General features: G+C 71.5%; 46 protein-coding genes and 1 riboswitch (2 of these 47 only partly in view). Of the genes, 11 read left to right on the top strand and 35 right to left on the bottom strand.

Going from position 1 to position 57,274, the window contains the following annotated elements; genetic code table 11:
- Positions 1 to 325 carry the start of a response regulator transcription factor gene (locus tag ACIRPT_RS31935; RefSeq protein WP_403833448.1) on the bottom strand. The gene continues 329 nt to the left of window position 1, outside the view, so only the first 325 of its 654 coding nucleotides appear in the window; the start codon lies at positions 323 to 325; its stop codon lies beyond the left edge, outside the window.
- Positions 326 to 639: 314 nt separating this feature from the next.
- On the opposite strand from ACIRPT_RS31935, the gene ACIRPT_RS31930 reads away from it, so the two are divergent.
- The gene (locus ACIRPT_RS31930; RefSeq protein ID WP_403511478.1) at positions 640 to 816 is read left to right on the top strand and encodes a hypothetical protein; all 177 of its coding nucleotides are present in this window, start codon (positions 640 to 642) and stop codon (positions 814 to 816) included.
- Between the two features lie 88 nt (positions 817 to 904).
- Here ACIRPT_RS31930 and ACIRPT_RS31925 read toward each other — a convergent pair whose 3' ends face one another.
- Together ACIRPT_RS31925 and ACIRPT_RS31920 are read right to left on the bottom strand one after the other, a co-directional pair.
- A complete protein-coding gene (locus tag ACIRPT_RS31925; protein ID WP_403833446.1) occupies positions 905 to 1,762 on the bottom strand; it encodes an inositol monophosphatase family protein in 858 nt (285 codons plus the stop codon).
- 70 nt (positions 1,763 to 1,832) lie between these two features.
- Positions 1,833 to 2,987, bottom strand: coding sequence for a ferrochelatase (locus ACIRPT_RS31920; RefSeq protein WP_403833444.1), 1,155 nt, complete (start codon positions 2,985 to 2,987; stop codon positions 1,833 to 1,835).
- Between the two features lie 183 nt (positions 2,988 to 3,170).
- On the opposite strand from ACIRPT_RS31920, the gene ACIRPT_RS31915 reads away from it, so the two are divergent.
- Positions 3,171 to 4,430, top strand: a complete 1,260-nt coding sequence (locus tag ACIRPT_RS31915) for an MFS transporter (protein ID WP_403833441.1) — start codon at positions 3,171 to 3,173, stop codon at positions 4,428 to 4,430.
- A 324-nt stretch (positions 4,431 to 4,754) separates the two neighbouring features.
- The gene (locus ACIRPT_RS31910) at positions 4,755 to 6,095 is read left to right on the top strand and encodes a D-arabinono-1,4-lactone oxidase (protein WP_403833439.1); all 1,341 of its coding nucleotides are present in this window, start codon (positions 4,755 to 4,757) and stop codon (positions 6,093 to 6,095) included.
- Positions 6,096 to 6,168: 73 nt separating this feature from the next.
- Here the strand turns inward: ACIRPT_RS31910 and ACIRPT_RS31905 are convergent, their stop codons facing one another.
- The gene (locus ACIRPT_RS31905; protein WP_403833436.1) at positions 6,169 to 7,374 is read right to left on the bottom strand and encodes a hypothetical protein; all 1,206 of its coding nucleotides are present in this window, start codon (positions 7,372 to 7,374) and stop codon (positions 6,169 to 6,171) included.
- 497 nt (positions 7,375 to 7,871) lie between these two features.
- Here ACIRPT_RS31905 and sepH point away from each other — a divergent pair, with 497 nt between their 5' ends.
- Positions 7,872 to 8,951 (top strand): septation protein SepH, encoded by a 1,080-nt coding sequence (gene sepH, locus ACIRPT_RS31900; RefSeq protein WP_403833434.1) that lies wholly within the window; start codon positions 7,872 to 7,874, stop codon positions 8,949 to 8,951.
- 82 nt (positions 8,952 to 9,033) lie between these two features.
- Here the strand turns inward: sepH and ACIRPT_RS31895 are convergent, their stop codons facing one another.
- Entirely contained in the window at positions 9,034 to 9,873 is an 840-nt protein-coding gene (locus ACIRPT_RS31895; protein WP_403833431.1) for a sulfurtransferase, read from the bottom strand.
- Between the two features lie 250 nt (positions 9,874 to 10,123).
- Here ACIRPT_RS31895 and ACIRPT_RS31890 point away from each other — a divergent pair, with 250 nt between their 5' ends.
- Entirely contained in the window at positions 10,124 to 10,897 is a 774-nt protein-coding gene (locus ACIRPT_RS31890; protein WP_403833428.1) for a VOC family protein, read from the top strand.
- A gap of 21 nt (positions 10,898 to 10,918) precedes the next feature.
- On the opposite strand, the gene ACIRPT_RS31885 is transcribed toward ACIRPT_RS31890, so the two are convergent.
- Genes ACIRPT_RS31885 through ACIRPT_RS31870 form a run of 4 tightly spaced genes read right to left on the bottom strand, consistent with a single transcriptional unit; the run spans position 10,919 to position 16,438 of the window.
- Positions 10,919 to 11,587, bottom strand: a complete 669-nt coding sequence (locus ACIRPT_RS31885; RefSeq protein WP_403833425.1) for a thymidine kinase — start codon at positions 11,585 to 11,587, stop codon at positions 10,919 to 10,921.
- Between the two features lie 59 nt (positions 11,588 to 11,646).
- Positions 11,647 to 12,837 carry an alkaline phosphatase family protein gene (locus ACIRPT_RS31880; protein WP_403833422.1) on the bottom strand — a complete coding sequence of 397 codons (1,191 nt, stop codon included), beginning with the start codon at positions 12,835 to 12,837 and terminating at the stop codon, positions 11,647 to 11,649.
- Positions 12,837 to 13,430 carry a DUF5998 family protein gene (locus ACIRPT_RS31875; protein WP_403833420.1) on the bottom strand — a complete coding sequence of 198 codons (594 nt, stop codon included), beginning with the start codon at positions 13,428 to 13,430 and terminating at the stop codon, positions 12,837 to 12,839. Before ACIRPT_RS31875 ends, ACIRPT_RS31880 begins: the two co-directional genes overlap by 1 nt.
- 38 nt (positions 13,431 to 13,468) lie before the next feature.
- Positions 13,469 to 16,438, bottom strand: a complete 2,970-nt coding sequence (locus ACIRPT_RS31870; protein ID WP_403833418.1) for a GNAT family N-acetyltransferase — start codon at positions 16,436 to 16,438, stop codon at positions 13,469 to 13,471.
- A gap of 147 nt (positions 16,439 to 16,585) precedes the next feature.
- Between ACIRPT_RS31870 and ACIRPT_RS31865 the strand changes: the two genes are divergently transcribed.
- The gene (locus ACIRPT_RS31865; RefSeq protein WP_400071853.1) at positions 16,586 to 16,867 is read left to right on the top strand and encodes an HPr family phosphocarrier protein; all 282 of its coding nucleotides are present in this window, start codon (positions 16,586 to 16,588) and stop codon (positions 16,865 to 16,867) included.
- A gap of 299 nt (positions 16,868 to 17,166) precedes the next feature.
- Here the strand turns inward: ACIRPT_RS31865 and ACIRPT_RS31860 are convergent, their stop codons facing one another.
- From ACIRPT_RS31860 to ACIRPT_RS31845, 4 genes are all read right to left on the bottom strand, one after another.
- Complete coding sequence (locus ACIRPT_RS31860) at positions 17,167 to 17,853, bottom strand: GntR family transcriptional regulator (protein WP_403833416.1); 687 nt, start codon at positions 17,851 to 17,853, stop codon at positions 17,167 to 17,169.
- 206 nt (positions 17,854 to 18,059) lie between these two features.
- Positions 18,060 to 18,872, bottom strand: a complete 813-nt coding sequence (locus ACIRPT_RS31855) for a M23 family metallopeptidase (RefSeq protein WP_403833414.1) — start codon at positions 18,870 to 18,872, stop codon at positions 18,060 to 18,062.
- A 12-nt stretch (positions 18,873 to 18,884) separates the two neighbouring features.
- Positions 18,885 to 19,041: riboswitch (cyclic di-AMP (ydaO/yuaA leader) on the bottom strand.
- A gap of 241 nt (positions 19,042 to 19,282) precedes the next feature.
- Positions 19,283 to 20,650, bottom strand: a complete 1,368-nt coding sequence (locus ACIRPT_RS31850; RefSeq protein ID WP_403833508.1) for a M16 family metallopeptidase — start codon at positions 20,648 to 20,650, stop codon at positions 19,283 to 19,285.
- Positions 20,651 to 20,688: 38 nt separating this feature from the next.
- Positions 20,689 to 22,041, bottom strand: coding sequence for a M16 family metallopeptidase (locus ACIRPT_RS31845; protein WP_403833505.1), 1,353 nt, complete (start codon positions 22,039 to 22,041; stop codon positions 20,689 to 20,691).
- 364 nt (positions 22,042 to 22,405) lie between these two features.
- Here ACIRPT_RS31845 and ACIRPT_RS31840 point away from each other — a divergent pair, with 364 nt between their 5' ends.
- Complete coding sequence (locus tag ACIRPT_RS31840) at positions 22,406 to 24,853, top strand: DNA topoisomerase (ATP-hydrolyzing) subunit A (protein ID WP_403833411.1); 2,448 nt, start codon at positions 22,406 to 22,408, stop codon at positions 24,851 to 24,853.
- Between the two features lie 183 nt (positions 24,854 to 25,036).
- Here ACIRPT_RS31840 and ACIRPT_RS31835 read toward each other — a convergent pair whose 3' ends face one another.
- Positions 25,037 to 26,140 carry a CobW family GTP-binding protein gene (locus tag ACIRPT_RS31835; RefSeq protein ID WP_403833409.1) on the bottom strand — a complete coding sequence of 368 codons (1,104 nt, stop codon included), beginning with the start codon at positions 26,138 to 26,140 and terminating at the stop codon, positions 25,037 to 25,039.
- Positions 26,141 to 26,454: 314 nt separating this feature from the next.
- Here ACIRPT_RS31835 and ACIRPT_RS31830 point away from each other — a divergent pair, with 314 nt between their 5' ends.
- The 3 genes from ACIRPT_RS31830 (at position 26,455) to ACIRPT_RS31820 (ending at position 30,544) form a co-directional block, all read left to right on the top strand.
- The gene (locus tag ACIRPT_RS31830) at positions 26,455 to 27,465 is read left to right on the top strand and encodes a sucrase ferredoxin (protein ID WP_403833406.1); all 1,011 of its coding nucleotides are present in this window, start codon (positions 26,455 to 26,457) and stop codon (positions 27,463 to 27,465) included.
- Positions 27,466 to 28,193: 728 nt separating this feature from the next.
- Positions 28,194 to 29,873: an ATP-binding protein gene (locus tag ACIRPT_RS31825; RefSeq protein ID WP_403833502.1), complete on the top strand. Its 1,680-nt coding sequence runs from the start codon at positions 28,194 to 28,196 to the stop codon at positions 29,871 to 29,873.
- Entirely contained in the window at positions 29,870 to 30,544 is a 675-nt protein-coding gene (locus tag ACIRPT_RS31820; protein ID WP_403833403.1) for a response regulator, read from the top strand. Before ACIRPT_RS31825 ends, ACIRPT_RS31820 begins: the two co-directional genes overlap by 4 nt.
- 62 nt (positions 30,545 to 30,606) lie before the next feature.
- Here ACIRPT_RS31820 and ACIRPT_RS31815 read toward each other — a convergent pair whose 3' ends face one another.
- The 6 genes from ACIRPT_RS31815 to ACIRPT_RS31790 all read right to left on the bottom strand — a co-directional run bounded on the left by ACIRPT_RS31815 (position 30,607) and on the right by ACIRPT_RS31790 (position 37,487).
- A complete protein-coding gene (locus ACIRPT_RS31815; protein WP_403833401.1) occupies positions 30,607 to 32,211 on the bottom strand; it encodes a cation acetate symporter in 1,605 nt (534 codons plus the stop codon).
- Positions 32,208 to 32,729 carry a DUF485 domain-containing protein gene (locus tag ACIRPT_RS31810; protein ID WP_403833399.1) on the bottom strand — a complete coding sequence of 174 codons (522 nt, stop codon included), beginning with the start codon at positions 32,727 to 32,729 and terminating at the stop codon, positions 32,208 to 32,210. Before ACIRPT_RS31810 ends, ACIRPT_RS31815 begins: the two co-directional genes overlap by 4 nt.
- Positions 32,730 to 32,832: 103 nt before the next feature.
- Complete coding sequence (locus ACIRPT_RS31805; protein WP_403833397.1) at positions 32,833 to 33,507, bottom strand: response regulator; 675 nt, start codon at positions 33,505 to 33,507, stop codon at positions 32,833 to 32,835.
- Positions 33,504 to 34,670: a sensor histidine kinase gene (locus ACIRPT_RS31800; RefSeq protein ID WP_403833394.1), complete on the bottom strand. Its 1,167-nt coding sequence runs from the start codon at positions 34,668 to 34,670 to the stop codon at positions 33,504 to 33,506. The genes ACIRPT_RS31805 and ACIRPT_RS31800 overlap by 4 nt, the downstream gene beginning before the upstream one ends.
- Positions 34,671 to 34,717: 47 nt before the next feature.
- The gene (locus ACIRPT_RS31795; RefSeq protein WP_403833392.1) at positions 34,718 to 35,206 is read right to left on the bottom strand and encodes a DUF1453 domain-containing protein; all 489 of its coding nucleotides are present in this window, start codon (positions 35,204 to 35,206) and stop codon (positions 34,718 to 34,720) included.
- A gap of 160 nt (positions 35,207 to 35,366) precedes the next feature.
- On the bottom strand, positions 35,367 to 37,487 hold the full coding sequence (locus ACIRPT_RS31790; RefSeq protein ID WP_403833390.1) for a type IIA DNA topoisomerase subunit B: 2,121 nt from the start codon (positions 37,485 to 37,487) through the stop codon (positions 35,367 to 35,369).
- Positions 37,488 to 37,932: 445 nt separating this feature from the next.
- On the opposite strand from ACIRPT_RS31790, the gene ACIRPT_RS31785 reads away from it, so the two are divergent.
- Complete coding sequence (locus tag ACIRPT_RS31785) at positions 37,933 to 38,163, top strand: hypothetical protein (RefSeq protein WP_043266503.1); 231 nt, start codon at positions 37,933 to 37,935, stop codon at positions 38,161 to 38,163.
- Between the two features lie 141 nt (positions 38,164 to 38,304).
- On the opposite strand, the gene ACIRPT_RS31780 is transcribed toward ACIRPT_RS31785, so the two are convergent.
- The 15 genes from ACIRPT_RS31780 to ACIRPT_RS31710 all read right to left on the bottom strand — a co-directional run.
- Complete coding sequence (locus ACIRPT_RS31780; protein ID WP_403511555.1) at positions 38,305 to 39,111, bottom strand: S1 family peptidase; 807 nt, start codon at positions 39,109 to 39,111, stop codon at positions 38,305 to 38,307.
- A 137-nt stretch (positions 39,112 to 39,248) separates the two neighbouring features.
- Complete coding sequence (locus ACIRPT_RS31775) at positions 39,249 to 40,796, bottom strand: RNA polymerase sigma factor (RefSeq protein ID WP_403511558.1); 1,548 nt, start codon at positions 40,794 to 40,796, stop codon at positions 39,249 to 39,251.
- A gap of 404 nt (positions 40,797 to 41,200) precedes the next feature.
- Complete coding sequence (locus ACIRPT_RS31770; RefSeq protein ID WP_403833388.1) at positions 41,201 to 42,196, bottom strand: FadR/GntR family transcriptional regulator; 996 nt, start codon at positions 42,194 to 42,196, stop codon at positions 41,201 to 41,203.
- A 120-nt stretch (positions 42,197 to 42,316) separates the two neighbouring features.
- Entirely contained in the window at positions 42,317 to 44,290 is a 1,974-nt protein-coding gene (locus tag ACIRPT_RS31765; protein ID WP_403833386.1) for an ATP-binding cassette domain-containing protein, read from the bottom strand.
- Between the two features lie 150 nt (positions 44,291 to 44,440).
- Entirely contained in the window at positions 44,441 to 45,205 is a 765-nt protein-coding gene (locus ACIRPT_RS31760; protein WP_403511567.1) for an NUDIX domain-containing protein, read from the bottom strand.
- A gap of 49 nt (positions 45,206 to 45,254) precedes the next feature.
- The gene (locus tag ACIRPT_RS31755) at positions 45,255 to 47,261 is read right to left on the bottom strand and encodes a glycogen debranching N-terminal domain-containing protein (protein WP_403833500.1); all 2,007 of its coding nucleotides are present in this window, start codon (positions 47,259 to 47,261) and stop codon (positions 45,255 to 45,257) included.
- Between the two features lie 215 nt (positions 47,262 to 47,476).
- Complete coding sequence (locus ACIRPT_RS31750; RefSeq protein WP_403833383.1) at positions 47,477 to 48,904, bottom strand: DUF4192 domain-containing protein; 1,428 nt, start codon at positions 48,902 to 48,904, stop codon at positions 47,477 to 47,479.
- A gap of 247 nt (positions 48,905 to 49,151) precedes the next feature.
- Entirely contained in the window at positions 49,152 to 50,567 is a 1,416-nt protein-coding gene (locus tag ACIRPT_RS31745) for an FAD/NAD(P)-binding protein (RefSeq protein WP_403833380.1), read from the bottom strand.
- A complete protein-coding gene (locus tag ACIRPT_RS31740; protein WP_403833378.1) occupies positions 50,560 to 51,819 on the bottom strand; it encodes a sulfate adenylyltransferase subunit 1 in 1,260 nt (419 codons plus the stop codon). The genes ACIRPT_RS31745 and ACIRPT_RS31740 overlap by 8 nt, the downstream gene beginning before the upstream one ends.
- Positions 51,819 to 52,754 carry a sulfate adenylyltransferase subunit CysD gene (cysD, locus tag ACIRPT_RS31735; RefSeq protein ID WP_403833375.1) on the bottom strand — a complete coding sequence of 312 codons (936 nt, stop codon included), beginning with the start codon at positions 52,752 to 52,754 and terminating at the stop codon, positions 51,819 to 51,821. Before cysD ends, ACIRPT_RS31740 begins: the two co-directional genes overlap by 1 nt.
- The gene (cysC, locus tag ACIRPT_RS31730; protein ID WP_403833373.1) at positions 52,751 to 53,311 is read right to left on the bottom strand and encodes an adenylyl-sulfate kinase; all 561 of its coding nucleotides are present in this window, start codon (positions 53,309 to 53,311) and stop codon (positions 52,751 to 52,753) included. Before cysC ends, cysD begins: the two co-directional genes overlap by 4 nt.
- The gene (locus ACIRPT_RS31725) at positions 53,308 to 55,164 is read right to left on the bottom strand and encodes a M20/M25/M40 family metallo-hydrolase (RefSeq protein WP_403833370.1); all 1,857 of its coding nucleotides are present in this window, start codon (positions 55,162 to 55,164) and stop codon (positions 53,308 to 53,310) included. Before ACIRPT_RS31725 ends, cysC begins: the two co-directional genes overlap by 4 nt.
- Before the next feature lie 77 nt (positions 55,165 to 55,241).
- Complete coding sequence (locus ACIRPT_RS31720; RefSeq protein WP_403833368.1) at positions 55,242 to 56,450, bottom strand: MFS transporter; 1,209 nt, start codon at positions 56,448 to 56,450, stop codon at positions 55,242 to 55,244.
- An 11-nt stretch (positions 56,451 to 56,461) separates the two neighbouring features.
- A complete protein-coding gene (locus tag ACIRPT_RS31715) occupies positions 56,462 to 57,232 on the bottom strand; it encodes an SDR family NAD(P)-dependent oxidoreductase (RefSeq protein ID WP_403833366.1) in 771 nt (256 codons plus the stop codon).
- A protein-coding gene (locus ACIRPT_RS31710) for a sulfotransferase (protein WP_403833364.1) crosses the window boundary here: on the bottom strand, positions 57,232 to 57,274 show its final stretch. It continues 923 nt past the right edge of the window; only the last 43 of its 966 coding nucleotides appear in the window; its start codon lies beyond the right edge, outside the window; it ends in the stop codon at positions 57,232 to 57,234. The genes ACIRPT_RS31715 and ACIRPT_RS31710 overlap by 1 nt, the downstream gene beginning before the upstream one ends.

The following is a 57,274-nucleotide window of genomic DNA, read 5'->3' as shown; positions in this document are numbered from 1 at the left end:
TCAGCTCGGTGAACGCGAAGGGCTTGGGAAGGTAGTCGTCCGCGCCGATCTCCAGGCCCTCCACGCGGTCGCTGACGTCACCGGAGGCGGTGAGCATCAGGACCCGGGTGGGCATGCCCAGCTCGACGATCTTGCGGCAGACGTCGTCGCCGTGCACCAGCGGCAGGTCGCGGTCGAGGACAACGACGTCGTAGTCGTTGATCGCGATCCGCTCCAGGGCGGCAGCGCCGTCGTAGACCACGTCGACGGCCATGGCCTCCCGGCGTAGTCCGGTGGCCACAGCATCGGCGAGCAGCTGCTCGTCCTCGACGACGAGTACACGCACGTCGCTAGTCCTTCCTCAGGGCCCGCTTGGGCAGGGCACAACATCACTCAGAGCCCTTCCATCCTGCCCCGAAGAGCCATAAACCGGCGGTAAGAGGGGGGCGGAGGGGTTCAGGGCGGGCGCCGGATGCCGGATGGCCAGATTCCTGGACGGGTTGAGGTTTCCGTGAGGTTTGGGGTGGGGAGGACGTCTGCACACCCGCGATCACGCCCTGTTGGCGTCATTTGACGGCTGATCCACCGCAGGGACCACGCCGTGATCGACCCACCGTCGGCACACCCCTGTGCCACCGACCCACGACGAGGGGGCGCACCATGGACGCGTTCACCGCAGGCATTCTGCAGCGCATAAAGAACACCGAAGCCGATCTGGACCGTGCCCGTGCGTCGGGCGACGACTTCCTCGCCGAGGTCGAGCAGGCAGAGCTTGAGGACCTGCAGCGTCTGGCCACCGAGCATGGCGTGAAGGTCGGCGCGGTCAGCACCGCCTGACCTTCCGGCCGTTCACGACGGGAGCGCCCCGGCACCGCAGGGCTGGTGCCGGGGCGCTTTCGTGCGTCGGTGAGCCCGTCGGCGGGGCTCAGTCGTGCCAGGCGCCGAGCTCGTCCAGGAGGGGCTGCAGCTGCCCGAACAGGGCCGGGGAGGCGGTCACGGCCAGCTCGCCGGAGGGGGCCCGGCCCGGACGGCCGCCGGTGAGCAGGCCGGCCTCCTCGGCGATCAGCACGCCGGCCGCCAGGTCCCAGGGGTTCAGGCCGCGCTCGTAGTAGGCATCCAGCCGTCCGCAGGCCGCATCGCACAGGTCGATCGCGGCCGATCCCCCGCGCCGGATGTCGCGGACCTGCGGCAGCAGGGTGCGCACCACCTCCGCCTGGGCGGCCCTGCGCTCGGTGAGATAGCCGAAGCCGGTGCCGACCAGCGCCTGGGAGAGCGGCGGCGCGGGCCGGTGGCGGATGCGCTCACCGTTCTTGAACGCGCCGCGCCCCCGTACGGCCTGGAAGGTCTCGCCGCGCATCGGGGCGGCGACGACGCCGACGACGGTCTCCCCGTCCTTCTCGGCGGCGATGGACACCGCCCAGGAGGGCAGGTCGTAGAGGTAGTTGACGGTGCCGTCGACGGGGTCGATGACCCAGCGGACGCCACTGGTGCCGTCGACGCTGGCGCCCTCCTCCCCCAGGAACCCGTCGTCGGGGCGGCGCTCGGCGAGGAAGGTGGTGATCAGCTTCTCGGAGGCGAGGTCCATCTCGGTGACGACGTCGATGGGGCTGGACTTGGTGGCGGCGACACCCAGGTCGGCGGGCCGGCCGTCGCGCAGCAGCGCCCCGGCGCGGCGGGCGGCCTCCAGGGCCAGCTCGAGGAGTTCGTCGTGCAGGGCGGCCGTCTCGGCGGTCTCGCCGGCGTCATCGGCGGGCGTCGGGTGGGAGTGCAGCGGGTCGGGCACGTTGCTCCTTGCTCGGACGAGCAGTGGTCGGGGGCGTACGGGGGGGCGCGTACGGGCAGCGCGTACGGGCTTACGCCGGGGCCTGCGTGACGGGGCCCTGCCAGTCCGCGCCGGCGGCGGCCGGGCGGGGCGCACGGGCGGGGCAGCAGCCAACCGGGCACAGGTCGTGGGAGGCGCCGAGGGCGCCCAGGGCGCAGCGCTCCGGGGAGCGGCCACGCTCGGTGGCCGCCCGCTCCAGGAGGAGGTCGCGGACGGCCGCGGCGAACCGCGGGTCGGCGCCGACGGTGGCCGACCTGGCGACCGGCAGCCCCAGCTCGGCGGCCTTGGCGGTGGCCTCGGTGTCGAGGTCGTACTTGACCTCCATGTGGTCCGAGACGAACCCGATGGGGGCCATGACGACGGCGGAGGCACCCTCGGCGTGCACCGTCTCCAGGTGGTCGCAGATGTCCGGCTCCAGCCAGGGGATGTGCGGGGCGCCGCTGCGGGACTGGTAGACGAGCCGCCAGGGGTGCTGCACACCGGTCTCCGCGTGCACGGCGGCGGCGATCTCGCGGGCGACGTCCAGGTGCTGGGCGACATAGGCGCCGCCCTCGCCGTCCTGGGTGTGCTCCGCGGGCGTACCGGAGGCATCGGCGGCGGCCGTGGGGATGGAGTGCGTGGTGAAGGCGAGGTGTGCGCCCTGGCGTACTTCCTGGGGCAGCCCGGCGAGCGAGGCCAGTACGCCGTCGATCATCGGGCGGACGAAGCCGGGGTGGTTGAAGTAGTGCCGCAGCTTGTCGATCGCCGGCACGGGCAGGCCCTCGGCCTGGAGGGCGGCGAGCGCGTCGGCGAGGTTCTCGCGGTACTGCCGGCAACCGGAGTACGAGGCATAGGCGCTGGTCGCCAGGACGGCGATACGGCGATGGCCGTCGGTGACCATCGTGCGCAGGGTGTCGGTCAGATAGGGCGCCCAGTTGCGGTTGCCCCAGTAGACCGGCAGGTCCAGGCCGTGTTCGGCGAAGTCCTTGCGGAGCGCGTCGAGCAGCTCGCGGTTCTGGGCATTGATCGGGCTGACGCCGCCGAACAGGAAATAGTGCTGACCGACCTCTTTGAGGCGCTCACGGGGGATGCCGCGGCCGCGGGTGACGTTCTCCAGGAACGGGACCACGTCGTCGGGGCCTTCGGGACCACCGAAGGACAGCAACAGCAGGGCGTCGTAAGGGCGGGGGTCGCACTGTTCGGGCATGTCGTCGATCCTGCCACCTTCGCCGTGCCGCGGCGGGCGGGACCCCCTGCGCGCCTGGTGGACGGTGGCGGAAAATCCGGAGGTGGCCGGCGCGCGTGCACCCGTAAGCTGTATCGGCCCTAGTCGTTCCTTACCGGCTGTATTCCTCAGCGAATCTCGGTCCTCACCTGGCGGAGCACCCCGTTGCCCAGTCCCTACCGCGCCATATTCGGCCGCCCCGGCACGAAGTCCTTCTCCGCCGCCGGGCTGCTGGGCCGGATGACGCTGTCGATGATGGGCATCGGCATCGTCACGATGATTTCCCAGCTGACCGGGCGCTACGGCCTGGCCGGGATGCTGTCCGCGACGATCGCGCTGTCGGCCGCCGCCATCGGCCCGCAGATATCCCGGCTGGTGGACCGGCACGGCCAGCGGCGGGTGCTGCGCCCGGCCACCCTCTTCGCCCTCGTCGCGGTCGCCGGTCTGCTGCTGAGCGCGCAGCAGCGCTGGGCGGACTGGACGCTGTTCGTCTTCGCGGCGTGCGTGGGGTGCGTGCCGAGCGTGGGCTCGATGGTCCGGGCGCGCTGGGCGGAGATCTACCGGGGCTCGCCGCGGGAGCTGCACACCGCGTACTCGTGGGAGTCCATCGTCGACGAGATGTGCTTCATCTTCGGCCCGATCCTGTCCATCGGGCTGTCGACGGCCTGGTTCCCGGAGGCCGGGCCGCTGCTGGCGGCGTTCTTCCTGGCGGCCGGCGTCTTCTGGCTGACCGCGCAGCGCCGTACGGAACCGATGCCGCATCCTCGCGAACACCACACCAAGGGTTCCGCGCTGCGTTCGCGGGGGCTGCAGGTGCTGGTGCTGACGTTTGTGGCAACGGGGGCGATCTTCGGGGCGGTCGATGTGGTGACCGTCGCCTTCGCCGAGGAGGTGGGCCACAAATCCGCCGCCAGCCTGGTGCTTGCCGTCTATGCCCTCGGGTCGTGCGTGGCGGGCGCGGTCTTCGGGCTGCTGCATCTCAAGGGGCACCCGTCCCGGCGCTGGGTGGTGGGGGTCTGCGCGATGGCCGTCAGCATGGTGCCGCTCCAGCTGGTGGGCTCGCTGCCGCTGCTGGCGCTCGCGCTGTTCGTCGCGGGGCTGTCCGTCGCGCCGACGATGGTGACCACCATGGCGCTGGTCGAGGAGCATGTGCCGCAGGCGAAGCTGACCGAGGGCATGACGTGGACGAGCACCGGGCTCGCGGTGGGCGTCGCGCTCGGCTCGGCGGCCGGCGGCTGGGTCGTGGACGCCTTCGGGGCGGCCCGCGGCTATCTGGTGCCGGGCACGGCGGGTGTCCTGGCCGCACTGGTGGCGTTCGCCGGCTACCGCAGGCTGCGCCCGCAGCCGACGCCACGGGAGCCGGGCACCCCGGTCGCCGGGTCGGGCCCTGCCACCGTGCAGCGGAGCGACGAGCCGGTCAGGTAACCGCCGTCGCGCCCCTCTGCACCGTCGGTACCGCGGGCCGCCCCTCTGGACCGTCGGAAATCCCCGCGCCCCCTCTGGACCATCGGCGAAACCGACTTCCCCCTCTGCTCCATCAGCGAGCCCGACGCCCGTCTGGGCCCGTCCGCGACCGGCGGTCGTGTTACCGGCGGTACGACATGTCCGGGAGCCGGGCGATTCCGGCCAATTCCTTGATCATGTGATTCCCGTCACCCCGCCTGGATGTCGTGTCGGTGGCTGACATCATGCGCTGACACCAACGGCGGCCGAACTCGGCCTGCCCGCGCGGAGGGAGGGGACGTCACCATGGCAGCCAGCAACGCCGTCGGCGGCTCGGGAGGGCGCGGTCCCAGTGGACCGTGGCGTAACTGGGCGGGCAATGTCACCGCCCGTCCCGCCCGGAGCGTGGCCCCGGCAAGCACCGAGGAACTGGCGGCCGCCGTGCGCGCCGCCGCCGACGACGGGCTGACGGTGAAGGCGGCCGGCACCGGCCACTCCTTCACCGCGGCGGCCGCCACCGACGGGCTGCTGATCCGCCCCGACCGGCTGACCGGCGTACGCGCGGTGGACCGCGAGGCCGGGACGGTCACCGTGGCCGCCGGTACGCCCCTCAAGCGCCTCAACGAGACGCTCGCCGCGCACGGGCTGTCGCTGACCAACATGGGCGACATCATGGAGCAGACGGTCTCCGGTGCGACCAGCACCGGCACCCACGGCACCGGCCGCGACTCGGCCTCCCTCGCCGCCCAGATCACCGCCCTCGAACTGGTCACCGCCGACGGTTCGGTCCTTGCCTGCTCCGCCAAGGAGAACCCCGAGGTCTTCGACGTCGCGCGGCTGGGACTCGGCGCACTCGGCGTGATCACCGAGCTGACCTTCGCCGTGGAACCGGAGTTCCTGCTGACCGCCCGCGAGGAGCCGATGCCCTTCGACGAGGTGACCGACCGCTTCGACGAGTTCGTCGCCGAGAACGAGCACTTCGAGTTCTACTGGTTCCCGCACACCGGCAGCTGCAACACCAAGCGCAACAACCGCAGCCAGGGCCCGGCCGCGCCGCCCGGAAAGCTCAGCGGCTGGGTCGAGGACGAGCTGCTGTCCAACGGCGTCTTCCAGGTCGCCTGCGCCGTCGGCCGCGTCATACCGGCCGCGATACCCGGCATCGCCAAGATCTCCAGCCGCGCGCTGTCGGCCCGTACGTACACCGACATCCCCTACAAGGTGTTCACCTCGCCGCGGCGGGTGCGCTTCGTGGAGATGGAGTACGCGCTGCCCCGCGAGGCCGCCGTCGCGGCGCTGGGCGAGCTCAAGACGCTGGTGGAACGCTCGGACTTCAAGGTGAGCTTCCCGGTGGAGGTGCGCCTCGCCCCCGCCGACGACATCCCGCTGTCGACCGCCTCCGGCCGGGACACCGTCTACATCGCCGTGCACATGTACCGCGGTACGCCGCACGAGGCGTACTTCGCGGCCGCCGAGCGGATCATGACCGCGCACGGCGGCCGGCCGCACTGGGGGAAGCTGCACACCCGCGACGCCGATTACCTCGCCGAGGCCTATCCACGGTTCGGTGAGTTCACCGCGCTACGCGACCGGCTGGATCCGGAGCGCCGCTTCACCAACGGCTACCTGCGGCGGGTCCTGGGCGACTGACGACCACGGCCGGCGGCCGACACCCCGCAAGGGGGCACCGGCCGCCGGCCGTTCCGGGCGTAGACCCGGGCGGTCAGGAGGCGTCCGGCGCCGGAGCCTGCTGCTGCCCGGCGCCGTCCGGGTCCGACTGCCCGCCCTGGTCCTGGCCGCCGGTCGAACCGGCGCCGCTGTCACCGCCGGTCTCGCTGCCGCCACCGGAGGAGCGGCTCGGGGACGGCTCGCCGGACGGGGACGCCTCGGGATCCGACGAGCTCTTGCCGCCGTCGGACGGGGTCGGCGACGGGGACTGCGCTCCGCTGCCGGACTCGTTTCCGCTGCCGGTCTCGCCGGAGCCGCTGGGGTCCGGGGTCGGCTCGCCGGTGTTGCCGCCGTGCCTGCCATGGCCGGTGGAGCGGTCGGGTTCCGGCGTTCCGGGGCCGCTGGGCTGCTGGTGGTGGACCCCTCCCACGCCGGTGAGACGGCCCAGCGTGGTGCCCGTCTGACCGCTCGGCGTCGACCCGGTCATCAGCTCCGTAGCGGTGACCGTGCCCATGGCGAGCACGAAGACGGCGAGCGCACCGAGCGCGGGCCGCTTCCAGCCGCGCAGCCGGGTGCCGTAGGTCGCGGCGCTGATCTCCTCGGGCTGCCCGGCGTGCTCGGCCTCGCCGGGCGCGGGCAGTACGGCGGTGACGTCGCCCGCGCGGGGAGCCGCGTGGCCCGGCGCCGCGTTCAGGTCGTCCAGGCGCGGCACCAGCTGCGTTCTGTCGGTGGGCCGGCCGCCGCCGGCGGCATCGGCCGGGCACAGCATCCGCGTCGCCTCGTCGGACCGCGGCGCGGGGTGCGCGCCTGCGGGGTCACGGCGGTACGCCTGGGCGGCCTGCGGAAGCAGCTGGGTGCGGTCCGTATCGGGACCGGGAGTCTTGGCGGCGACGGCGGTGATGTCATCCGGCGCGCCCTGTTTGTCGAAGGTCGGCAGCACCATCGTGCGCTGGGCGCGGGCCGCCGCTCCGGTTGTGGATCGAGGGTGGGAGGAAGCGGAGCGGCGCGGCTTCGGCCTGGTGGTGACCGACGCCTCCTTGAGCTGTTCGCCGGTGCGCCGGAACAGATGCTGGAATATCGAGCCGCCGGTCGTGGCCACGACACTGACCAGACCCGCGCCGATGATGGTTCCGTAGACGCCGAGCCGGCCCGCGAGATACGCGGCGATGGCCGCCGCGAGTGCGCTGCCGGCGACCTGGGCGACGCTCAGGTCGATCCGCTTCCTCTTCTGCTTCCTGTCGTTTTCGGTTTCTTCGTCCATCTCCTACCTTTGATAGCCCCTTCGATCCAGCTTGCATGGAGAAGTGACCTTTTGGCGAAGTGGATAGTTCCAGTTCTGGAGATTTTGTGAATCTCGCCACCCGTGACGACGGTCGAGAGATCGACAAGACGACCCAACTCCGTTTCCGCAACAGAAGTTCAGCGGCGCGGCGGTCCACTTCAGTGGCCCAAATGGAGTACTGTGACGAGCCCTGGCCCGGGATCCCGTCCGGCTGCCCGGATCCACGGGAGGGGCCCTGAAGGCGGCACTCGACCCGAGGCGCCGTCGCTCGGCACGGGTGATCGTTTACCGGGCAGGCGACATGGTCACCGGGCATTGCAAACTGGTAACCGTGTCATGAACGGCGTTTCTGGGCCAAGCCTCGACTCGCCGGGTAACTCGGCAATGTTGTGGCAGGCTGCACCCGGGCAGGCCACACTCGACTAGCGGAAGCAGCGACGCACGTGACGTCGGCAGGCACCACCCGGGAGGTCCCCATGCCCGAACTGCGTGTCGTGGCCGTCTCCAACGACGGCACACGGCTGGTGCTCAAAGCTGCGGACAGCACCGAGTACACGCTTCCGATCGACGAGCGGCTGCGCGCCGCGGTCCGCAACGACCGCGCACGGCTGGGCCAGATCGAGATCGAGGTCGAAAGCCACCTGCGTCCGCGGGACATCCAGGCGCGTATACGAGCCGGTTCCTCCGCTGAGGAGGTCGCCCAGCTCGCCGGCATCCCCGTTGACCGGGTGCGCCGCTTCGAGGGGCCGGTCCTGGCCGAGCGTGCGTTCATGGCCGAGCGGGCCCGTAAGACACCCGTGCGACGTCCCGGCGAGAACACCGGCCCGCAGCTCGGCGAGGCGGTCGCGGAGCGGCTGCTGCTGCGCGGCGCCGACAAGGACAGCGTCCAGTGGGACTCCTGGCGACGGGACGACGGCACCTGGGAAGTGCTGCTGGTCTACCGCGTCGCGGCCGAGCCGCACTCCGCGAGCTGGACGTACGACCCGCCGCGGCGGCTCGTACAGGCCGTGGACGACGAGGCGCGGGCGCTGATCGGCGAGAGTGACGACACGCCCGAGCCGAGCTTCCCGTTCGTACCGCGTATCGCGCGGCTGCCGCGCGACCGGCCGCTGGACCGCGCCCTGGACCGCCAGACCCCGGACCGCGGCGAGCGGGCCGAGCGTGCGGCGCAGGCCGGCGGCGAGGAGAGCGGCCCCAGGGTCGCGGAAGAGGCCGTCGGTGAACGCGAGCGGGACTCGCTGACCAGCCTGCTGGAGGCCGTGCCGAGCTTCCGCGGTGACATGGTCGTGCCGGAGACCGTCAAGGCGCCGCAGGGCGAGGAGGCGGTGGAGGAAGAGCTGGAGGAGCCCGCCGCACCGGCGGCGAGCGCGAGCGCGGGCGCGGGTTCCGCGTACGCCGATGTGCTGATGCCGCGGGCGGTCGCCGGGCACCGCGACCGGCTGACCGGGACGACGGACCGGCAGGCCGAGGCGGACGGCGTACGGCCGGGCCGTCGGGCCGCGGTGCCGAGCTGGGACGAGATCGTCTTCGGCACCCGGCGCAAGAAGCCGGAGTAATCCCACGACAGACGCGCCGCCCGCCCCTGGATCCCAGGGGCGGGCGGCGCGCTGCCGGGGCACGCACGGCCCCGGGCGGGGCTCAGCCCGGCTGGGGGCCGGTGGCCACCGGGCGGGACGGGTCGTTCGACCATTCGCTCCAGGAGCCGACGTACAGCGCGGCGGGGATGCCGGCCACCGCCAGGGCGAGCACCTCGTGGGCGGCGGAGACGCCGGAGCCGCAGTAGACACCGACCTCGGCGTCCTCCGTGGCGCCCAGCGACGCGAAGCGCTTGGCCAGCTCCGACGCATCGCGGAAGGTGGTGCCGCCTTCGGCGACGTTCTCGGTCGTGGGCGCGGAGACAGCGCCGGGGATGTGGCCGGCGACCTTGTCGATGGGCTCCACCTCACCCCGATAGCGCTCGGCGGCGCGCGCATCCAGGAGGACGCCCCGACGCGCCAGAGCGGCCGCTTCGTCCGCGGTCAGCAACGGCAGCGCACCAGGCGCCGGCGTGAAGTCACCGGCTCGCGGAGTCACCTTGTCGACACTCATGGCCCCGCCGGCCTCCTTCCAGGCCGCGAGGCCGCCGTCGAGTACCCGGACATCGGGATGACCCGACCAGCGCAGCAGCCACCAGGCGCGCGCCGCGGCCCAGCCCTGACCGCCGTCGTAGACGACCACGGCACGGCCCGCACTGACGCCGGCCGCACGCATGGCATCGCCGAACGCGGCGAGATCGGGAAGCGGATGGCGGCCGGCCGGACCGGGAGCCGAGGCCAGCTGACTGTCGAGGTCGACATAGACCGCACCGGGCAGATGCCCGGCCTCGTACTCCGGGCGGCCGGGCGGGCCGCCGAGCTGATAGCGGACGTCGAGGAGCACCGGGGCGGTGGACCCCGCCAACTCGCTCGCGAGTTCGGTAGCGGTGATGATGGCATTCATGGGACTCATCCTTGCGTAGCGATGACTACGTAGAGAAGGCAGGATCCCACCCTCCGTATGGCGGAGTTGCGCAAGTTGACGCCGCCACCGAATCGGAAGCAAACCAGCAAAACGGGCATTCTCCCTCGTGAACGCGCCAAGGACGGCGCGGCCGGGGCGCACAGCAGGTCACAGGGTGCGAGCATCTGCTCGGGACCCGCGCCCGTACCCCCCATGGCCAGCACCCCGATGCTCCGAGGAGTAAGTGACGATGACGACCGAGGCAGCGACTCGGCGGATGCCCGGCGCGCCCTGCTGGGTGAGCCTCCTGGCACACAGCTTGTCCGCCACGCAGGAGTTCTACGGCGCCCTCTTCGGCTGGGAATTCCGCCCGGGGCCGCAGCATTTCGGTCCCTACGCCCGCGCCTACCTCGACGGCCGGGAAGTGGCCGGGGTCGGCGAACTGCCGGGCGATCGTCATCTCCCCGTCGCCTGGACCACCTACCTGGCGAGCGATGACGCGGATGCCACCGCCGAGCAGATCCGTTCCTGCGGCGGCACGGTGGGCGTGGGCCCGCTGGACGCGGACGACGCGGGACGGATGGCGATCGGCTCCGACCCCGAGGGGGCGATCTTCGGCATCTGGCAGGGCAGGTCGATGATGGGCACCGCGGTCAGCGGCGAACCGGGCACCCCGGTGTGGAACGAACTGGTCACCCGCGAGACCCGCGTCGTCGAGCCGTTTTACGAACGGGTCTTCGGCTTCGAGCCGGAGGCCGTGGCCGCGACCGACTTCGACTACGTGACGCTGCACATCAAGGGACAACCGGTGGCGGGGATCCACGGCGTGGGGGACGCCCTGCCGCGGGACCGGGGGCCGTACTGGATGACGTACTTCGCCGTCCCGGACACCGACGCCGCGGTGCGCCGGGTCAACGAACTCGGCGGACGGGTACTGCGGCCGCCGCAGGATTCCGCATACGGCAGGCTCGCGACGGTCACCGACGGCGAAGGCGCCTCGTTCACGATCATCCAGAAGCGCTGACGGCCCGCGCGCAGGGGCGGTTCAGCGGGGCGCGTCGACCGGCAGGACATCCGGGGAGAGCGCGCCGGCGCGGGCGGTGGCGGAGGTCTGCCGACTGCGGTGATGGCGCCGGCACAGCACCTCGTAGCCGACCTCGGCCTGTGTACGCGTCGCATCGCGGCCGGCGACATCGCCGACGACGACCTGCGCGCCCTCCACGACCATCCGGCCGTCGACGGTACGCGCATTGTGCGTGGCGCGGGCTCCGCACCAGCACAGCGCCTCGACCTGCAACACCTCTATCCGGTCGGCGAGTTCGACCAGCCGCTGGGAGCCGGGGAAGAGCTTGCTGCGGAAGTCGGTGGTGATGCCGAACGCGAAGACGTCCAGACCGAGGTCGTCCACGACGCGGGCGAGCTGGTCGACCTGGTCGGGTGCGAGGAACTGCGCCTCGTCGGCGATGACGTAGTCGACCCGGCCGCCGGAGGAGATCCGGCCGACTATGTGGGCGTAGAAGTCCATGTCATCGGCGGCCTCGACGGCCTCGGTGACCAGGCCCAGGCGGGAGGAGAGCTTGCCGCGCCCGGCTCGGTCGTTCCGGCTGAATATCAGCCCCTGGAGCCCGCGTGCCGAGCGGTTGTGCTCGATCTGCAGAGCGAGGGTGCTCTTTCCGCAGTCCATCGTTCCGGAGAAGAACACCAGCTCGGGCATGGGAGGTAGCGGGCCTTTCGGGCTCGTGGGGAGGGAGGGGCGGAAGGGGCCGGGGACGGTCAGGTACGGACTTCCAGGAGTGGCACCAGTTGCTCCGCCGGGGTCATCGAGCCGTGCAGCCCGACCATCGCCGACTCGCCCCGCTCGCGTTCGGAGGCGATGATCGCCATGTCGGCGTGCGCCACCGCCACCACATCACCGATCCGGCCGCGCACCCGGTCGTCGACACGCGGGCCGAACCACCCGGCGGCGATGGCCTCTTCGCGGCTGGCGACCCACATCTGCTCGCCGACCACCTCGCGCCAGATGGCGAGGACATCGCCGGACGCGCCGGGTTGCGCGTACACATGACGGGCCCGTCCCTCGCCGCCCAACAGGCGTACGCCGGCGCTCAGTTCCCAGTCCTCGTCGAAATCGATCCGGTACTCGGGGCCGAAGGGGATATCGATCATGCCGTGATCGGCGGTGATGTAGAGGGCGGAGCGCGGCGGGAGCTGCTCGGCCAGTCGCTGCGCGAGCCGGTCGACGTACATCAACTGGCCGCGCCAGGCGTCGGAGTCGACGCCGTAGCGGTGTCCCTTGCCGTCGACCTCGGAGTAGTACGTGTAGACCAGCGAGCGGTCGCCGGCGGCGAGCTGTTCGGCGGCGAGGTCCATCCGCTCCTCGGCGGAGAGCCGGCCGTGGAACGTGCCGCCGCTGAGCGCCACCTTCGTGAGCGGGGTGTGCTCGAAGTCCGGCGCGGAGACCTGGCAGGTGTGGATGCCCGCGGCGTCGGCCAGCTGGAAGACGGTCGGATGGGGCTGCCAGACGTGCGGGTCGGTCCACGGGCGCCAGCGCAGCTGGTTCATCAGCGCACCGGTGTCCGGATCCTCGCAGGTGTAGCCGGCCAGGCCGTGGACGCCCGGGGGCAGACCCGTACCGACCGAGGCGAGGGACGTGGCGGTGGTGGCGGGGAAGCCGGCGGTGAGCGGGCGGCCGGTGCCGTTGAACGAGCTGCCCAGGAGGGAGGTGAGGAACGGCGCCTCCTCCGGATGGGCGCGCAGCAGTTCCCAGCCGAGACCGTCGATGAGGAAGACGCAGGCGCGGTCGGCGGGGGCCAGTTCCATCCCGGTGGCGAGCTCCCGCAGCCCCTGGCCCGCCGTGATGGTGGGCAGCAGATCGGCGAGCGAGCCCGTGCCGTACTGCGGCACCGGGGCGGTGAGCGGGTCGAGAGGTGCCGGTTCGGGCCAGGCGGGGGCGGTGTGGACCATCAGCGGGAGCTGGTGGTGGCCGCGGTGGCCTCGGAGAGCGCCTGGGCGAAGGTCAGCGTCTCGCGGACCGAGTCCGGGCCGTCGCCGGCCTCGCTGACCCGCAGCGAGAGATCATCGGCGGTCGAGGAACCCGTATAGCCGTGGTCCGCCTCGCAGTTGGGGTCGCCGCAACTGGCGGGCTCCAGGTCCAGGCGGGCGACGGCGCCCCAGCCGATGGTGAGGACGACCTCGCGGGGCAGCTGGCCGGGGGTGTACGACTCGGGGTTGGCGACCACGCGGCTGAGCACCACCGACGAGATCCGGCCGAGCTTCACGGACTCGGTCGAGGTGGTGGCGTACGGCGAGGGGCTGGTGGCGTCGGCAGCCTGCTCGTCGGTGTGGCTGACGATGAAGCGGGTGCCGGTCAGGACCAGGACCGTGACATGGCGGCGGACCTCGTTGGCATCGAAGGTCGTTTCCTGGTGCACGAGGTACGACACGACCGGTTCGCCGCCCACCGCGGCCTGCACCGCCTCGGCCACGAGCGTCGGGTAATAGCCACTGCGCTCGATCGCGGCGCGCAGCCCCTGGGTCGTCGTACCGGTCTTAGCCATGGGGTCCATCTTACGGGGCGTACCGGGGCGCGAGAGCCTCAGTAGACGGGCAGGCGGCGGGGGCCGAGGTCGGTGGTGGCGGGGGGCCGGGCCAGGCGGACGGCGGCTCCCAGGACGGAGAGACCGTGCGGTGCGACGACGACCGGCTCGAGGTCGACGCCGACGACCTCGGGGTGATCATCGACCAGCCGGGAGACGCGCAGCAGGAGCTCGGCGAGGGCGGTGGTGTCCACGGGCTGTGAGCCGCGCCAGCCGAACAGCAGCGGGGCGGCGCGGATCGACCGGATCTGGTCGGCGACATCGCGGTCGGTGGCCGGAATCAGCCGGTGCGAGATGTCGCCGAGCAGCTGGGAGGGGGCACCGGCCAGCCCGAAGGAGAGGACGGCGCCGGCGGCCGGGTCGATGGCGGCGCGGACGACCGTGTCGACGCCGCGCGGCACCATCGCCTGGACGACCGGGCGCAGCTCTTCGGGCGAGCCGAGGAAGTCGGTCAATTCGGCATAGGTGCGGCGTAGTTCGCGTTCGCCCGCGATGTCCAGACGGACGCCGCCGAGGTCGGCGCGGTGTCGCAGATGGGGGGCGGTGGTCTTGAGGGCGACCGGGTAGCCGAGCCGGGCGGCGGCGCGGAGGGCGGTGTCGGGGTCGGGGGCGGGCAGGGAGGGGCGGGTGGGGATGCCGTAGCGGGCGAGCAGGGCCTCGGCGTCGGGCGCCGGCAGTGGGGCGGAGCGGCCGGGGCCGGGGCCGAGGCGGTCGAGGAGCCGGTCGATATCGGCTCCGGCGGCCGTCTCCTGGATGTCGTCGTACTCGGGCACCCGGCCGGGCTCGGCGGCTTCGCGGCGCCAGGCGGCGTAGCGGACGGCCTCGGCGAGCGCCCGGACGGCCCGCTCGGCGGCGGGGTAGGCGGGGATACGGACGGGGGCGGGGCGGCGGCGGAGCGGGGCCGGGGGCGGGGGCGCCGTTTCCTGGGGCGGCCGTGGGCCGGAGGAGGGCGGGTACGGGGGGCGCGGGGGGTATGTGGGCTGGGGCGGCGCCTGGACGGGGGCGCCCGGATGGGGCGGCGCCGGGGAGCTGGAGGGGGCCGGCGTCTCGTCCCGGGGCGAGGGCGGCGGCCCGGGTGCCTCTCCCGGGGCGGCCAGCGTCTCGGCCAGGTCGTTCATCGCCAGGTGGACGACCGTCACGGGCTTGGCGGGGTCGGCCGCGGCGGCGGTGCGCAGGGCGGCGGCCAGGGCCGTGCCCTCGCTCGCGCCCGGAACGGCGCCTTCCCCTTCGCCCACCCAGGGGATGGCCGTCACGACGACGGCATCGCAGCCGTCGCCCGCGAGCGACTGGGCCAGCGCGGCCCGGAAGTCGTCCGGTGTCGCCGTGGGGGCCAGCACATGCGGCCGCAGCGGGCGCAGGCCTTCGGTCAGGCAGGCGTCGTAGGCGAGCAGCGCGAGCGATTCGGAATTGCCCAGGATCGCGATGCGGGGCCCGGTGGGCAGCGGCTGGGAGGCGAGCAGCAGCCCGGCGTCGATCAGCTCGGTGATCGTATCGACGCGGATGACACCGGCCTGCCGCATCAGGGCGGCGACGGTGCTGTCGGGGATCCGGACCGTGGGAACGGCGTGGCCCAGCGGGGCGGTGCCGTTGTGCCGGGCGCCCTTGGCGACCACGACCGGCTTGACGGCGGCCGTACGGCGGGCGAGCCGGGCGAACTTGCGGGGATTGCCGATGGACTCCAGATAGAGGATCACCACGTCGGTGTCCGGGTCGTCGTACCAGTACTGGAGGAGGTCGTTTCCGGAGACGTCGGCGCGGTTGCCGGCCGAGACGAAGGACGAGATGCCGGCGATGCCGCCGTCACCGGGGCCGCGTGCGTGCAGCCCGCTGAGCAGGGCGATGCCGATCGCCCCGGACTGGGTGAACAGACCGATGTGGCCCGCGCCGGGCATCTGTGGCGCCAGGGAGGCGTTCAGCCGGACGGCCGGGGCTGTGTTGATCATGCCGAAGGCGTTGGGCCCAATGAGCCGCATGCCGTACGAGCGGGCCTGGCGGAGCAGGGCCCGCTGCCGCTCGCGGCCTTCGGGACCCGCTTCGGCGTATCCCGAGGACAGGATCAGCACGCCCTGGACTCCGTGTTCGCCGCAGTCGCGGACGACCTCGGGGACATGGTCGGCGGGCACGGCGATGACCGCCAGGTCGACCGGGTCGGGGATCTCGCGCAGCGAGCGGACGGCGGGGACGCCTTCGGGGTCGAGGCGGTCCATGCCCTCGGGGAAGGCGTGGTTGACGGCGTGGGCGCGGCCGGTGAAGCCGGAGTCGAGGAGGTTGCGCAGGGTGGAGCGGCCGACGCCTCCGGGGGCGCGGCCCACTCCGATGACGGCGACCGAGCCCGGGGCGAGCAGCCGTTGGACGGAGCGGGCCTCGGCGCGCTGCTCCCGGCCGCGCATCACGGCCATGGACTGCTCGGTCGGCTCCAGGTCGAATTCCAGCCGGACCACGCCGTCCTCGAAGGTGCGCTTCTGGGTGTAGCCGGCGTCCGTGAACACCTTGATCATCTTGGAGTTCGCGGGCAGCACCTCGGCCGCGAACCGGCGGATGCCGCGCTCACGGGCCACCGCCGCGACGTGCTCCAGGAGGGCGGAGGCGACACCGCGGCCCTGATGGGCGTCCTGGACCAGGAAGGCGACCTCGGCCTGGTCGTCCTCGGGGTCCTTGGCGGGCAGCCCCTGGTCGTTGATCCGGTCATAGCGGACGGTGGCGATGAACTCGCCGCCCACCGTGGCGGCGAGGCCGACGCGGTCGACGTAGTCGTGGTGGGTGAAACGGTGGACGTCACGGTCGGACAGACGCGGGTAGGGCGCGAAGAAGCGGTAGTACTTCGACTCGTCCGAAACCTGCTCGTAGAACGAGACCAGCCGCTCGGCGTCGTCGGGGGTGATGGGGCGGATCTGCGCCGTGCCACCGTCGCGCAGCACCACGTCGGCTTCCCAGTGGGTCGGGTACGCGTGATCCGGCTGCGTCTGCATGCGGATAAGCGTACGGCGGGGCACTGACAACCGGCTCGGCATGCGTACGCTCGGTTTCAACGGAGCGTTGCCGGAGCGCTGCCGGAGCACTCCGGCAGCGTGAGAGACTGGTCTAGACAACTGTCACGTGACTTGAAGGGCATCACCATGGCTGAGCGCCGCGTCAATGTCGGCTGGGCAGAGGGCCTGCACGCCCGCCCCGCCTCGATCTTCGTCCGTGCGGCCACCGCGGCCGGCATCCCGATGACGATCGCCAAGGCCGATGGCAACCCCGTCAACGCGGCCTCCATGCTCGCCGTGCTGGGCCTGGGCGCCCAGGGTGGCGAGGAGATCGTGCTGGCCTCCGACGCCGAGGGCGCCGAGGCCGCGCTCGACCGCCTGGCGAAGCTCGTCTCCGAGGGCCTGGAAGAGCTCCCCGAGACTGTCTGAGTCGAGTCCTTCGGGATCCTTTTGCTTTCTCTGCCCGCGACCCCGCGGCGGCGACCCGAAACGGTTGCCGCCGCGGGGTCGTTTTATTGACGGCGAGGGCGTGGGCAGCGGGCATGGATCAACCGCGGGACGGAATTGCATGCAGTCGCTGAAACCGATTCACCGTACGGGCATACCGAAATCAGGGATCGCCGATTATCCGGGCGGACGCGCAGCGCGGAAATACCGGCATCACGAATAACGGGCACCATTACGCACCCCGCGGAAAATCCCGCACCCCTTTGTATACAGACCTCATGTTAATTACGGGCACGCGCCGTGTTGACGGGCCGTTTCGCATCCCTCACCGCGGCTGCGGCAGTCCGCAGCCGGTACACCGGAAGGGAGCGTTCGATATGAGTCGCCATCAGGGCGCGGGCCCGCTCCGCATCGCCCCTGGCCACCGCGTCCAGCACCGCGCCGTGTTCCTCCCACGAGTCGGTGGCCCGCGCGGGGAGTTCCACGGCGTACATCCACTCGATCTTGCGCCGTAGCTGCGTGAGCAGCGCCGTCAGACTGGGGCTGCCCACCGCCTGGGCGAGCGTCTCGTGGAACCAGCCGTCCAGTTGGCGCACGTCCGCGGGGTGACCGTGCCGGGCCCGCTCGCGGCCGAGCCGTACGAGGCCGCGCAGCACCTTCAGGTGGGCGGGGCTGCGGCGGACGGCGGCACGGGCGGCGCCCAGCGGCTCCAACAGGGCGCGGATGTCCAGCAGATCGGCCGCTTCCTGCTCGGTGGGCTCGGCGACGCAGGCGCCCGCATGCTGGCGGGTGGTGACAAATCCCTCGGACTCCAGGGTGCGCAGCGCCTCGCGGACCGGGACTCTGGAGACGCCGTAGCGGGCCGCGAGAATTTCCTCGATCAGCCGGCTCCCCGGCGCGAGCGCGCCGGAAACAATGTCATCGCGAATCGCCGTGCACACCGCATGCGCGGAAAGATGGCCTCGCATCGTCCGTGCCTCCGCCGTAATTCCCGGGAAACGCCGCCGATCGGCGGGTTTTCCGTGACTCTATTCGACCGGGACGACTTTTCCGACGGGCTCCGGGAATTCGGCGATATTTTTTGGCCAGGTGCCCGGACGGCCGGCGGCGGCCGACCGCCGGATACGCGGAAGCCCCGGCCGACGGCCGGGGCTCCACCAGGACACGCGGGGTGTCAGACGCCGACGCCGTGCGAGCGCAGATACGCGATCGGGTCGATGTCCGAACCGTAGTCGGGGCCCGTGCGGGCCTCGAAGTGGAGGTGCGGCCCGGTGACGTTGCCGGTGGCGCCGGAGAGGCCTATCTGCTGACCGGGGGTGACGGTCTGGCCGACCGAGACCCCGATGGACGACAGGTGGCCGTACTGGGTGTACGTCCCGTCGTGCATCTTGATCACGATGTTGTTGCCGTACGAGCCGCCCCAGCCGGCCTCCACGACGGTGCCCGAGCCGACGGCGTGGACGGAGGTGCCGGTGGCGGCGTGGAAGTCGATGCCGGTGTGACTGCCGGAGGACCACAGGCTGCTGGAGGCCTTGTAGCCGGTGGAGATGTAGGAGCCGGCTATCGGGGCGACGAAGGCGTTGAGCCGCTTGCGCTCCGCCTCGCGGGCCGCGCGCTCCTTGGCCTCCCGCTCCGCCTTGGCCTTCGCCTCGGCCTTCTTCTTGGCGGCCTCGGCGAGCCGCTGGGCCTCGTCGGCCGCCTTCTTCGCCGCGGCCTCGGCCTTCGCCTGCACTGCGGCGGCCTCGGCGGCCGTCTGCTGCGCGTCGGCCTGGGCCTCGACGCGGCTGGCGAGCTCGTCGCCCATCACGACGGCCTGCTGCAGGCCGGTGTCCTCGGTGTGCATCTCACCGCTGGCGGCCAGCGCCGGCGAGGCGACGGAGGCGACGACGCCGGTGGCCGCGAGGGTGGCCATCCCGGCGATCTTGCGGGTCGTACGGGCCGTGCGGCTGGCACGACGATGCTTCCCGGTGGCACGGGTGAACGCCATCTGGTGGCTTGTCCTTTCCTTCCTTCTCGCCTACCGGGTTAGCTGACGGGTTCGGAGCAGGAAGGTCTCCTACGGGCTCCTCCGAAGAGGGGCCCGATTCACCCCAGGGGACATGTGGGTCCCCGGCTCCCCTGGCTCGCGCCGTACGGGGACTCGGCGATGACTGTCCGGTGCCACTGTTGTGGCGGACCTGTGACGAACAGTCGGACCGACGCTAATCGGGACATCTTTCAATCGGCAAACAGAACCTGCCCTTTGTGCCGTACGCCACAAGGACACCGGGCAATCAGACGCAATATTCCGGACATACGACGGCTCCCGTGGCGGTCGTGCACCACGGGAGCCGTTGCGTCGATCGATGGCCGTCTCGTCACCCGGCCGGTCCCTGACGGTTTGTCAGGCAGTGGGTCTCAGCCGCTGACGACCGTCACCTCGCCGATGCCCAGTTTCCTGACGGGCTCCGCGATCTGCGCGGCGTCACCTACCAGGATCGTCACCAGGCGGTCCACGGGGAACGCGCTGACGGCGGCCGCGGTCGCCTCGACCGTCCCGGTCTCCGCGAGCCGGGCGTACAACTGTGCCTGGAAGTCGTCCGGGAGGTGCTGCTCCACCTGGTCGGCGAGGGTGCCCGCGACGGCCGCCGCGGTCTCGTACTTCAGCGGCGCGACCCCGACGAGGTTCTGCACGGCCACATCCCGCTCGGTGTCCGTCAGCCCCTCTGCCGCGAGGGTGCGCAGCACCTGCCACAGATCCTGCAGCGCCGGCCCGGTGGAGGCGGTGTCCACCGACCCGCTGATGGCGAGCATGGCGGCGCCGCTGCCGTCCGCGGAGGAGCGCAGCACCTGGCCGAAGGCACGCACCCCGTAGGTGTAGCCCTTCTCCTCGCGCAGCACCCGGTCCAGCCGGGAGGTGAGGGTGCCGCCCAGGCAGTACGTGCCGAGCACCTGCGCGGGCCAGACCCGGTCGTGCCGGTCGGCGCCGATACGGCCGATCAGCAGCTGCGTCTGGACGGCTCCGGGGCGGTCGACGATGACCACGCGGCCGGTGTCGTCGGCGGTGATCGCCGAGGGCTTCAGCGGCTCGGTGGTGGAGCCGCGCCAGGCGCCCAGAGTGTCGGCGAGCGCCGCGTCCAGGTCGACGCCGGTGAGGTCGCCGACGATGACGGCCGTGGCCGTGGCGGGCCGCACATGGGCGTCGTAGAAGGCGCGGACGGCCGGGGCGTCGATGCGCTCGACGGTCTCCTCGGTGCCCTGGCGGGGCCGCGACATCCGGGACGTGGCCGGGAACAGCTCCTTGGACAGCGCCACCGCGGCCCGGCGCGCCGGGTTGGCGAGCTCGTGCGGGATCTCGTCGAGGCGGTTGCGTACCAGCCGCTCGACCTCGCTTTCCGCGAAGGCGGGGGCACGCAGCGCGTCGGCGAGCAGGCCGAGCGCGCGATGCAGCCGGGACACCGGCACCTCGAGGGAGACCCGCAGGCCGGGGTGGTCGGCGTGCGCGTCCAGGGTGGCGCCGCAGCGCTCCAGCTCGGCGGCGAACTCCTCGGCGTCGTGCTTGTCGGTGCCCTCGGACAGGGCGCGCGACATGATCGTGGCGACTCCGTCCAGGCCCTGGGGCTCGGCCTCCAGAGGGGCGACGAGGTTGATCTCGACGGCAACGACCTGCTGGCCGGGGCGGTGGCTGGTCAGCAGGGTGAGCCCGTTGGCCAGTTGAGAGCGCTCGGGGGCCGGGAAGGCCCACGGCTTGGGCGCGCCGCCCTTGGGCTGGGGGTGGAAGTCCATGGTGGTCGCGGCGGAATCTGCGCGGGTGGTGGAGTCGCTCACCGGTCCGCCTCCTCCTTCTCGGTGTCGGCGGCCGGGTCGGCCGGGGCGGTCGGCTCCGTGGGCTCGTACACGAGCACCGCGCGGTTGTCGGGGCGCAGCCGGGCCTTGGCGACCGCCTGCACCTCCTTGGGGGTGACGTCCAGGACGCGCCGGACGGCGGTCAGCGCGAGCTGCGGATCGCCGAACAGGACGGCGAAGCGGCACAGTTCGTCGGCGCGGCCACTGACCGTGGCCAGGCGGTCCAGCCATTCGCGCTCCAACTGGGCCTGCGCGCGCTCCATCTCCTCGGGGCTCGGCCCCTCGGCGGCGAAGCGGGCCAGCTCCTCGTCGACGGCGCTCTCGATGGCGGGGACCTCCACGCCGCCCGACGTCTTCACGTCCAGCCAGCCCAGCGAGGGCGCACCGGCCAGCCGCAGCATGCCGAAACCGGCCGCGACGGCGGTGCGGTCGCGGCGCACCAGGCGGTTGTAGAGCCGGGAGGACTCGCCGCCGCCCAGGACCGTCAGCGCGAGGTCCGCGGCATCCGCCTCACGGGTGCCGTCGTGCGGCAGCCGGTAGGCCGCCATCAGGGCGCGGGAGGGCACTTCCTCCTCGACGACCTCGCGCAGCTCGCCGCCCATGACCTCGGGCAGCGAACCGTCGCGCGGCGGCTGTTTGCCATTGTGCGAGGGGATCGAACCGAAGTACTTCTCCACCCAGGCCAGCGTCTGCTCGGAGTCGATGTCCCCGACGATCGACAGGACGGCGTTGTTGGGCGCGTAGTACGTACGGAAGAACTCCCGCGCGTCCTCCAGAGAGGCCGCGTCCAGATCGGCCATCGACCCGATGGGGGTGTGGTGGTACGGGTGTCCCTCCGGGTACGCCATGGCCGTCAGCTTCTCGAAGGCCGTGCCGTAGGGGACGTTGTCGTAGCGCTGGCGGCGTTCGTTCTTGACGACGTCGCGCTGGTTCTCCATGGACTCGTCGTCGAGCGCGGTCAGCAGCGAGCCCATCCGGTCCGCCTCGAGCCAGAGCGCGAGCTCCAGCTCGTGGGCGGGCATGGTCTCGAAGTAGTTGGTGCGCTCGAAGCTCGTGGTGCCGTTCAGCGATCCGCCGGCGCCCTGGACGAGCTCGAAGTGGCCATTGCCGTTCACCTGCGCGGAACCCTGGAACATAAGGTGCTCGAAGAGGTGAGCCAGGCCCGTACGGCCCTTGACCTCGTGGCGGGAGCCGACGTCGTACCAGAGGCACACCGCTGCGACGGGGGTCAGGTGGTCTTCGGAGAGCACCACGCGCAGGCCGTTGGGCAGCCGGTGCTCGGTCGCTGTCAGGCCGCCGGAGCCGGCTTGTTCTGTGGCCGTGTGACCCATGGGCATGTACGTCCCTTCGATCCGCTTGCGAGGAAGTTCTGTCACTGTATGCAACCGCGCCGACATCTGGCGAAGTTCCCGGACGAGCGGACCCGTACGGAGGGCCTGCGCGGCGGCCCCGAGACGCCGAAAGGGGAGTCGCGGTCGGCGTTGTCAGTGGGGCGGTCCACAATGGTCCGCGTCAGACTCAGGCAGACTCACGGGGTGATCCGCCGGCTGATCGATCCGATGAGTGATCGATCCGCCGGCCGACCGGCCCGCCAGACGGGCGACCGGCAATTGCGGTCCGCCCGGCAGTGTTGACCGACCCGAGCATGTTGATCCCACATCGGCAGTAGACGCAGCAGAAGGAGCCGCAGCCGCGATGGCCCGCCGCAGCACGAAGACCCCGCCGCCGGACGACTTCGAGGAGAGGATCCTCGACATCGACGTCGTCGACGAGATGCAGGGTTCCTTCCTTGAGTACGCGTATTCGGTCATCTACTCCCGCGCCCTGCCGGACGCCCGCGACGGCCTCAAGCCCGTGCACCGCCGCATCCTGTACCAGATGAACGAGATGGGCCTGCGGCCCGAACGCTCGTACGTCAAGTGCGCCCGGGTCGTCGGCGAGGTGATGGGTAAGCTCCACCCGCACGGCGACGCGTCCATCTACGACGCGCTGGTGCGCATGGCGCAGCCGTTCTCGATGCGGCTGCCGCTGGTGGACGGCCACGGCAACTTCGGTTCGCTGGGCAATGACGACCCGCCGGCCGCGATGCGTTACACCGAGTGCCGGATGGCCTCGGCGACGTCCCTGATGACGGAGTCCATCGACGAGGACACCGTCGACTTCGCGCCGAACTACGACGGCCAGGAACAAGAGCCGGTCGCCCTCCCCGCCGCGTACCCGAACCTCCTGGTCAACGGCACGTCCGGCATCGCCGTCGGGATGGCGACGAACATGCCGCCGCACAACCTCGGCGAGGTGATCGCCGCGGCCCGCCATCTGATCAAGCATCCGAACGCCGATCTCGACACCCTGATGCGCTTCGTTCCGGGCCCCGATCTGCCCACCGGTGGCCGGATCGTAGGCCTGGGAGGCGTGCGGGATGCGTACGAGAAGGGCCGCGGCACCTTCAAGATCCGTGCCACGGTCACGATCGAGACCGTCACGGCACGCCGCAAGGGTCTGATCGTCACCGAACTCCCCTTCACCGTCGGCCCCGAGAAGGTCATCTCCAAGATCAAGGACCTGGTCGGCTCGAAGAAGCTGCAGGGCATCGCGGATGTGAAGGACCTCACGGACCGCCAGCACGGTCTCCGGCTGGTGATCGAGGTCAAGAACGGCTTCAACCCCGAAGCCGTTCTCGAGCAGCTCTACAAGCTCACGCCGATGGAGGAGTCCTTCGGCATCAACAACGTCGCACTGGTGGACGGCCAGCCGCTGACGCTGGGCCTCAAGGAGCTGCTGGAGGTCTATGTCGACCACCGCTTCAACGTGGTGCGGCGGCGCAGCGAGTTCCGGCGCAGCAAGCGGCGCGACCGGCTCCACCTGGTCGAGGGCCTGCTGACGGCGCTGGTGGACATCGATGAGGTCATCCGCCTCATCCGCTCCAGCGACAACAGCGCCCAGGCCAAGGAGCGGCTGATCGAACGATTCTCCTTGAGCGACATCCAGACGCAGTACATCCTCGACACCCCGCTGCGCCGGCTGACGAAGTTCGACCGCATCGAGCTGGAGTCGGAGCGCGACCGGCTCCAGGAGGAGATCGAGAAGCTGACGCAGATCCTCGAGTCGGACGCCGAGCTGCGCAAGCTGGTCTCCGGCGAGCTGGCCGCGGTCGCCAAGAAGTACGGCACGGACCGGCGCACGGTCCTGCTGGAGTCGGCGGGACCCGCCGTCGGCGCGGTGCCGCTGCAGGTGTCCGACGACCCGTGCCGGGTGCTGCTGTCCTCGACGGGGCTGCTGGCGCGTACGGCCACCGGGGAGGTGCCGTTCGACGCGGAGGCCAAGCGGGTCAAGCACGACGCGATCGTCTCGGCGGTGCCGGCCACGACCCGCGGCGAGGTCGGCGCGGTGACGTCCACCGGGCGACTGCTGCGCATCCCCGTGATCGACCTGCCGCAGCTCCCGGACACCGCTGCGGCGCCCAGCCTGTCCGGTGGCGCGCAGATCTCGGAGTTCCTCACCCTCGAGGAGGGCGAGGAACTGATCTGCCTCACCACGCTGGACGAGTCCTCGCCCGGCCTGGCGCTCGGCACGGAGCAGGGGATCGTCAAGCGCGTGGTGCCCGACTACCCGTCCAATAAGGACGAGTTGGAGGTCATCACCCTCAAGGACGGCGACCGCATCGTGGGCGCGGTGGAGCTGCGAACCGGTGACGAGGACCTGGTCTTCATCTCCAGCGAGGCGCAGCTGCTGCGCTATCCGGCCTCGCAGGTACGGCCACAGGGTCGGCCCGCGGGCGGCATGGCGGGCATCAAGCTGGGCGAGGGCGCGAAGGTGATCGCGTTCACCGCGGTCGATCCGGCCGCCGAGGCCATGGTGTTCACGGTCGCCGGCTCGCACGGCACCCTGGACGACTCGGTGGCCACGGCCAAGCTCACGCCGTTCGACCAGTATCCGCGCAAGGGCCGGGCGACCGGCGGTGTGCGCTGTCAGCGGTTCCTCAAGGGGGAGGACTGCCTGACCATGGCGTGGGCCGGAGCCGCGCCGGTGCGGGCGGCGGACGCCAAGGGCGCGCCGGTGGAGCTGCCGGAGGTGGATCCGCGCCGGGACGGCTCGGGCGTCCCGCTGACCAAGCCGGTGGGGGCACTGGCGGGGCCCGTGTAGGCGGGGTCGGTGTAGTAGGCGGGGTCGTCGTAGGCGGAGCGTCGCCGAGCGGCCGGCCGGTCCTTGGGGACCGGCCGGTTCGCGGCGTGGGCGGGGCGAGCGATGGGCGGGGCGAGCGCTGTTCAGGAGTCCGCGGGGGCCGGGGGTGTGCTGCGGCTGCGGTCTGCAAGCCCTGACCGGTGGCTACTCCTCGCGGGAGGCCACGTAGCGCAGGACGCCCCACATGCTGTGCTCGGAGGTTTCCGCCGGAGTGTCGTCGCGGCACGTTGTCAGCTCTTTCCGCAGAGCCGCCGCGTCGATCCCGCTGCCGATCAGGACGAGTTGGGTGCTGCGCTCTTCGTCACGCCCCCAAGGCGAAGGGTAGAAGCGCAGAAAGTCGCCCACAGCGTGCACGCTGAACTTCTGCCGGCTGCCCGGGACATCGAAGTGGACGAAGCCCTTGATGCGGTAAAGGCCGGTGGGCCGACTGTCAAGGAAGTCCATAAGCCGACGCGGATTCATCGGCTCGGCTGAGGTGAACTCCACACTTTGATAGGCGGTGTGGAGGTGAGCACAGGGCTCACTGGGACCGTGGTCATGGCCTTGGTGCTCGTCGGGCGGGTGGCCGGGGTCGGCAGCCGCATCCACACCGCTGTCGCGAAGCAGATCCTCGAAGGACAACTGCCTGACCGCCGCGTCGAGGTCCTCGCCTGCGCCCCGGTCGAAGAACAGCTCCGGGTCGATGCGCCCGTAGGCCGTACAGACCACGGGCCTGCCCGGCGCGAGATACCCCAACGTGTCCATGAGCTCCTGACGCGCCGCGTCCCCGATCCGGTCCGCCTTATTGAGCACCACAAGATCGGCGATGCCCACATGCCGGTCAAGTTCGGGGTGCCGGCTACGGGTTTCCGCGAACTCCGCGGCGTCGACGACCTCCACCAGCCCGCCGTAGACGATCCGGTCGGTCTCGCTGGCGAGGATCATCCGGATGAGTTCCTCGGGCTCGGCCAGCCCACTGGCCTCGATGACGATCACGTCAATACGGGCGGCCGGGCGGGCCAGCCGCTCCAGGTAGGTGTCGAGTTCGCTGGTGTCGACCGCGCAGCAGAGACAGCCGTTGCCGAGCGAGACCATCGAGTCGACCTGCCCGGCCACGGTCATCGCATCGATCTCGATGCTGCCGAAGTCATTGACGATGGCACCGATGCGGGTTCCGGCACCGGCGCCGAGCAGGTGGTTGAGGAGGGTCGTCTTGCCCGACCCGAGGAAGCCCGCGAGTACGACGACCGGAATCTGTTGCATGGCCAAGGTGGGGCGCCTCCATGGTGCGGGTGGCGAGCCGCACGGGATGGCGGCGGACGAGCTGTCGATCGTAACGGACCCCCGCTGACGCTCCCCCGGCCACGGCGGCCTCGCCGTCGGCGCGCGGCCGGGCCACCCTTGCGTCCCGCCGCCGGGCGTCTGGCGCGGCCGCGGGCAGCAACTGCGGGCGCGGGCGGGCCCACATACCGGGCCGCCGGCCGGATGATCTCCGGATCCCCGGCCTGCTTCAGGATCGGCGGGCAGAGGGGGACACCGGCCGGCGAGGAACCACCACAGCGGATCAGGTTAGGCTTACCTTCGTGAGCTTCTGTGCTACCGCTTCCCGCGAAACGGCCGAACCCGTCGCCGGGACCGCGGCGACCGCCCGCACCTGGCTGCTCATCGAGCAGACCGGTCCCTGGGGTGCCCATGCGCTGACGGACAGCCACCTCGATCCGCACCTCGGCAGAGCCCTCGAGGCCGCGACAGACGGTACGGCCGTACGCGTCGCCCTGATCCGTCGGCCCGGACGGCATGCCGACCGCCACGGCGTCCCCCGACGCCGACTGTTCGTCGCGCACACCGCGCCGGGCCGCTCCTGGATCCGCACCACCACCCTCAGCGACCCTAGTGCCGCCCTCGGGCTGGACTTTGCGGCGCTGGGCGCCGGGGACCACCGAGGCCTCTGGGAGCCGTACACCGGTGACCCTCTGGTCCTCGTCTGCACCAACGGCAAGCGGGACCGTTGCTGCGCCGTTCTCGGTCGGCCTCTGGCCGCCGAGCTCTCCGCCAGCGGCACCGAGACCTGGGAGGTCACCCACATCGGAGGCCACCGTTTCTCCCCCACGCTCTTCGTGCTCCCGTACGGCTACGCCTACGGGCGGGCGTCGGCTGATCTCGTCAAGGACGCCGTGGAGGCGGCGCGCAATGGACGGATCACGTTCGACCACTGCCGCGGCCGTTCCGCGTGGGACCGGCCGGCGCAGGCCGCTGACCTGGCGGTTCGCGAGCTGATCGGGGAGGAGCGGGCGGACGCACTCGACGTCGTACGGACCGACACGGTGAGGCCCGAACCGGGGCGGGCCGACGACCGGGCGCCCGTGGGTGGGCCGCTCCCGGGAAGCACCACCGCCTGGTCCGTTTCCGTCGCGCACACCGACGGCCGCGCCTGGCGTGTTGCCGTTGAACAGCGGACCGACGGTGCTCCGGCGCCCGCTAGTTGTGGTGCGCCGCTCGGTCCACCGGCGCGTATGACGGTCACCTCCATCACCGCCGTCTCGGGCGGCGCCGCTACGCCGCGCTGCCCCTCGCTCCTCCTTCCGGTCTCCTGACGCCGCCGACCGCTCCTGCTTCCCGCTCGCCGGGCGACACCTACGGCAGCGTTTCTCTGTGGGTGGCCCCGCGATGCTCTGTGCCGTGCTGCGCGTCAGCACCAGCCCCAACGCCACCCCGAGCGTGACCGCCAGCGCCAGACTGCCCAGCACCGGTCTCACTACTTCCACCACGGTGATCGGGCGCCGCGCCCCCTTTGATACCGTGCTTCGTCGCTCTCCGCCCCGATCCCGCATCGACCACATGGCCGCTCCCTCTCCGCGTATTCCGCACGCCCCGCTCTCGGCCTCGCACTCTCTGCAGCGCGCTGCGATTGCCGGACGGTACGAGCCCCTGCAACTTCACGCTGCGAGGCTATGCGCACACAATTCGCCACCGAAAGGCCTGTGGATAACTCTGCGTAACATCGCCCCCGGAGCCCCGGGGTGCATGGGAGTCGCTCCCCGACCACCGTCCGCATCCGGCATGGGAGGGATTACCGACCCGGTCTCCTCCGCGCTTACTGTTCGTTCGTATGGGCGAGAAGGACGAACCGGCCTCACGCCCGAGCGCCGCACGGCCCTCGGGCCACGTGCCGCGCGCCGAGGCCTCCCTGAGGGTCGCGGGCAGCGCTGAACGACGCCGCAGCAAGCCGTCGGCCGCGAAAGGCGCGTCCCCGGTCGGCCGGCCACGCGCCACCAGGCTGCGTCTGGGCTGGCCGCGCCGTGTCTTCTCCCAGGTACTGCTGATGCAGCTGGCCATCGCCAGCGGTGTCACAGCGCTCGCGACCGGCCTGTTCCTCGCCCCGCTCAGCGCCGAACTCGACGATCAGGCGATGCGCCGCGCACTGGCCATCGCCCAGACCACCGCCGCCGAGCCGCGCCTCGACGACGCCCTGAAGTCCTCCCGCCCGACGCAGCAAGGCCCGGTCCAGGATGAGGCCGAGCGGATTCGCGCCGCCACTGGCGCCGAGTACGTCGTGATCATGGACCAGCGCGGGGTGCGCTGGTCTCACCCTGACCCGGACGAGATCGGCCACCACGTCTCCACCGACCCGAGCACCGTGCTCGCCGGCAAGCAGGTCATGCAGATCGACGAGGGCACGCTCGGTCGGTCCGCCCGTGGCAAGGTGCCGCTGCGCAACAAGGACGGCAAGGTCATCGGGGCCGTATCGGTCGGCATCTCGTACGAGAGCGTGCAGGAGCGGCTGCTCTCCACCGTGCCCGAGCTGCTCGCCTACGCGGGCGGAGCCCTCGCCGCGGGCGCGCTCGCCGCCTATCTCGTCGCCCGCCGCCTGCAGCGACGTACCCACGACCTGGCCTTCTCGGACATCTCCGCACTGCTCACGGAACGTGAGGCGATGCTGCACGGCATCCGTGAAGGGTTCCTCGCGCTGGACAAGCGCGGCCGGATCCGCCTCATGAACGATGAGGCGCAGCGCCTCCTCGACCTGCATGCCACAGACACCGGACGCCCCTTGGACGAGAGCCTGCCACCGGGCCGCACGGCCGACGTCCTTGCCGGCCGGGTCTCTGGTGCCGATCTGCTCGCCGTCAGCGGGCAGCGTGTCCTGGTGGCGAATCGCATGCCCACCGATGACGGGGGCGCCGTGGTCACCTTGCGTGACCGCACCGAACTGGAGCGACTGGGCCGGGAACTGGACGGCACCCGCGGTCTGATCGATGCTCTCCGCGCCCAGGACCACGAGCACGCCAACCGGCTGCACACACTCCTAGGGCTGCTCGAACTCGGGCTGTACGAGGAGGCCGTGGATTTCGTGACGGAAGCCGTGGGCGTGCACCGGGCGACCGCAGAGCAGGTCACCGAGCACATTCGCGATCCGCTGCTGGCCGCGCTCCTGGTGGGCAAGGCCACAGTGGCCACCGAGCGCGGCGCCTCGTTGCACCTCTCCCCCACCACGTTTCTGCCCGACCGCCTGGTCGACCCGCACGGCTTGGTCACTGTCCTGGGCAACCTCGTCGACAACGCCCTGGACGCCACGGCGGGCCGGCGGGACGCGCGGGTGGAGGTGGAGGTCCACGTGGACGGCCGGACCGCCGTCGTCCAGGTCTGCGACAACGGCCCCGGCGTGCCCGAGGCCCGTCGCGCGCAGATCTTCACCGAGGGCTGGACGACCAAGGAACCACCGGCGCATGGGCAGCGCGGCATCGGTCTGGCGCTCGTTCGCCGCCTCGCAGAGCGCTATGGCGGCAGCGTCTCGGTCGGCGAACGCGTCGGAGGTGGGGCGGTCTTCACGGTGACGCTGCCCGATGCGCTGTCCGAAAAGCCTCCGGAGTCGACGCATGAAGCCTCGCGTCGCGAAAGGCGTACGGACGACGCTGTCTCCGCGAAGCCCGGCAGCACCAATGGCTCTCAGCAGCCGGCGAGCGCCGATGATGCGGCGGACACCACGGGAGCGGGCCGATGATCGACGTATTGGTCGTGGACGACGACATGCGGGTCGCGGAGATCAATGCCGCGTATGTCGCCAAGATCGCGGGCTTCCGCGTCAGCTGCTTGGCCCACTCCGCCGCCGAGGCGCTGGCCGCCCTCGACACACACCCCGTTGACTTGATCCTCCTGGACCACTACCTCCCCGATGAGACGGGCCTCCAGCTGGTGGCCGATCTGCGGCGGCGGGGTCTGCTCACCGACGTGATCATGGTGACTGCGGCCCGTGACATCGCGACCGTGCAGGCCGCCATGCGCCATGGCGCGCTGCAGTACCTGGTCAAGCCGTTCACCTTCGCCGGCCTGCGCTCCAAGCTGGAGGGATACGCGGCGCTGCACCGTACCTTCGAGAGCGGCGGCCAGGCGGAACAGTCCGAAGTCGACCGAATCTTCGGTGCTCTAGGGGCTGCCGGTGCGGGCAGCACCGAGCTGCCCAAGGGCCACTCCACCGCCACCGCCGACCGTGTGCGCTCGGTGCTGCGCTCCGCGGACGCCCCGCTGTCCGCGCAGGACGTCGCCTCCCAGGCGGGGCTGAGCCGGCAGACCGCCCAGCGGTACCTCAAGCTCCTGGAACGCACCGGCCGGGTCCGCCTCACCCTCAGGTACGGCGAGACCGGCCGCCCCGAGCACCGTTACGAGTGGGTCTAGGGCTCGGCACGCGGAGAACGAGCCGGCGTCACCGTACGGCGCAGGCCTGCCGCACGAGTGCCCTAGACGGCCCCCGCCCCGGTGAGCGCCCGGACCTCCGTCTCCGCGTGACGGGCTTTGTCGGCTGTCTCCGGGGAGAGCGCCGTTCCCAGCCAGCCCATGAGGAAGCCGAGGGGGATCGATACGACACCTGGGTTCTCCAGTGGGAAGTAGGCGAAGTCCAGACCTGGGAAGAGTGACTCCGGAGCACCGGACACCACCGGTGAGAGCACGACCAGGGTGAGTGCCGGGATCAGGCCGCCATAGACCGACCAGACGGCGCCACGGGTGGTGAAGCTGCGCCAGAAGAGCGTGTAGAGCAGAACGGGCAAGTTGGCCGACGCCGCGACGGCGAACGCCAGGCCCACCAGGAAGGCGATGTTCAGGCCCTGGGCCAGCAGCGCGAGGCCGATGGCGACGGCGCCGACGCCCACCGCCGCGATACGCGCCACGGCCACCTCGCTCCGCTGGCCGCCCCGCGTCGCGCTTCGCGAGCGCCGTAGCGAGGCGTACAGGTCGTGGGCGACGGAGGCGGACGAGGCGAGGGTGACGCCGGCGACGACGGCGAGGATCGTGGCGAAGGCGACGGCGGCCACGATCGCGAAGAGAACCGTTCCTCCAGTCGAACCGGCGCCGCCGCCCAGTTGCAGGGCGAGCAGCGGAACCGCGGTGTTACCTGCCTTGTTGGACGCGCGGACGGCGTCGCTGCCGAGCACCGCGGCGGCCCCGAATCCCAGCACGATGGTCATCAGGTAGAAGCCGCCGATCAGGCCGATGGACCAGACGGCGGAGCGGCGGGCGGAGCGCGCCGTGGGGACGGTGTAGAAGCGGGCCAGGATGTGCGGCAGCCCTGCGGTCCCGAGGACGAGTGCGAGGCCGAGGCTGATGAAGTCGAGCCGGGATGTCCAGTCGTCGCCGTACTTGAGTCCCGGTGCGAGGAAGTCACTTCCGTGGCCGCTGCGTTCGGCGGCGGTGTTGAGCAGCCCGTTGATGTCCCCGTGAAAGCGTGCCACCACCAGAGCGGTCAGTGCGATGGCACCTCCAAGGAGGAGCACGGCTTTGACGATCTGGATCCATGTCGTGGCCCGCATGCCTCCGAAGGCGACATAGACGACCATCAATGCGCCGACGCCGATCACCGTCCAGGTACGGGCCTGTGCGCCCGCCCCGTCGAGAAGCAGCGCTACGAGGCTGCCGGCGCCCACCATCTGGGCCACGAGGTAGAGCACGGAAACGGTGACGGAGGCGGCGCCGGACGCGATACGGACGGGGCGTTCGCGCATTCGGGCGGCGAGGACATCGGCGAGGGTGAACCTGCCGCAGTTGCGGACCAGTTCGGCGACCAGGAAGAGGACGACGAGCCAGGCGACGAGGAAGCCGACGCAGTAGAGCAGGCCGTCGTAGCCGAAGAGGGCGATCAGTCCCGAAACGCCGAGGAAGGACGCGGCGGACATGTAGTCCCCCGCGATGGCGAAACCGTTCTCCATGGGCGAGAAGAGCCTGCCGCCGGCGTAGAACTCCTCGGCGGAGCCGTGCCTGCGGCGGCTCGCCCATGTGGTGATCGCCAGGGTGACGGCGATGAACACGCTGAACAGGGCCAGCGCCAGGGTCTGGTGGTCGCCGGTCAACGGGCGTTCCTTCCGGTCAGTTCCTGGGTCTCCCAGCGGATGTCGAGCGCCGCGCTGTCCCGGCACAGCCTGGCGTGCCGCGCGTAGGCCCAGGTGAGCAGGAAGGTCGTGGCGAACTGCCCGAGTCCGGCGAGCATCGCGACGTTGAGCGCGCCGGCGACGCGGTGCGCCATCAGGCCTGGTGCGGCGGTGGCCGCGATCACGTAGGCGAGGTACCAGGCCAGGAAGAGGGCCGTGGCGGGAACGACGAAGCGCCGGTAGCGGCGTCGTACCTCCTGGAAAGCGCCACTTCGCTGCACCGCCAGGTAGACCTCGTCGTGGGTCGCGGGCCGCGGCTCCGGTACCGGCGCGGGTGTCCGCACAAGGTCCGGCGCGCACCGTTCGCCGGTCGCGCCGTTGTCCAGCCCGCCCCACCGGTCGGCGTGCGCGTCGCACCAGGGGTCGTCGTCGTACCAGGGGTCGTCGTCGCACCGTACGTCGCCGGGCTCACCGGCCGCTCTGCCGTCCTGCTTGTCCACCGAACACTCCTTGTTGCACGGGCCTGTAGACCGTGGGGCCAAGGATGGACAGAAAGGAAGATCCGGGACTCTTCATTCCGAATGCTTCACTGAATCAGGTGGGTTATCCGGGCGGCTGTGCGAGACCGTGGCGGTAGGCGTAGCGGATCGCCTGGGCCCGGTCCCGCAGCCCCGCCTTGGCGAAGAGGTTGTTGATGTGGGTCTTCACGGTCGCGGTGGAGACGTGGAGCGTGCGGGCGATTTCCGGGTTCGACTGCCCCTCTGCGACGAGACGCAGCACCTCCGTCTCGCGGGCGGTCAGCCCGTCCGGCGGGACGTCCGGCGACTGCGGCCGGGGCGGTACGGGCTCCGCGAGGCGCTCCAGGAGGCGGCGCTGGATCTTGGGCGACAGCCCGGCTTCGCCGGAGAGGACGTCGTCGATGGCGCGGACGATCTCGTCGCCGTCCGCGTCCTTGGTCAGATAGCCGCGGGCGCCGGCCTGGAGGGCGGGGAAGAGCGAGTCGTCGTCGGCGTAGGTGGTGAGCACCACGACCTGGGTGCCCGGGTGGTCCGTACGGATGCGGCGGGTCGCCTCGACGCCGTCGCAGCGCGGCATCCGCAGGTCCATCAGAACAACGTCAGGGGCGAGTTCGGCGACCATGCGGACCGCCTCTTCGCCGTCCGCGGCGGACCCGACGACCTCGATGCCCGGCAGCAGCCCCAGCAGCATCACGATGCCCTCACGCACCACCGTCTGGTCGTCGGCGACCACCACGCGTGCCTCCGTGCGTGCCGTCATGCGGGCACCCTCAACCGCACCACGAAGCCCTCCTCCTCGGGACCGGACTCCAGTGTTCCGCCGAGGAGTTCGGCGCGCTCCCGCATCCCGAGCAGACCGTACCCGGCGCCGCTCCGCGCGAGTTCGGCGGGCGCGCCGCTGCCGCCCGAGTCGCGTACCTCGAGCCCCACGTCGCCGTCCGCGTATTCCAGCCGCACGCTCACCCTGGCGCCCGGGGCATGCTTGCGTACGTTCGTCAGCGCCTCCTGGGCCACCCGCCGGAGCGCGAGCCCCGCTTCCGCCGGGACGGTGCGCCGCTCGCCCGTGACGTCCAGCTGTGCGCCCTCAGCGGCCGTCAGACGGCGCAGGAAGTCCTCGATGGGGATCATGTCCCCGCGCAGGGCCGAAAGCGCCTCACGCGTCCCGTCAAGCCCTTCGCGGGCCATTCCCCGGCACGCGACCACCCGCTCCAGGATCTGATCACGGTCTGCCTCGAGGTCGGTGCTGCGCTGGATCAGCTGCCGCGCCGCCTCCAGGTGCACCAGCTGGGCGCTGAGACTGTGGGCGAGTACGTCGTGGATCTCGCGGGCGATCCGGCCGCGTTCGGCCAGTGCGGCCGTCTCGGCCTCGGCCGTGCGGGCCGCGCGTTCCTGGGCCAGCAGCCGCTGGGCGTTGCCGCGTGCCTCGGCGTCCAGCCGTACGACGTAGCCCGCCAGCGCGAGGCCCACGGTGGTCGTGGTGGTCGTCAGCCAGTTGTCGCTGTTCATCGTGGCGAACGCAGCGAGGGCGGCGGCCGAGCACGGCAGGGCGACGCTCAGCGGCAGCCGCTGCATGGCGGTGATGGCGCACGCACACCACAGCACGACGGCGGCCGTCCGCGCCCCGGCGAGGTCGAACCCGAATGCCGCGGCCTCCAGCAGGACGAACAGGCCGACGGACGGCCACAGGCGGCGTGCCAGGGTCGTACGCAGGAAGCCGCGGAACACCAGCATGGTGGCGACCATCCCCGCGGCCGCCGCCCCCAGACCCCAGCCACTGAAGGCACCCCCCGCCAGGGTGGTCCACAACAGACCGGCCGCCACCAGGACACGGATCGCCCGTCCGACCCACAAGCGGGCGGCGCCGGTGCCCTCACGGGAGAGCGACTCCCGCAGGGGCCAGCTCGTCCAGGGATTCGGCGGCACGTACGGTCCTTCGGAGGTGGCAGGTGGTTCGGGGCGCGCGGCGGGCATCAGCCGGCAACGGGGACACGGTACGTCCGCCGGGTGGCCTGCGCCCGCCAGGCGAGGACTCCGGCCCGGGACAGCAGCATCGCGGCAACGGAGAGGGTGATGGCCGGGCTGCCCTGGTGGACGTCCATGAGCCGGCCCACCCCCATGGCTGCCATGCGGACCGCCATCCCGCACAGCCATACGCCGGCCGCCGCCCAGCTTCCCTTGCTCCACACCTCGCCATCCGCGTCGGTCCAGATCCGGGTGGTCCAGGCCCAGCCGGCGCCGCTCGCCAGCGCTATCAGGAGCTCCACACCGAGCAAGGTGACGGAGGCCGTGCGGTGGGCGGGATCCAGGAGTCCGGGCTCCCGGCAGGCCACGACCGCAAGGACGAGGGGGATCAGCCACCACTTCTTGTCCGCCGAGCTGATGCGCTGCACCGTGAACTGCCGGACGAATACGAACACGACAACCGCGGTGATCATGACGATGGTGAGCACGCCGCTCATGGCCTGGGCCTCCGTAGGACGGGGAATTGACGACGCTCCCGACGCTACGGAGAGGGCCTCGCCGGCCGGATCGGAGCAGGGGTGGGCGGCGGGTGGAAATCGCGACGGGCGCCTCTCCACCCGGGGGTGGAGAGGCGCCCGTCGGGGTTCGCGGCCAGGCTCAGGTGTCGATGCGCGAACGGTCGAGCGTGGAGGCCGAGTTGGTGATGAACTCCTTACGGGGGGCGACTTCGTTGCCCATCAGGAGGTCGAACACCTTCTCCGCCGCTTCGAGGTCGCTGATGTTGATGCGGCGCAGGGTGCGGTGCCGCGGGTCCATCGTCGTCTCGGCGAGCTGGTCGGCATCCATCTCACCCAGGCCCTTGTAGCGCTGGATGCTGTCCTTGTAGCGGACGTTCTTGCGCTGGAGCTCGAGCAGCGTCTGGCGCAGCTCGTTGTCCGAATAGGTGTAGATGTACTTATCCTGCCCCTTCTTCGGGTTGATCAGTTCGACGCGGTGCAGCGGCGGGACCGCGGAGTAGACCCGGCCCTGTTCGACCATCGGCCGCATGTAGCGCTGGAAGAGGGTCAGCAGCAGGGTGCGGATGTGGGCGCCGTCGACGTCGGCGTCGGCGAGGAAGATGACCTTGCCGTAGCGGGCGGCGTCGATGTCGAAGGTGCGGCCGGATCCGGCTCCTATGACCTGGATGATGGAGCCGCACTCGGCGTTCTTGAGCATGTCCGAGACCGACGACTTCTGGACGTTGAGGATCTTGCCGCGGATCGGCAGCAGCGCCTGGAACTCGGAGTTGCGCGCCAGCTTCGCGGTGCCGAGTGCCGAGTCGCCCTCGACGATGAACAGTTCGCTGCGGTCGACGTCGTCGCTGCGGCAGTCGGCGAGCTTGGCCGGCAGGGAGGAGGACTCCAGCGCCGTCTTCCGACGCTGGGCCTCCTTGTGCTGACGGGCGGCGATGCGCGTACGGGCCGCGGCGACGATCTTCTCCATGACGGAGCGCGCCTGCTGCTTGTCGTCCCGCTTGGTGGAGGTCAGGAACGCCTTGAGTTCCCGGCTCACCACCTGGGCGACGATCCGCGAGGCGGCGGAGGTGCCGAGCACCTCCTTGGTCTGGCCCTCGAACTGCGGCTCGGCAAGCCGTACGGTCACCACCGCCGTGAGGCCTTCCATGGCGTCGTCCTTGACGACGTCGTCCTCGGCGACCCGCAGCAGCTTCTGCGTACGCAGCACCTCGTTGACGGTCTTGGTGACCGAGCGCTCGAAGCCGGAGACGTGTGTGCCGCCCTTGGGCGTGGCGATGATGTTGACGAACGACCTGACCATGGCGTCGTAGCCGGTGCCCCAGCGCAGCGCGATGTCGACGGCCAGTTCCCGGGTGACTTCGGTGGGTGTCATGTGGCCGCGGTCGTCCAGGACGGGCACGGTCTCCTTGAAGCTGCTCTGGCCGGTCAGGCGCAGGACGTCGCAGACGGCCTTGTCCTGGGCGAGGTACTCGCAGAATTCACTGATGCCGCCGTCGTAGCGGAAGGTCTCTTCCGTCTTGCCGGCACCGTCGATGCCGCGTTCGTCGCGGACGACGAGGGTGAGGCCGGGCACCAGGAAGGCCGTCTGGCGGGCGCGGGCATGCAGCGTCTCCAGGGAGAGCCGGGCGTCCTTGAGGAAGATCTGCCGGTCGGCCCAGTAGCGCACCCGGGTGCCGGTCTTGGCCTTGGTGACGCGCTTGCCCTTGATCAGGCCGTTGGCGGGGTCGAAGGGGGCGTCGGGGCCGGACTCGGTGAAGATGCCAGGGACGCCGCGGCGGAAGCTGATGGCGTGCGTCTTGCTGTTGCGGTCCACCTCGACGTCGAGTCGCGCGGAGAGCGCGTTGACGACCGAGGCACCGACGCCGTGCAGGCCGCCGGAGGCTGCGTACGAGCCGCCGCCGAACTTTCCGCCGGCGTGCAGCTTGGTCATCACGACCTCGACGCCACTCAGCCCGGTCTTGGGCTCGACGTCCACGGGGATGCCGCGGCCGTTGTCACGGACCTCCACCGACCCGTCGTCGTGGAGGATCACCTCGATGTGGTCGCAGTAGCCGCCCAGCGCCTCGTCGACGGAGTTGTCGATGATTTCCCACAGGCAGTGCATCAGGCCGCGACTGTCCGTCGAGCCGATGTACATGCCAGGACGCTTACGGACGGCCTCCAGACCCTCGAGGACGAGCAGATGCCGCGCGGTGTAGTTGGATCCGTCCCGGTCTGCCCCGGTCAGCACTGCGGTGGACGGCACGGACATCTCGGCGGTCACGCGGTTCGCTCCTCGCTGAATTTCTGGCAGTCCGCATTCCGCGGACTCGGTTGTGGCGGTGTCGCCGGTGAGAGGGTACCGAGGCCTGGTAGAGCCGATGTGACGCCACCCGTAAGCACGTCCATGGTAGTAGGTTTTCGCTCACACGTTCGATCCCTCGATAGTATGACGTCCGAGTGACGTGCACATCACGTTCCCTTCGAGGCATGAACCATTTAGGCTCCGGGCACGTCCTCATCAACAACCGGCAAGCCAGCCGGGAGGACGGAACCCAACAACCAACGTGACGCAGACCACCACGCAATACGGCTCATTCGCCGCCACCCGGCAGCACCCGGCCCCCTCGAAGAATTTTTTTCGAGGAAAAGGCACAAGCGGGAACGTTTTCGGCCTGGTTGGATGTTGACCCTGGTACGACAGCTCGTCGAGCTAGAGAAGAGGCGACGTGACTACTGTTCTGACACCCGCGAGCCCGCTGACGGCCGCTGACCGCTGCGACCGCTGCGGCGCCCAGGCATACCTGCGCGTCGTCCTGATGTCCGGCGGCGAACTGCTCTTCTGCGCCCACCACGGTCGCAAGTTCGAGCCAGAACTCAAGAAGATCGCCGCGGAAATACAGGACGAGACGGAGCGGCTGACCGCCTCTCCAACGTCCGCGTCCGATGAGGAACGCTGACACTTCGCATCCACGACGAGCGAACAGCGGCCTGAGGCCGTGCGGCGGGCGGTTCCCCCGGCACAACCGGGGGGACCGCCCGCACTCGTACGCTCCGTCGTGCCCCACTGCTCCACGCCCCCTCACCCGGCGGCCTCCCGCTCACCCGGCACCGTGCCCGGACACCGCGGGAAGGAGCGCCGAGGCACGCGTATAAACACCCGGGCTGCCTGCCTTTCCGCAGCCGGTCCCCCATGACACCAGTCCCACCAGGCGCCCGCGCACCACCAGCGGCCCGCCGCTGTCCCCCTGGCAGGCGTCCCGCCCGCCCCCCGGCTCACCCGCACACAGCATGGATTCGGGCTTGTACGTACCGTCGGCGTTGCCGGGGTAAGCCTTGGCGCAGACCGAGTCACTGAGCACATTCACGTCGGCCGACCGCAGCCGCGAGGCATAGCTGCCCTCGCCGGTCATGTCCCCCCAGCCGTAAACGGTGGCCGCATTGCCTGCCTGATAGGCGGAGTCTTCTTGGCGCGCTATGGGAATCGGCCGGTTACTGACGGGCTTCGGCAGCGTGAGAACGGCCATGTCGCCTTCGTTGGTCCAGCTGTCATACGCCGGGTTCACCCAGACCTTCGCGGGCTTGAGTTCATGGCCACCACCCTGGGTGAGGTTGTCGCGTCCGATGACGATCCGCAGATCGGTCACCTGCTGCCAGGGCACGCCCAGCACCTCCCTGCTCAGACAGTGCGCGGCGGTCACCACCGTCGAACTGCCGACCAGGACGCCGCCGCAGAACTGTCCGGAGCGCGCGGCGCCGAACCGTTCGTGGGAGGCGAGGGCAACCGCCCATGGGCTCTGGGAGAGGCGTACCGGCGTACCGCCGACCACGGAATCGTCCGCGGTCGCGGCGGTCGGCAGGGCGAAGACCAGTGCGAGGGCTCCGAAAGCAGCGTGGGACGGGCGCATACGGACTCCTGACTCTGGGGACAGTGGTCGCCCACCCAGAGTGACCCAAACGGAGGTCCCCCGCACCCGGACGGCGGCGAGCCCGGCCCCTCCACGAAGGAGGAACCGGGCTCGCGGGGCGGTCCGTGCCCGTTCGGCTAGTCGAGGTAGTCGCGCAGCACCTGGGAGCGCGACGGGTGACGCAGCTTGGACATGGTCTTGGACTCGATCTGGCGGATCCGCTCGCGGGTGACGCCGTAGACCTTGCCGATCTCGTCCAGCGTCTTGGGCTGGCCGTCGGTGAGGCCGAAGCGCATGGAGACCACGCCGGCCTCGCGCTCGGAGAGGGTGTCCAGCACCGAGTGCAGCTGCTCCTGCAAGAGCGTGAAGCTGACCGCGTCGGCCGGGACGACCGCCTCGGAGTCCTCGATGAGGTCACCGAACTCGCTGTCGCCGTCCTCGCCGAGCGGGGTGTGCAGCGAAATCGGCTCGCGACCGTACTTCTGGACCTCGATGACCTTCTCGGGGGTCATGTCGAGTTCCTTGGCCAGCTCCTCCGGGGTGGGCTCGCGGCCCAGGTCCTGGAGCATCTGGCGCTGGACGCGCGCGAGCTTGTTGATGACCTCGACCATGTGGACGGGGATACGGATGGTGCGGGCCTGGTCGGCCATGGCGCGGGTGATGGCCTGGCGGATCCACCACGTCGCGTAGGTCGAGAACTTGTAGCCCTTGGTGTAGTCGAACTTCTCGACCGCACGGATCAGACCGAGGTTGCCCTCCTGGATCAGGTCCAGGAAGAGCATGCCGCGGCCGGTGTAGCGCTTGGCCAGGGAGACGACCAGACGGAGGTTGGCCTCCAGGAGGTGGTTCTTGGCCCGGCGGCCGTCCTCGGCGATGATCTCCAGCTCGCGCTTGAGCTTGGGTGCGAGCTTGTCGGAGTTCGCCAGCTTGTCCTCGGCGAACAGGCCCGCCTCGATGCGCTTGGCGAGCTCGACCTCCTGCTCGGCGTTGAGGAGCGGGACCTTGCCGATCTGCTTGAGGTAGTCCTTGACCGGGTCGGCGGTGGCGCCGGCCGCGGCGACCTGCTGCGCGGGAGCGTCGTCCTCGTCGTCGTCGGACAGAACGAAGCCGGCGTTCTCGGCGCCCTCGGGGGCGTCGGCCGCCTCGCCCTTGCCGGGCGCCGGGGTCTCCTCGGTGGCCTCGTCGTCGAGCAGCTCGTCGACGTCCTTCTTGGCCGCGGTCTTCTTGGCGGTGGTCTTCTTGGCGGTCGCCTTCTTGGCGACCGTCTTCTTGGCTGCGGTCTTCTTCGCCGCTGCCTTCTTGGCAGGCGCGGACTCGGTCTCACCGGCCGGGTCCGCCATGGGGGCGGCGGCCGCGGTGGTGGCCTTCTTCACCGTGGCGGTCTTGGCCGCGACGGTCTTGGTGGCGGTGCGCTTTGCCGGGCTCTTCGCTGCGACGCTCTTGCGGGTGCGCTTGGGCGCCTCTGCGGCACTGACCATCAGCGTCACACCCTCCTCGTCGAGGATTTGGTTGAGGCTGCGCAGAACGTTCTTCCACTGGGTTGGCGGAATCTGGTCAGCCTCGAAGGCCCGACGCACGTCATCGCCGGCGATCTGCCCATCAGCCTTTCCCCGCTCGATGAGCGCCATCACAGACTCGGACTCGGCGATCTCCGGCGGGAGCGTACGGGATGTGCTGGCCGACACGAACAACCTCTCGGAACGATGGAAACGGCTTCCGACCCCGTCCAGTGTGGATCGGAGCCGACGACCGCCGGTAGGGGATGGACCGACGGCGCGGGAGCAGCCGGGGAGTTGAACAGCGTCACGAACGCCGTCCGTATTCCCTCCTCGGCCATCACCTCTTAAGTCATCGCGCTTCCCCGAAGAGCGTTACGCCCAATCCGCGTGGCCCGAGTCACACCCCATAACGACCCATTCCCAGTCATATGACATGCAATCCTCCTAAGGTCCATCGTCGGACCCGGGCGACGCCCCGGATCCGACGATCTCGCGTGCCGTCGACGCATACGGAGCACCCCGCCCGTAGGGGGCGCGTGGCAACCGGCCACCGCGGCGCCTACGGTCCGTACGCGTTCGGGTACGGGCCCTCAGTGCTCGCGGGGCGCGGGGACGACGTGGTCGACGGGCGCCCCGGTGCCCTGGCCGCCGGCGTCGCTGTGGGCCGCGAGGAGCTGACGCATCGCGGACTCGGCCGCCGTGGCGTCGCCGGAGCCGATGGCGTCGACGATCCGCATGTGCTGGCCCACGGACGTCTCGATCGGGCGCTCGCAGCCGCCGGACGGACCGCCGGAGACATGGAGTGCGGAGCTGACGATCCCCGAGAGGTGCTCGAGCATGCGGTTGCCGGCGAGCGACAGCAGCAGGGTGTGGAACTCGACGTCGGCGCGGCCGAAGGTCACGGTGTCGCCCTGGGCCGCGGAGTGGCCCATGATCTCCACCATGTCGGCGAGGCGCTGCTGGATGTCCTCCCGGCCGTGGCCGGCGGCGAGGCGGGCGGCGAGCGGCTCGATGGTCCAGCGCAGCTCGCACAGCTCGCGGCGCTGGTCGTCGCGCTGCGGCCCGTAGGCCCGCCACTCGATGATGTCGGGGTCGAGGAGGTTCCAGTCGCTGACCGGGCGGACTCGGGTGCCCACGTTGGGGCGGGCGCTGACCAGGCCCTTGGCCTCGAGGACGCGCAGCGACTCGCGGACGACGGTCCGCGAGACCTCGAAGCGCTGGCCGATCTCCTCGGGGACGAGTGGGCGGTCGGCGCCGAGATCGCCGGAGACGATCATCTGTCCGAGCTGCTGGACGAGTTGGCCGTGCAGGCCGCGGCCGCGGCTGCCGGCGGCTCGGCGGCCGACCCGGCCCATCTCTGCTTCGGAACCGTCCCAAACCGGGGAGACGCGCTCGGTGCGATCCACGCCTGCCGCGTTCACGGCGGCATTGGCGCCGTTGGCGTAGGGGTAGCGGTCAAGCTCGCCCGGACCTGCGAGGCCGGTGTCGCCGGGGCGAGCCGCGGTCATCATGGTGTGCGCAAGGGTACTCACGCATCCTTTGTCGGCGACACCCTGAACACCCTTGAGGTCTTTGGTGAAAAGCACACGAAAGGGTGATCGCCCGTCATCTCTCAATTGACGCTTTATCGGAAAGAAACGCGCCGCCTGCGGTGAGTTGTGGACAGCGGCGCAACAACAGGGCTGCGAAACGGGCGTCATACGGCGTCAGCGCGCCCATCCGCGGAACATCGTGAGGGCATACGCGCAGACCAGCACGGTCAGCGACAACGCCATTGCGCTGCCTACGGGTTGGGTCGCAAGGCGTACGGCGACCGATACGGCCTGATCGATTCCGGACGGCCACCGATAGAGAGCCGACGACCCCAGTCGTCCCGGCAGCCCCACCAGTGAGTGGGTCGCAGGTTCGGCGATCACGCGCTGCACGAGTGGCAGGACGACGACGGGTACGGCGAGTACGGCGGCCAACCCCATTGCGGTGGACCGGAATACGCCGGCGGCCAGCACGCCCGCCCAGGCGCAGCCGATCAGCAGGCCGATCCAACCGGCGGCGAAAACAGGCCATTCGGTGCTGCTGGTGACGGATTCCGGTCCGAACAGATAGCGGGCACCGGCCTCGTCGACGGTGAGTACGCAGACACCGAGGGCCAGCGCGGCTGCGCCGCTGACAAGGAGTTTGGCGGTGAGCAGCCCGAGGCGGCGGGGAACGGTGCCGCGTTCGGGGGCGAGCGCCGGGTAACGGAACTCCTGGCCGAAGCAGAGCGCTCCGAGGAGTCCCGCGCCGAGTGCCGCCGGTGGGAAGGGCAGTTGGCGGGGCCAGCCGGCGAGCACACGGGAGGTCGGGGCGTCGCCGAGCCGGGCCAGCAACAGTGCCAGGCCCAGGGAGACGAGCACCGAGGCGAGCGTCACGAACAGGCCGGCGCGGTCGCTGAACGTGCGGCGCAGTTCGTAGCGCAGCGGCCAGGCCGGGCCGGGTGCGGGCAGCCGGGGAATGGCGAGTTGTTCCACGACCGGCGCCGAGGAGCGCGCCGGGCGGGCGGCCGGGACGGTGGCGCCGATGATCGGGAGGGTCAGGGTGTCGGACACGGTGTCCGTGCCTTTGGGGGCGATGGCGGCGCGGGCGGCCTGGAGGACGCGGACCATCGGAGCGGGGGCGGGCGCGGGGGCAGGAGCAGGGGCCGGGGCGGACCCGGAGGGCGCGTCGTCCGGGGGCGAGGTTGCGGGCGGGACGTCAGCGGTGGGAACGGGTGGGCGTCCGTCGGCGCGGTGCAGCGGGGTGACCGGGCTGGTGTCACCGACCTCGTCGGCGAGCTGGTGCACCAGGATGCCGTGACGGAAGGCGGCCTCCCCCACGGCGGCGCAGCTGCTGCCGTAGACGGCGAGGCGGTTACCGCTCTCGCGCACCACCTCGATGGCGCGGCCGACGACGGGGTCCGCGGCGTGGTCCGCGCGCTGGGACTCGTCCACGAGGAGGGTGGCGAGGCGGTCGGCGTGCGGGGAGCGGACGGCCACCCGCGGGCGCAGGCGGGTGCGGGCGAAGTCGGCGGCCTCCTGGTCGGCGACAAGTCGACCTTCTGAGAGCGTGACCACGCGGTCGGCGATCCGAGCGGCCTCCTTGGCGTCACGGGAGGTGACGAGGACGGCGCCGCCTTGTGCGGCGTAGCCGCGCAGCAGGCCGTGCAGCCATGCCGCCTCGCGCCGGGCGACCCCGTCGGCGGGTTCGTCGAGTACGAGGGTGTGGGGGTCGCCGATGAGCGCCGCGGCCAGTCCGAGCCGGCGGTCCATCCCGCGGGAGAACTCGCCCAGGCGCTGGTCGGCCAGGCCGCTGAGGCCGACCAGCTCGAGTACGTCGTCCGCGCGGGTGGTCGGGACGCCGGCGGCGGCGGTGAGCATCCGCAGATGGGTGCGCGCCGTGCGGGACGGGTCGGCGGGGGTGTCGCCGAGGAGGACACCGAGTTCGCGCGCGGGGTTGGGGATGCGGTGCAGGGGGCGGCCGCGGAAGAGGGCGACGCCGCGGCCGCGTTCGAGTTGCAGCATCAGGCGCAGGGCGGTGGTCTTGCCGGCGGCCGCGCCGCCGAGGAGCACGGTGACCTTGCCGGGCCGCGCCTCGAAACTCAGGTCTTCGACGGCGGGCGGGAGTTCGCCGCGGGGTGCGCCGGTCAGTCCGATGGCCTGGATCATCGCGTCCCTCGCGGGGCGTGAGACCGTGCGGCGGCTGCTGGGGATACGAGAGGGCTCACTCGGCCAAGGTAACGCGATATGTCCTATTTACTCGTAATTGCCGGGTGGTGATGTTCCGTCGTGTCCTGCCGGGTCGCTCGACTCCCGGAATCAGACCTCCGGACGCAGCATCGGCGGGTTGAGCAGCGTGGCGCCGCCGGCCCTGAACAGCTGGGCGGGGCGGCCACCCTGACGGGTCGTCGTACCTCCGGTGGGCACCAGGAAGCCAGGGGTGCCGGTCACCTTGCGATGGAAGTTACGGGGGTCCAGGGCGACACCCCAGACCGCTTCGTAGACCCTCCGCAGCTCGCCGACGGTGAACTCCGGCGGGCAGAAGGCCGTGGCGAGGGAGGAGTATTCGATCTTCGAACGGGCGCGCTCGACGCCGTCGTCGAGGATCTGCGCATGGTCGAAGGCCAGCGGCGCCGCCAGCTCGCCGTCGCGGCCGTGCGCGCCGTCCTGGTCGAGGAGGGTCTCGACCGGTGCCCAGCGCGCACTGTGGGCATCGCCGCCGGCGCGCGGGGCGGGCAGGTCGGGGGCGAGGACGAGATGCGCGACGCTGACGACGCGCATACGGGGGTCGCGCTTGGGGTCGCCGTAGGTGGCGAGCTGTTCGAGGTGCGCACCGTACGCGGGCGGCGGACCCGTCGGGGACTGGGCGTGCAGGCCGGTCTCCTCGGCGAGCTCCCGGGCGGCCGCGTCCGTGAGATCCTCATCGGCCCGGACGAACCCGCCGGGCAGGGCCCAGCGTCCCTGGAACGGCGGCTCACCGCGTCGCACGGCCAGTGCGCACAGCGCATGGCGGCGCACGGTGAGCACGACCAGGTCGACGGTGACGGCGAAGGGCGGAAAGGCCGACGGGTCGTAGGGTGGCATGCCCGCGATCATAGTCGTCCGCCTGACGATAAACAGGTCTGGATGTTCCTCAGGACCCCAGTTGCAGACCTTCCGCCGCCGCCTCCACCATCCCCATGCCGAGCCTGCTGATCCGTACGGCGAACGGCTGCTCCGCGACGCTCAGGCCGGTGAACTGCATCGCGCCCAGCGGCGCGCTGCCGAGCGGACGGACGGTCACCGTGCCGGCGGGCACATCGGGGCGCAGGCCGGCGAGCGCTGTCAATATCTGGGCCGCACCGGCCGCCGCCACCGCCGCGGGGCGGCAGGCCGCCGGGTGCGGGACGGGTGCGCCGTCGGCGGTGCGCTGCTCCCCCGCGTACATCTCCGGGAGGCGGTGCCCGAAGCTGTCCGCGGCGTCGAGGACGCCCCGCGCCAGCGCGCCGGCCGCCTTTTCGTGGCCGGCCGCGGCAAGGCCCGCGACGGCGATCGCCGTCTCGTGGACGCGGACGGCGCCGCTGCGGTGACCGAACGGGTTGTAGCCGCTCTCCTTGGCCCCCAGTCCGCGCAGCCCCCAGCCGGTGTCCAGGGCGGGGCCGCGCAGGAGTCTGGCCAGCTGGTCGGTCTGGGCGGCGTCCAGGAGGCCGGGGGCGAGGGTGCCGCCGCCGAGCAGGCCGGTGTCGAGGAGATGGGCCGCGCTGGAGCCGAGGTGCGGCAGCGGGCGGCCGTCGCCGGCAAGCAGGGCGGCGGGGCGGCCGCCCGCCCGGTCCGCGATCCAGAAGTCCGTACGGAACCTGGCGCGCAGATCCGCGGCCCACTCCCGCAGCGCCGCCGCATCGGACGCACCGCAGGCATCCATGAGGTCGGCGCCCAGGAGCGCGGCGCGATGCGCGTGGGCCTGGGTCTCGCTGCGGTACGGACCGTCGGGCGCGGGGTCGGGGACGTAGCCGCCACTCCCCGCGTCCGCCTCTTCGGATGCGTTGCGCAGCCATCGCAGACAGCGTTCCGCGGCGGGCAGCAGCCGTTCGGTCTCCTGGTCGGGCAGGCCCCAGCGGCGGGCCTCCGCGAGGACCGCGGGGAACAGGAGGGTGGCCTCGATGCCGGTGCAGCTGGGCGGGGCGTGTGGTCCGGCGTCGCGCAGGGCACCGGGGATTCGGCCGAAATCCGACCCCGGGGTGGCTTGTTGGGTGCGGGCGAGGGCCCGCAGCGTGCCCGCTGCGAGCCGGGTGCCCAGGGGCAGCAGCATCCGGGCGGTCCACAGCGCCTCCGCCGGGGCGAGCCCGCACCGCCAGGGAAAGCCGCCCGCGACGTAGGTGTCCACGGGCTGGGCGGGGTCGCGGATCAGCAGACCGTACAGATCGTCGAGACTGCCCGCCAGGAGGGCATCGGCCCGGTGGTCGTCGCACTCCAGCCGCGCGGGCGACCAGGGGCGCGGTGGCCGGTCACCGCGCGTACGGGGAACCGGGGTCCGTGGTCGCGGGCCGGGGGCCTGGGCGTCGCCGGGGCGCCGTTGGCCGGCCGGAAGGTCGCCCGGGGGAAGGTCGGTGTCGAGCTCGAGCCGGACGCGCAGCTCAATGGTGCAGTGGCCGCCGGGCGGCAGGTCCAGTTTCCAGCGCAGCAGGCCCGCGGACGCCATCGCATCCTGCGGCGCGGGCGTCGCGGAGACCACCGCATGTGCGCCGGGCGCGGTCCAGCGGAGCCCTGATCCGTGGACGGCGGCCCGCAGTCCCGGGCCGGGAAGCCCGGCCGCGACGGCGCCGAGCTCCGCGAGGTCGGTGCCCAGCCGGATCTCCACCGGGAGCCGGAGGGGCCGGGTGGCGCTGCTGCGGAAGGTGAGCTGCTCGGTGCCGTCGGCGGACCGCAGCCGCTCCATCCGGACCTCCGGATCCGGGCCGCGCTCGCCGGTCGTGCGGATCGTGCCGACGAACCGCGCGCGGTGCGCGGCGAGCAATCTCCCCTGGACGACGAGCGGTTCGCCGCTCCCGGCCCGTACCTCGCAGCGGGAGAGGATCCGTATCCCGTCGCGGTAGTAGCCGTCCAGGCCCTGGCCGGTCAGCTGTCCCGAGGGGGACGAGACGGCGAGGCCCGGCAGGGCCACGCAGACCAGCGAGGAGTGGACGGGCTGCGGCAGCGGGGCCCGGGGCGGCGCGGGACGCCGTTCGCCGGGCGGCCGGCGGGCCGGCTGGGTGGTGGGGACGATGCCTGGCACGCTTTGCGCTCCCTGGTGGTCTCGGGGCTCCGTACGGCCTGCGCCACCCTCGTGAACGGTTCGGCCGGCGCCCAGGTCACGCCGGCCGCCCAGCGTCGCCGGGGTCACCGCCGGCTCCGGTCACCGTCCCGGCCGGCCCGGCGCCTGCCGCGTCCGGCGGCCGTCCGGCTGCCGGGGCGGGCGCCGCCGCGTGGCCCGACGGGGCGGTCGGCGCTGCCGGGGCGGGCCGGCTTCGGCCGCTTGCCGGGCCGCGGCGCCTCCTTGACGGGCGGCGTCGGCCCGCTGTGGGAGACGGCCGCTCGCTCCTTGCGCTGTTCGCGCAGACAGCGGCGCAGCGGCTCGGGATCGAGGCCGTCGTTGATGGCGCGGTGCAGCAGGTCGGCGAAGACATAGCCGGGGTCGAGGGCCAGGGCACGGCCGAGCGTGACCCGCGCCGAGGGGGCGTCCTCGGTGGCCCAGCAGACCCATCCGGCGAGGGTCAGCGGTGCCACGGCGTGCTCGGGATAGCCGCCGGCACAGCGGCGGGCGAGGGCGCGCCAGAGCCGGAGAGCGGGCGCCGCGACGGGGTCCTCCATCCACTCCGCCGCCCGGTCGCGGGTGTTGCGGTCCTGTAGCCCGAGGATGAGGGCGGCGGCCTCGTCGTCGGTGATCAGGGCGTCGTCGCAGGCGTCCCTGGCCCGGTTGCTGCCCGCGGGCGTGTCCAGACGGAACCGGCGGATCATCGCCTCGGCCAGGTCGAGGGTCTCCCGGCGCACCGCCGCCGCGCCGTCCGGCCGGAGCATGCGCGGGAGAAGCGCGGCGGCCGCGGCGTCGAGGGCCCTCTCCTGGTCGGCGCCCCGGGGCCCGGTGCGGGGCGCCAGCCTGGCCTCCATCTCCTTGAGCGAGCCACGTACCTGCACGCCCGCGTACGCGGCGGCCGCGGCCATCACGGTCGTGCCGGGCAGGGCCAGGGGCGTGCCGTCGGCGGGGCAGCAGCGGAAGTCCGGGCAGCAGTAGGACCAGTGACGGCCGTTGGAGATGCACAGGGCTTCGAGTACGGGCACGTCCAGCGCTCCGCAGGCGGTGCGCAGCAGCTGGGCGAGTGGACGGAGCCGGTCCTTGACGTCCTTGCCGCTCTGGCCGGCGGCGGGCTCCTGGCAGAGGTAGACGACGATGGCGGCGGGCCTCTCGCCGGGGTCCTGCGCGGCGGAGATCAAGCAGTCGGCGAGCTGGTCGGCGGCGTCCGGCCACTGTGCGGCGTCGGCCGGGATCCCGAGCCGTACCCGGCCGCCGAAGCGTCCCCGTGGGCCGTGCAGCGCGACGAGAACGACGCTGTCGTCGGGATAGAAGCCCATGAGGTACGGGAGCGCGTCGGCGAGTTCGGCGGGGCTGCGCAAGGTCACCTGGGCCGCGGTGGGCCGGGAGGGGCTCGTGGCACGGGTGGAGTCGTCGGGGACGCTCGCGGCGTTGTCAGAGACGTGCGAGGCATTGTCGGGGACGGGCGAGGAGTTGTCGGGAGAGTTGGGCTCGGTCGGTTCGCTGCGCTCAGTCATGGCTCGAAGATCGCGCGACCGGCCGCCGCTCCGCGACCCCTGTGGATAACCCTCGGGTGACGCGGTTGTCCACAGGTTCGGGCGCGGGTTCGCGCGTTGTCAGTGGCATCGGTTTGCATGGAGGCATGACGCGTCGGGGATCCCGGCCCGACGAGACCCGGCTGCGCGAGGATCAGAGGCGGGCGACGGCGGACCGGGCCTCGGCGGCCGGGCCGCCACAACGGCGGCCGGGGCGCAGGCGCGCGCCCTACGTCGAGGACAGGACGCCGCCGACACCGGCACCGGCGCCGTCACCGGCGTGTGCCGCCGCCATGGAGAGCACGGAGGTGGCGATGTCCGTGGCCTGGACGCGGATTTCGGGGATCGCGGTGGTCTCCCAAAGGTTCCCCAGCCGCAGGGCGCCAAGCGTCCAGAAGGGGGCGGGCGGGTGGCCGTCGCGGGTGACGAGCCTGCCGTCGGGCGCAGTGTCCAGACCCAGACCGAGGGGGCCGGGGCGGGCCGCGCCGCTTCGCAGCAGGGCCCTGATGAACGGGTCGGTGGAATCGTGGACGGAGCGGGGCGCGCCGGTGCAGTTCACGACGGCGCCCACATGCAGTGACCGCCCGTCGGCGAGGCGGATCTGGACGCCGCCGGGGGTGGGAGTGGCCTGGGTGAGCCGGCCGGAAGTGATGCTCACCCGGCCCTCGGTGCAGGCGGCGGCCAGCGCGTCGGCGGTCCCCGGCGGCATGCGGTGCCGGTGCACTTCCCAGCGGCGGAGGTCCTCGGCCAGGAAACGCCGGCGGTCGTCCGGGCTCAGCCGCTGCCACAGCAGCGAGGTCGAGGACCGCAGGCCGTCGATGGCCGGCCGCCAGTCGCCGTGCAGACGGCGGCAGACGGCGGCGTGGCGCAGCACCATCCGGCGCAGGGCGGGCAGATCGGCACACTCGCCGTAGGGTGGCGGCGGAATCGTCGGGGGCGGCTGCCGGACGTGCCGCTGGGGCACCAGGCCGTGCCGGGAGACGGCATGGACGACCCGGCCGGGCCTGGTGAGGGTGAGGGCGATGTCCGTCATGGTCAGCCCGGTTCCGACGAGGAGCACATCGGACTCCGGCGGCACCGCGTCGAGCGCCGCCGGGTGCCAGGGATCGGAGATGATCCGTGGCGAGCTCACCGGGTGCGGCAACCAACCGCTGCCCGACCGGGGTTGGCCCAGCGCGAGCACCACCGCGCGGGCGCGCAGGCTGCCGCCGGTTGCGAAGACCAGTTGCGTACCGTCGTCATCGACGGCAAGGTCCACGACCCGTTCGTGGCGCCGTCGGAAGCGGCCGAAGGCGGAGCCCTCGACCGCGCGGGCCAAGTGGTCGGACAGGTAGTGGCCGTAGTGGCAGCGGGCGACGAACTCCCCGGGGCCGACCTGTTTGCCGAGCTTCCTGGAGAGCCACGAGGTGAAGTCGTCCGGGCGGTCGGGCCGGGCGCTGAGCCTGCCCGCCGGCACGTTCAGCAGGTGCCGGGGATCGGTGGTCGCGTATGCGGTTCCCTGCCCCGTGGCCGGCGCCGGGTCGATCAGCTGGACCTCCAGGGGAAGCCGTGCGAGGGCAGCCGCTTCGAGCAGCCGGGCCGCCGTGAGGGTGCCGGCCGCCCCGGCACCCACCACCGCGACGGTGGAGTACGTCGCCTCAGCCATCGCTCGGCCGGGTCATTCCGGCGGCCAGGGTGGTGCCGTCGGCCGGGTCGATGAGGAGGAAGGAGCCGGTGCGCCGGGAGTCGGCGTACGCGTCCAGGGCGAGGGGTTCGGCGGTTCTGACCACGACGCGTCCGATGTCGTTCGCCACCAGTTCGCCCGGTGCCGGATGGTCGGACAGATCGTCCAGGGTGAGGCGGGAGGGGATGTTCTTGACGACGGCCTTCACGGTGCGCGTGGTGTGTGTGAGCAGTACTCGGTCCCCTGCCTTGAGCGGGCGGTCCGCGACGTGGCAGACGGTCGCCTCGATGTCCTGGGTCACCGACGGCACGGCGTCGGTCGGTGTGATCAGGTCACCGCGCGAGATGTCGATGTCGTCGGCGAGCCGGACGGTCACCGACTGCGGTGCCCAGGCGACGTCCACGGCCTGACCGAGCGCGTCGATCGCCTCGATGGTGCTGGTGCGCCCCGAGGGGAGCACGGTGACGGCGTCGCCGACGCGCAGGACGCCGGAGGCGATCTGGCCCGCGTAGCCGCGGTAGTCGGGGTGTTCGGCGGTCTGCGGGCGGATGACGTACTGGACCGGGAAGCGGGCCACGTCGTCCGAGGGATCCGCGACCACGGACACCGTCTCCAGGTGCTCGAGGACGGTCGGGCCGCCGTACCAGTCCATGTTGGCCGACGGCTTCACGATGTTGTCGCCGGCCAGTGCCGAGACGGGGATGATCGTGATCTCCGGGATCCCGAGGGAGGCCGCGTAGGCGGTGAACTCCTCGGCGATGGCGGCGAAGACGGGCTCGGCGTAGTCGACGAGGTCCATCTTGTTGACCGCGAGGACGACATGGGGGACGCGCAGCAGGGCGGCCACGGCCGCGTGCCGGCGGGTCTGCTCGACGACGCCGTTGCGGGCGTCGACCAGCACCACGGCGAGGTCCGCGGTGGAGGCGCCGGTGACCATGTTCCGGGTGTACTGCACATGGCCCGGGGTGTCGGCGAGGATGAACCGACGCTTGGGGGTGGCGAAGTAGCGGTAGGCCACGTCGATGGTGATGCCCTGCTCGCGCTCGGCGCGCAGTCCGTCCGTCAGCAGCGCCAGGTCCGGCGCCTCCTGGCCGCGTCGCTGCGAGGCCGCTTCGACGGCTTCCAGCTGGTCGGCGAGGACCGATTTCGAATCGTGGAGCAGCCGCCCCACGAGGGTGGACTTACCGTCGTCCACCGACCCCGCGGTCGCGAAACGCAATGTGTCAACGATCATCAGAAGTACCCCTCGCGCTTGCGGTCTTCCATGGCGGCCTCGGAGAGCTTGTCGTCGGCCCGGGTGGCGCCGCGTTCGGTGAGCCGGGACGCGGCGATCTCGGCAATGACCTTCTCGACGGTGTCGGCGTCGGACTCGACCGCCCCGGTGCAGGACATGTCGCCGACGGTCCGGTAGCGCACCTGCCGCAGTTCGAGCTGTTCTTCGTCCCTGGGGCCGCCCCATTCGCCGGGTGCCAGCCACATCCCGTTCCTGTGGAAGACCTTCCGCTCGTGGACGTAGTAGATGGCGGGCAGTTCGATCTTCTCGCGGGCGATGTACTGCCATACGTCCAGCTCGGTCCAGTTGGACAGCGGGAAGACGCGGACGTGCTCGCCGGGCGAGTGGCGGCCGTTGTAGAGCTGCCACAGCTCGGGGCGCTGCCGGCGCGGGTCCCAGCCGCCGAACTCGTCGCGCAGCGAGAACACCCGCTCCTTGGCGCGCGCCTTCTCCTCGTCGCGGCGGCCGCCGCCGAAGACCGCGTCAAAACCGTTCTTCTCGATGGCGTCCAGCAGCGGCACGGTCTGCAGCGGGTTACGGGTGCCGTCGGGGCGTTCCTGGAGCCTGCCCGCATCGATGAAGTCCTGGACGGAGGCGACGTGCAGCCGCAGGCCGTACCGCTCCACCGTGCGGTCGCGGTAGTCGAGGACCTCGGGGAAGTTGTGGCCGGTGTCGACGTGCAGGAGGGAGAACGGGACCGCGGCGGGTGCGAACGCCTTCAGCGCGAGGTGCAGCATGACGATGGAGTCCTTGCCGCCGGAGAACAGGATCACCGGCCGCTCGAACTCACCCGCCACCTCGCGGAAGATGTGCACCGCCTCGGACTCGAGCACGTCCAGGTGGGCGAGTGCGTAGGGCCTGCCGTTCTCGCCGACGCGTGGTGCCGTGGTGGTCATGCCAGCCCCTTCTCGATGAGCAGCGTCTGCACGGCCGCCGCGGACTCCGCCACGGTCTGCAGGTGCGATTCGATCCGCAGATCCGGTGCCACCGGCTCCTCGTAGGGGTCGTCCACGCCGGTCAGGCCGGAGATCTCGCCGGCCGCCTGCTTGGCGTACAGCCCCTTCACATCGCGTTCGGAGCACACCTCGACGGGGGTGGCGACATGCACCTCGAGGAACGCGGTACCGCTCTGTTCGTGGCGTTTGCGCACCGCCTCGCGGACATCGGCGTACGGCGCGATCACCGGGACGAGCGCGGTGACGCCGTTGCGCGCCAGCACCTCGGCGACCAGGCCGATCCGCTGCACATTGCGGCGTCGGTCGTCGGGCGAGAAACCGAGTTCGGGCGAGAGCGACATCCGCAGCTCGTCGCCGTCGAGTACCTCCACCCGCCGGTGCCCGCCGCGCAGCAGCTCGGCGACGGCGCGGGCGATGGTGCTCTTGCCGGCGCTGGGCAGGCCGGTGAGCCAGATGGTCGAGCCGGGCCAGCAGGTGCAGTGCTGAGCGTGGTTCACAGTGCGCTCCACTCCCGGACGGCGGCGGCCAGCACGGTCCGGGCCGCCCGGAACTCCGCCGCGCCGATGTGCTCGTGGGGCGTGTGGTCGAGCTTCGCGTCACCGGGGCCGTAGGCCACCATGGGGACGCCCTGCCAGGTCGTTGCCAGGGTGTTCATGTCGCTACTGCCCTTCTTGAGCAGGAACCGGGGTGTCACCTCCGCGGCGCGGAACGCCCGCTGGAAGACCTTCACCAGGCTGCTGGAGCGTCCCGTCGCCACACCCGGCGTGGCGCGCAGGACCTCGAGCTCCACCGGAGCGGCGACCGAGGCGCGCAGTGCGGCCAGCAGTTCGTCCACGTCGAGTGCGGGCGGGACCCGCACGTCCACCACCGCTTCGCCGGCCTGGACGTCGCCGCGGTTGAGCGCGTGGATGCCGAGCACCGCGGTCATGGCCTCCTGGTCCAGCCGCTCGACGGCCTGGCGGACGGCGCGCAGCGATTCGACCATCCGGTCGCCCGCCGTGCTGACGCCCTTGCCCGCCGTGTGCTCGGTGTGCTCCGAGACGCTCAACCGGACCTTGACCAGGCCGTAGTAGCCGATGGTCAGCGCGGCGGCGCCGCTCGGTTCGCCGATGATCACGGCGTCGGCCGGATAATGGTCGCGGACATGGAAGGCACCGGCCGCGGTGATCTCTTCCTCGACCGCGCCGACCACCCGCAGTTGCACGCCGTCGGGCACGTCGATGTCGGCCAGCGTCTGCAGATACGTCACCAGGCTCGCCTTGGCGTCGACGCTGCCGCGTCCGGTGAGCTCCTCGCCGTCCCAACGGACGGGCCAGCGGTGCGGGACGGTGTCGAGATGGCCGAGCATCAGGAGTCGCCGGGAGCCCGAACCGCGGGTGGCCACCAGGTTGCCGGCCGCGTCGATCTTCGCGTCGATTCCCTGCTCGGTGCACCACCGCGCGAGGAACTCCGCGATCTCCTGTTCGTCCCGGGAGACGGACGACAGCTCGACGGCGCGGGCGAGAAGGGTGAGGTCCGCCGCGGGAGCCGGTGCCCGCCAGAACCAGGTGGCCTCGGCGGTGGACAGCGTGTGCGGTCCGGTGATGGCGATGTCGCAGGTGCCCTCGAGGGCGATCTCCGCGGCCCGGACCTTTTGCCGCATCCGGCCGCGGGCGTAGCGCTGGCCCTCGCCGGCGTGGGCGTGGCGCAGGGTGCTGGTGGGGGACGCGGGATCGGTGAGCAGACCGGCCGTGCCGGTGACCAGCCGGAGGTGGTCGGCGTCCAGGGCCTTGGCGACTTCGGCCGCCAGTACGTCGGCGTCCACGTTGAGGGCGGTGCCGCCGTCGTCGGCGGCGACCGGCGGGGACAGGCAGACCACGTCGAACGCGGACAGCAGGCTGGTCAGCCGGGGTACGTCCACGTCGGTCACGGTGCCGGCGCGATGGTCGCGGACCAGGCGTGTGCGGCCGTCCTCCACCACGCGCAGCGGCCCGTTGGCCTTCGCCCGTACCAGGGATCCGGTGCGGGAGACGGTGGCGAACACGGACATGCCGCGGCCGGTGAGCTCCTTCTCGATCGAGGGGAGCGTGACCTGCTCGTACGCCGCGACGATATGCGGTATCTCGTCCGGCGGGCAGTAGCGCACGTCGTCGCCGTCGCGCGAGGTCAGGGTGCGGATGTCGCGACCGATGGTGCGGTAGTGCTCCGTGATGCCGGCCGCGCCGCCGGCGATGACCAGCAGGCGGGCACCGCGCTCGTGCAGTGCGCGGAGTTCGTCGAAGACCTGGGTGTGCGCGAGGCTCGCGCTGCCCAGCTTGACCACGTAGAGCGCGGCATCGCGAGAACTGGCTACTTCCCCCAAAGTGGGCATGCCAGGGTTGCCTTTCGTGCGAGTACGGGATGACGGGAAGAACAGGAAGAGGGGTGTGCGGATCGGGGCAGCCGAGGTCAGCCGGCCGGTGAGGCCAGTTGCCTGGTGCGGCGCCGGGCGGCAACGGTGCCGGTGAACAGCGATCCGAGGACGGCCACCGCGGACAGCAGGAACGTCGCGGTGTAGCTCACCTCGGCGAGCAGCCCGCCGAGCAGGCCCGCGACGCCGACGGCAATGTCGAAGAAGGAGGTGATGGCGCCGAGCGCGGCGCCTCGTTCGGCTTCCGGGGAGGTGTCGATGGTGATGAGGGCCAGGGCGGGGTAGAGCAGGGTGAATCCGCCGCCGGCGATGAGCGCGCCGATCGCGGCGGGCCACAGGGACGGGGCGAAGGCGATGAGCACCATGCCGATCGCCTCGACCGAGGCGGAGACGACGATCACCGGCAGGGCACCGATCCGGTCCGGCATCCGGCCTGCGACCAGCCGGACCACGACGTACGCCACGCTGAACAGGCTGAGCAGCAAGGAGCCGTTGGCGATGCCCCGGGCCGTCAGCGACAGCGCTCCGAAGCTCGCGACCGCGGCGTAGCCGAAGGCACCGCAGCCCAGCGAGAGGCCGGGCAGTACCGAGGAGGGCGGCAGCAGTCGGCCGGAGACCGGCGCGTTGAGACGTGCGCTGTTGGGCAGCACGAGCAGCACGGCGACCGCGATCGCCGGGAGGGCCGAGGCGAGGATCCACACGGCGCCGAACGAACCGGCGCGGAACACCACGTCGCCCAGGATCGGCCCCACGGTGAGTCCCGTCCACATCGCCAGCCCGTAGAAGCCGACGATCTGTCCGCGGCGCTCCGGAGGGGTCAGCGACACCGTCCACACCGACCCGGCGGTGAACAGGAGCGCCTCTCCGACGCCCATGACCAGGCGCGCCACGAGGAGGCCGGGCAGGCCCAGCGGCAGCGCGTACAGTCCGCCGACGACGAGGACGAGCAGCGCGCCGAACAGCATGACCGGCCGGCTGCCCCGTCTTTGGGCGAGCTGTCCCGCGTACGGCCGGACCAGCAGCGCCACCACGCCGGAGACCGTGAAGGTCGCGCCGACCTCGAACGGCGAACCGTGCAGCTGCTCGGTGACCAGCCTGGGAATGACCGGTATCACCAGGCCGAACGACGCGAAGGTGCAGAACAGTGCGGTGATGACGCCCACGAACGTGCGGACCCAGGGCTGCCGCCCCGTTGCCTGCGCGGGCGAGGCCACCGGTGTCTTCGCCGGCAACGCTTCCTTGCTCACATTCCCCTCCGTCAGCCGATACCGCGGGTGTTGCCCCCGTCCGCCACCAACACCGTGCCGGTGACGAACGCTGCCTGTTCGCTGGCGAGGAATGCGGCCAGACTGCCGAGGTCCTCGGCCTGCCCTATCCGGCCCAGCGGCAGTTCCCTGGCGACCTCGGCGATGCGGTCCTCGACCTCCGCTCCGTACTGCTCGTCGAGGATCGGTGTCCGGTGGAAGCCCGGGGCGAGGACGTTGACGGTCACTCCGCCGGCACCGAGTGCGTGCACCAGTCCCTTGACGAAGCCCAGGACGCCGAGTCGGGCCACGGAGGAGAGGCCGCTGCCGGGGTGCGGCTGGCGCACCGCCTCGGAGGTGATCATGACGATCCGGCCCCAGCCCGCTTCGATGAGGTACGGCTTCGCGGCCAGCGACAGCGACACATGGGGCAGCAGGTTGTCGTTGACGGCCTGGCGGTACTCCGCGACCTCGAAGCTCTCCACCGGGCCGAACGGCACGCCGCCGGAGTTGGTCACCACGATGTGCAGGCAGCCGAACTCCTCGGCGGTGTGCCGGACCCATGCGGCGGCCGCGTCCTCGTCCCGCAGGTCGACGACGGTGCTGAGGACCCGGCCGGGGCCGCAGCCGTCCACTTCCGCATGGGCGCGCGCCAGCTTGTCCGGATCCCTGCCGCACAACGAGACATGGGCGCCCTCCGCAGCGAGGGTGCGTGCGACGGCGAGGCCGAGGCCGCTGCTCGACGCCGCGACGAGGGCACTGCGTCCTTCGAGTCCGAGGTCCACTATCGGGCACACCTTTCCGGCGAGGGCCATACGCGTCCGGGC

It is taken from the genome of Streptomyces sp. NPDC101227, from assembly GCF_044767545.1.
GTDB lineage: Bacteria > Actinomycetota > Actinomycetes > Streptomycetales > Streptomycetaceae > Streptomyces.
Note: the sequence above shows the minus strand (reverse complement) of the source record. Positions and strands in the feature narration are given on the sequence as shown.

Excerpts from the sequence above, each read along its gene's own strand:
- ACIRPT_RS31930 (WP_403511478.1), top strand. The coding sequence starts at position 640 with ATGGACGCGTTCACCGCAGGCATTCTGCAGCGCATAAAGAACACCGAA.
- ACIRPT_RS31920 (WP_403833444.1), bottom strand. The coding sequence starts at position 2,987 with ATGCCCGAACAGTGCGACCCCCGCCCTTACGACGCCCTGCTGTTGCTG.
- ACIRPT_RS31910 (WP_403833439.1), top strand. The coding sequence starts at position 4,755 with ATGGCAGCCAGCAACGCCGTCGGCGGCTCGGGAGGGCGCGGTCCCAGT.
- ACIRPT_RS31905 (WP_403833436.1), bottom strand. The coding sequence starts at position 7,374 with ATGGACGAAGAAACCGAAAACGACAGGAAGCAGAAGAGGAAGCGGATC.
- sepH (WP_403833434.1), top strand. The coding sequence starts at position 7,872 with ATGCCCGAACTGCGTGTCGTGGCCGTCTCCAACGACGGCACACGGCTG.
- ACIRPT_RS31895 (WP_403833431.1), bottom strand. The coding sequence starts at position 9,873 with ATGAATGCCATCATCACCGCTACCGAACTCGCGAGCGAGTTGGCGGGG.
- ACIRPT_RS31890 (WP_403833428.1), top strand. The coding sequence starts at position 10,124 with ATGACGACCGAGGCAGCGACTCGGCGGATGCCCGGCGCGCCCTGCTGG.
- ACIRPT_RS31885 (WP_403833425.1), bottom strand. The coding sequence starts at position 11,587 with ATGCCCGAGCTGGTGTTCTTCTCCGGAACGATGGACTGCGGAAAGAGC.
- ACIRPT_RS31880 (WP_403833422.1), bottom strand. The coding sequence starts at position 12,837 with ATGGTCCACACCGCCCCCGCCTGGCCCGAACCGGCACCTCTCGACCCG.
- ACIRPT_RS31875 (WP_403833420.1), bottom strand. The coding sequence starts at position 13,430 with ATGGCTAAGACCGGTACGACGACCCAGGGGCTGCGCGCCGCGATCGAG.
- ACIRPT_RS31870 (WP_403833418.1), bottom strand. The coding sequence starts at position 16,438 with ATGCAGACGCAGCCGGATCACGCGTACCCGACCCACTGGGAAGCCGAC.
- ACIRPT_RS31865 (WP_400071853.1), top strand. The coding sequence starts at position 16,586 with ATGGCTGAGCGCCGCGTCAATGTCGGCTGGGCAGAGGGCCTGCACGCC.
- ACIRPT_RS31860 (WP_403833416.1), bottom strand. The coding sequence starts at position 17,853 with ATGCGAGGCCATCTTTCCGCGCATGCGGTGTGCACGGCGATTCGCGAT.
- ACIRPT_RS31855 (WP_403833414.1), bottom strand. The coding sequence starts at position 18,872 with ATGGCGTTCACCCGTGCCACCGGGAAGCATCGTCGTGCCAGCCGCACG.
- ACIRPT_RS31850 (WP_403833508.1), bottom strand. The coding sequence starts at position 20,650 with ATGGACTTCCACCCCCAGCCCAAGGGCGGCGCGCCCAAGCCGTGGGCC.
- ACIRPT_RS31845 (WP_403833505.1), bottom strand. The coding sequence starts at position 22,041 with ATGGGTCACACGGCCACAGAACAAGCCGGCTCCGGCGGCCTGACAGCG.
- ACIRPT_RS31840 (WP_403833411.1), top strand. The coding sequence starts at position 22,406 with ATGGCCCGCCGCAGCACGAAGACCCCGCCGCCGGACGACTTCGAGGAG.
- ACIRPT_RS31825 (WP_403833502.1), top strand. The coding sequence starts at position 28,194 with ATGCAGCTGGCCATCGCCAGCGGTGTCACAGCGCTCGCGACCGGCCTG.
- ACIRPT_RS31820 (WP_403833403.1), top strand. The coding sequence starts at position 29,870 with ATGATCGACGTATTGGTCGTGGACGACGACATGCGGGTCGCGGAGATC.
- ACIRPT_RS31805 (WP_403833397.1), bottom strand. The coding sequence starts at position 33,507 with ATGACGGCACGCACGGAGGCACGCGTGGTGGTCGCCGACGACCAGACG.
- ACIRPT_RS31795 (WP_403833392.1), bottom strand. The coding sequence starts at position 35,206 with ATGAGCGGCGTGCTCACCATCGTCATGATCACCGCGGTTGTCGTGTTC.
- ACIRPT_RS31780 (WP_403511555.1), bottom strand. The coding sequence starts at position 39,111 with ATGCGCCCGTCCCACGCTGCTTTCGGAGCCCTCGCACTGGTCTTCGCC.
- ACIRPT_RS31765 (WP_403833386.1), bottom strand. The coding sequence starts at position 44,290 with ATGATCCAGGCCATCGGACTGACCGGCGCACCCCGCGGCGAACTCCCG.
- ACIRPT_RS31760 (WP_403511567.1), bottom strand. The coding sequence starts at position 45,205 with ATGCCACCCTACGACCCGTCGGCCTTTCCGCCCTTCGCCGTCACCGTC.
- ACIRPT_RS31750 (WP_403833383.1), bottom strand. The coding sequence starts at position 48,904 with ATGACTGAGCGCAGCGAACCGACCGAGCCCAACTCTCCCGACAACTCC.
- ACIRPT_RS31745 (WP_403833380.1), bottom strand. The coding sequence starts at position 50,567 with ATGGCTGAGGCGACGTACTCCACCGTCGCGGTGGTGGGTGCCGGGGCG.
- ACIRPT_RS31740 (WP_403833378.1), bottom strand. The coding sequence starts at position 51,819 with ATGATCGTTGACACATTGCGTTTCGCGACCGCGGGGTCGGTGGACGAC.
- cysD (WP_403833375.1), bottom strand. The coding sequence starts at position 52,754 with ATGACCACCACGGCACCACGCGTCGGCGAGAACGGCAGGCCCTACGCA.
- ACIRPT_RS31725 (WP_403833370.1), bottom strand. The coding sequence starts at position 55,164 with ATGCCCACTTTGGGGGAAGTAGCCAGTTCTCGCGATGCCGCGCTCTAC.